We start from the raw sequence: 57671 nt of genomic DNA, 5'->3' as shown, positions 1-57671 counted from the left end.
TAGTGGCTGCATGAGTCGTTGGCACATCAGCTAGCTCCATCAGCAGGCTTGACACAACTAATGTTGTAGCTATTGCAATGGTGAATCGATGGGTCTTTTTACCGTTACCCTTGGATCGATTATTCAAGCGTGAAGTGGAGCGTTTTTCTTTTGCTATGTGATCGGATGAGTTTACCGATTGCATGATATCGCCTCGTTTTCGGATGAGTTGGGCATGAATGTTGCCTTTCTTTCTAAACGCTCTATGGAGGGATGAAGTTACATACAAGGGATAAAATTTCCTTTATATTGAAGAGGGTTAGGTATTATTACAGTCTTCCTAACAGAAATTAGGTAACCTGCACGTAGTCTTTAGCGTCATAAAGATGAGGTGATTAGATGAAGAGAGTGCTGCTTACGGTTTTGTTAGTTTTAATAGTGTTAACAGCATGTGAGGCAAATGATCAGAAAGTGGATTTTCCAGTAATGACGAAATCATTCCCAGAAATTATTGAGCCCCATAATCCAGAGCAAGCGGAGCAAAGCGGGGATGTGGTTGTGCTTCATGGAGGGATGCGGAACGGGGATAAGTGGAACACATTTATGAAAAATGTGGAGAATAAACAGCAGGATCAGGTTCGTGTGACGATGTATACCATTGAAGGTGGGCCCATTATCCAGGAATTGATCTATGATGGTACAGCTATTCAATCGACTTACGATAACTCAAGGGATGCCTATGGCTCCAAAGAGGGAATGAAGACCGACACCTGCAAAGGGATCGGTACGATGAAGAGTGAGCAGGGACATATTTTTTACGTGTTAACAGGGTGTGAGAAGGAAGAGAACCCCTTTTGGATGCCTAAGTTGTAAATGAGATGTATCCACATGCAAATTCTTAATAAATTTAATAGATCCAAAAAACCTGCGAAGCTGAGGATGTGCAGGTTTTTTGTGCATTTTAAAAGATGGGGAGTAGTGGGGTTATCCGTACAAAGCATTGGACAATTCAATCAGGTTTCCGTCAGGATCACGTACATACACCGAACGAATGGGACCCAGTGCTCCCGTGCGTTCCACCGGACCTTCTTCGATCTTCGTATGATGTTGCGTGAGATGGAGAATCACTTCTTCCAACGGTGTGCTGACCAGAAAACAAAGATCTGCCGAACCCGATGTAGGGGTGTGAGCTTTCGGTTCAAATTCTTTTCCCTGTTCATGCAAATTGATCTTCTGTTGTCCAAACTGTAATGCTTTTCGGCCTTGACCGGATTCAACTACCTTCATGCCTAATATGTTGGTATAGAATGAAATGGTTGCTTCCAGATTCTTTACGGTTAACACGAGGTGATCAAGTCGTTCTAATTGCATGGATAAACCTCCTTCGAATTGGATCATTTGCTCCTGTAAAACGAGAGGTGTATATAGTAGTATGTCATTTATTATACTTTAGAGCTCAGTTGGATCGACATCTAATGAGAAGAAGGTAGAGGGAAGTTATGAACAGGAGTATTTATGTGCCAAGGAACTTGGCTTTGAGAGTAGAGTAATAGTGTAAATAACTAACAAGAGTAACTCATGAAAGTCATGAAAGTCATGAATGAACTCTCTTTAGGTTCAGTTCAAATGAGATGATGATATCGTGTTGTCTTGCCAAATCTGAACGGGCTTTAATCTCAAAAGTGAGACCCAACTACTCCGGAAGAGTACGAACCTCATTCGTTATAGTCGTGATGTAGTAATGTTGTCTCTGTATAGGTTGCATTACGCAATGTGATGGTAAGCTCATCTACTGTTTTGGTTTGAAATGGGATGTTTGAATCGGGAAGTGCGGATTCTTCTTTATTAGTTACAGAAAAATAAAGCACAAGTTGAAGTATCAATATGATAAGAGTAATCATGATAAAGATTATAATATTCCTTTTGTTCAATGTGCATCTTCCTTTCAGCGAAAAGATTTTTAATGAAGTGAATTTAGTGGTTAATAACCAATTATATCATATTTTGGGTGGTGATATAAATGAAGAGGCTTTGGGTGTTATGTATTTTGATACTTTTAGTGACAGGGTGTGGTCAGAACAATAGAGAGAAAGCCATTGATTATCTAACGCAAAATCAAAGAAATGATGCATCACTCATTGTATTTACCGACCGACCTTCGGAGCGACCATTTATTGTTGAATTACAGGCGCAATTAAATGAAGTGATTAACGAGAATTTGAGGGCAGAGGGCCCAATAACTAACGTAACCTTTTACAATGTCCGTGATGAAAATAAGTTTGATTATGAGAAAATTTTCGGTCTGAAATCATATCCGTACATGATCCTGTTCGAGAAAGGCCAGATTACATTGGAGACGCAGAAACCGGAAGAGATCGTTCAGCATTTTAAGAAGAGGTAAGAGTCTACTAAAAAGAAGTTTGATCCCGATGGATCGGCTGAGTTAAACATAAAATGTGATCTGTGAGGTCCTACTGGGGAGACAATGAAGCCATGCTGGCAAGACAAAGGACAACTATAACAGAACTCTTGTCTTTTTTATTGGGCTTCCCTCATAGTTATTCGCACACTCTCCGAATGTGCTAAGGACATAGTATAGGGCATATATACTGTGTGCCTTGGCCTAAGGAGATGACCATTTTGAAGTATCTGAACAAGAGGACAGCCACCCTCAACAAATTAAGGCCCAGTCGTTCTACGTCGAAATGCAGAAACAAACACTTGGGAAAACGAAAGAAATGCCATATTATCCGTAGGTCTTATCGCAGAAAGCGCTGCTCACTGAAGAGTCCATTAAGATCACAGAAAATGGCCCGTGACAAAAAAGTCATTGCATTACCTAGAGGGGGAGGCAGCAACCCGGTATGTTGTGAGCCCAGCCCAATGCTTGCTCCGTTGAGACAACATGAATTGGAGACTGTGAGTCTCCCTGGCACGCAAGGTGTGGCAGGTGCTCAAGGCCCGGCCGGATCTCACGGTGAGCCGGGTCAACCGGGGCTTCCCGGAGCACAGGGCCCCGCAGGTCCTCAGGGTGAGCCGGGTAAGGCGGGAGTTCCCGGAGCGCAAGGTCCCGTTGGCCCTCAAGGTGAGCGGGGTCAACCGGGGCTTCCCGGAGCACAGGGTCCTGTTGGCCCTCAGGGTGAGCCGGGACAACCGGGAGTTCCCGGAGCGCAAGGTCCCGTTGGCCCTCAGGGTGAGCCGGGACAACCGGGGCTTCCCGGAGCACAGGGTCCCGTTGGCCCTCAGGGTGAGCCGGGACAACCGGGAGTTCCCGGAGCGCAAGGTCCAGTTGGCCCTCAGGGTGAGCCGGGACAACCGGGGCTTCCCGGAGCGCAGGGTCCCGCTGGTCCTCAGGGAGAGCCAGGTCAACCGGGAACTCCCGGAGTCCAAGGACCAACGGGTCCCCCAGGTGAGCAAGGTCCACCGGGCACCGTACCCGGAATTGAAATCATTCCTACGGCAAACCGCTACTTCTATTTTCCGGACACCGATCTGGATTTGTCGGCCTCAGTTACAATTCCTGCCACAGCATTCACAAATGACGATGGTGGCAGCATAACCGAATTTGCCGGGGTTGGACTTACTAGTTTTAACAATCTTTATATAAACGGGATCGTCCAACCTGGAAACTCATACGATGTAAGTGCTGAGAGTTTGTTTTTTTCGTCACAAAACGGTGTGATCTTTGCAGGGACACCTATTACTATCGAGATAATTATAATAACAGCCAATATAATAAATGGTTAAAATTGGTTTTAGTTGCTGGTTCCTTTGCCTTCACTACTCCCAAACCTACCACATATACTATGTTAGGTAGGAGGTGAGAAACATGCCACTTGTGACACCATTTCAGAACAGTTTGAGATTTGCTGCAACCATTGGTGATGGGACCGGCACTGGGGCAACGTTTGCCATTGCTGCGACTGCTTTTACAAATGACGCTGGTGTAGCTGCAACCGCATTTCCAGGCACCTACAACTACTACAATCTTTATATTAATGGCCTTATGCAGACAGCAGATACTTCCTCGGCTACGACGACTACAATTACAATTCCCGGTGGAGATGCATTAAATGATGGAACTCCAATTGTCGTACAATTTGTAGTGTCTTAAAAAGATTTAATCCTACTATATCGTTATCTTGTGCGACTTCTATCTGTGATAGAAGTCGTTCTTTTTGTACAAGTTACCCAGTCGGCTCAAAGGCATTCATCCATGCATTAATGTGCAAAAATAGTTACCCAAGGATGTTGCCGAACTACCGGATAACCTCTGAGGAAATGATCCTTCCGTTTGATTCCAATCCTCCTTCTCAAATGTTAAAATTTAGGTACATAAACTACGGTCAGGTTGGCGGGTGATAAGGAAATGCAGCGAATTGAGGTACATCCCGATCTATTGGAGGAAAAGGCCCGGTTGGTCCAGCAGAAGAAACAGGAACTGGAGCGAATGGTCTGGGAACTGGAGAAATCAATTTATATGTTGCAATCCGAGTGGTCGGGTGTGACAGGAGAGCGTTTCTTCTGGGATTTTATGCAGGTGAAAGAAGTGTTCCCGACTACAATCGGGCTGTTGGACGAAATCCAGAAAGAGTTTACGTTTATTGCAAAGAACTTCAGAACAACGGACGGCTCAGGCGAGGTGGCGTTGTACATCCCAGAAGAGCTGAAGCGCAATTTCGCTGTAGGGCTGCTTGATAAATCCATAGGAGAAACAATAACGGGAATGGGGCAGACAGCAGAAGCGTTCTTCTCTAACCCGTTCAGTACAATAGGCAGTGTGGCATATGCCATGACCGTGGGCAAAGTTGTAGACGTTGGGCGGGGTATTCAATTTGCATGGGATACCGCCTGGGGCACGGGAACGGCGAGGTCTGATATAGAGCAATTTGTAGAAGACCAGAAGAAGCAGATTGATGAGAGTGGAGCAGGATATTACGGTGGAGCGATGACAGGGCAGGCTCTGGCGTATGTATTGTTTGGGAAAGCTTTTCGTTCGAAGGACGACATTGGATCATCAGGTGGAGGCAAGCCTGAGTCGGGGAAAGGGAATGAAAGGACAGGTAGAACTCATTATTTAGAATCAGTTAATAAGTTTGAGGATCAAATTCGAAATAAACCCTTGGAACACGGGCAATTTTTTGATAAGAATGGTAATTTAATAGGAGAAACGGTTGTTGGTACTGAAAAGTCTATAAATATAAGTAACCATAAAGATGTAGCTAAAGATACGGTATTTACTCATAACCATCCAACTAACGGGCCGTTCAGTCTTGAAGATATAGCCACTGCAATAGATTTTAATATGGCTGAGATAAGAGCTGTTTCTCCAAATGGTACTAATTTGAGTATGAAACGAGGGGCAGAAGGTTGGAAAGAAAATGCAGAAGACATAGGAATTATATTCGCTAATATTCAAAAAGAGCTAAGAAGTGATCTAAAAGCACAAGAATTTTTCAAAACTGGTAATAAAGATGCAGTGTGGGATATGCTATTTGACAGAGTTGCCAAAAAAATAGGTGGGGAATATACAAAACATTAAAAGGTAGGTTAAACAATGAATAAAGATTTTCTTTACACTAAGCCCTATGTTCCCGGGATAATAGACGATACACCAGTGGACCTCGAATCGTGGTTTCTAGATGATTCAAGAGAGAGGATGGAAGAGAAATTAAGAAATATTTCTCTGAATGACCTAATCATTGAGTTAATTAATATATTTAAAGACGGAGATCCGAATTATCAAGTTCTCTTAGGGTTATTAGGAGAAAAAGTGGGTAAGGAGGATAGAGAAGACAAGATTGTTTATTGTCTAGGTGATATTTTGCGTGCTGACGACGATATAAAGAGAATCGAGATTGAAATTGATGATGAGGGTCTGAATATAAAGAAAATGAACATTTTTGTTATTCCAGCCGCGCTTTTGGTACTTCAAAAGGAGATAACTAGCCTTTGTACTGATATTCAAACTCAAAAAACAAGCGATTACTTATCAATCTTTATTAAAGATAAGATGATAACCTTATTTTCAATTTAATAGAGAAGACTGTCATACTAACTTATAATTCTAAGTGATACAGTGAAAAGCTGATATGAGTTGCGCATATCTATGCACGATTTAAAGTCATATCATTAAGCACTTCTACCAAACCAAAAGTAGAGGTGCTTTTTCCTATGAAATCAAAACAACTAATGAAATCTTCCACAGGTTGGTCGATAATATAGAAGAAGTAATTTTTAGCTCACCATATACATAGAGAACTATCCACAACCATCCTAACTCTCACGAGGTATATTCATGAAACAAGGTATATATGAACAGCTTATCAACACCATCACCAGACAGGAGATTTCGGCGCTGGACCCGGATGTGTATAACATTGGGACCGAGAAGTTGGATGCAGAGGAAGCGCGCAAACTGCTGTCCACGTATTTGTCGGCGGTGACTCGGCGAGCGCTCAAGATTGTGCGGGAACAGACGGAAGATAAGACGGCAGTGTTGGCACAGATCCGAACGTGTAATGAGATTATTGCTACCCTGAAAGGCACGCTTGGGGAAGAAGAGTACAACGAATTGCAACTGGACGAGCAGGGGGAGGTACTGACCCATGTGTATTCCAAGTTGAACAGCATTCGTGCGGTCAGGGATACCAAAATCGTTCGTCCAGATACGCCGATCTCCCAAAGCTCTTTGTTCACAGGTGCCAAGTCCGAGCCGAGTATGTTATTGGAGTTGCAAAAGGAGATTGTGACCGCCGACCGGATCGACTGGTTGGTGTCATTTATCAAATTCAGCGGGCTTCGTCTGCTGCTGGAACAGCTTCAACAATTTACCGCGGGCGGTGGCAAGCTGCGTATCATCACAACTACATACATGGAAGCAACCGACCTGAAGGCCATCACTGAACTTAGCAAATTACCTAACACAGAGATCCAGATTTCGTATGATACCAAAGTGACTCGGCTGCACGCCAAAACGTACATTTTCCATCGCGATACTGGATTCACCACAGCCTATGTCGGCTCCTCTAACCTATCCAACCCAGCGCTGACCAGTGGTATGGAGTGGAACCTCAAGGTGACGGAGAAGGATTCACTCGATGTGCTGCGCAAGATTGAAGCGACCTTCGAGAGTTACTGGAATGACCGTGAATTTACGCGGTATATGGCTGAGGATGCAGGCCATGAGGCACAGTTGAAGGCGGCTCTGAATCGCAAAAAAGATCAGTCCAACCACTTTCACCTCGACATCCAGCCTTACGATTATCAAAAGGAAGTGCTGGAACAGCTGGACGCCGAGCGTACGCTGTACGGACGAACCCGCAATCTGATCGTTGCCGCCACAGGCGTTGGCAAAACGGTCATTTCAGCCTTCGACTACAAGCGATTCCGTGCAAGTCATGCGGGAGCTAAACTTCTTTTTGTCGCACATCGGGAAGAAATCTTGAAGCAAAGCCGGGACACGTTCCGGTATATCCTGAAGGATATGAACTTTGGTGAGTTGCATGTCGGGAATTACCGAGCGGAGGCGCTGGATCACTTGTTTGTCAGCATTCAGAGTCTTAACTCCATGAAGCTGACGGAGATCACCAGCCCAGACTATTACGATTACATCATTGTGGATGAATTCCACCATGCCGCTGCTCCTTCGTACCAGAAGCTGTTGTCCCACTACGAACCGAAGATCTTGCTGGGACTCACAGCGACCCCGGAACGGATGGATGGCAAAGACATTACAGCCTACTTCGATCATACGATTGCCGCCGAGATCCGTCTAACCGATGCAATTGACCGGAAGTTACTGAGTCCTTTTCAATATTTTGGCGTCACCGATACCGTCGATCTATCCCAGGTAAAGTGGTCGCGCAAAGGCTACGATCTGAACGAACTGGAAAAGCTCTACACGCATAACAAAATCCGTGCCAACCAGATCATCCAAAGTCTGAACAAATACGTAAGCGATCTGGACGATGTGAAGGGGCTTGGGTTCTGCGTAGGGGTGGATCATGCGATGTATATGGCAAAAATATTTAACGAAGTCGGCATTCCATCCATAGCCCTGCATGGCGGGTCGGGCGAACAGGAACGTCATGCTGCGAAAGGACAACTGGTGAACGGGGAACTGTGCATGATCTTTGTCGTGGATCTGTACAATGAGGGCGTGGATATCCCTGAGGTGAACACCATCCTGTTCTTGCGTCCTACTGAAAGTCTGACCGTATTCCTGCAACAGCTTGGCCGTGGACTACGGATGTCGGAGGGCAAAGAGTGCCTGACCGTGCTCGACTTCATCGGACAAGCGCATCAGGAGTACAGGTTCCAGGATAAATTCCGCGCCCTGATTGGCGCCACCAAACATTCCATCTCGTACTACGTCGAGAACGGCTTTTCGACCCTGCCTCGCGGCACGTTCATTCAATTGGAAAAGCAAGCGAAGGAATACATTATGCGCAACCTCAAACAGATGAGTCGTAATCGCAGAGCGTTGATCCAGAAGCTGCAAACGTTCCAGCAAGACACCGGACTGCCGCTGACCTTGGCTCATTTTGTTGAACATCACGGGATGACACTAGTTGAATTGTATGGTGGACGTACGGGCAAAAGGTATTTCCGTGGCATGTTGGCCGAAGCAGGATTAACAGCACCTATCCAAGATGAACACGAGGAGTACATCCGCAGACTGCCCTCTGTGCTGACGATCAACTCTCGAAGCTGGCTAACGTTCCTGATTGACTATATTGAAAAAGGTAAAGAAACCGCGACCGCGGATGAACGGCGCATGTTGATTATGTTCTATTACACTTTCCACCGGGCCGCGCCTGAGAAACTAGGGTTGAGCAGCATCGAAGAGGGTGTGCAGCGTGTGCTGTCTTGTGAGGCATTCCGGGCAGAGCTTGTGGATATTTTCAAATATAATTTGGCTCATCTACGATTTGTGGATAAAAGTAATTCGTTCCCGTACACTTGTCCACTGGATATCCACTGTATGTACTCCATCGACCAAGTGCTTGCCGCCTTTGGCTACTGGAACGCTGAGCAATCACCCGCCTTCCGTGAAGGGGTGAAGTATTTTGCAGACGAACAGACGGATATCTTCTTCATTACATTGAACAAATCGGACAAAGATTTCTCTCCATCTACGCTGTATGAGGATTATGCGATCAACGAGCGTTTATTCCACTGGCAGACACAGAGCCGGGTGTCGGAGCATACAGCTACCGCGCAGCGGTACATCCATCATCGGGAGACGGGCAACCGAATCGTGCTGTTCGTACGGGAGTATAAGGAAGAGCATGGCTATACATCTCCATTTGTCTTCCTAGGTGAAGCGGATTATGTGAGTCATGAGGGGAACAAACCGATGAGCTTTGTATGGCGACTGCGGGAAGAGATGCCTGCGAAGATGGTAGCGGTGGCGAATAAGTGTATTGTTTGAAAACTAGTAGTATCACAATATGTATGGAGGCAAGGTAATGTGGGATAGAATTTTGGATGGACAATTTTTATCTAAATTAGGGGTAGTGGGCGGGCTTGTTGCTCTTTTTAGCTTTATGTGGACTTTTTTTAAGAAAAATCAGGTAATTACTTCGTTACCTTCTTCCAAGTTAGAGTAGAGAGAAACCCTATCAATCCAGAAATGGAAGGATAGGGTTTGCCGTTTTCACATCAATATTCCTTTAATAACATTTTTGGCTACACGAATATTATCAGGAGAAGAATCTCTTAGAAGTTGTACAATTTCTTTGATTTGTTTCTCATCTTCAGTTACCTCAAACTCTTCTTCTATATAAGCAAATAATTGAATCAAATTAACATCCAGTGACTCAGCGATCTTTGCCAAGTTCACCAAAGAAACATTCTTTTCTCCACGTTCGATCTGTCCTATGTATGAAAAATGAAATCCACCTTTTTCTCCGAGGGATTCCTGTGAATACCCTCTTTCTTTGCGTAGTGCGCGAATTCTGGCTCCGACTAGCTTCAAAACTTCTCTGTCCTCGTTCATGGTATTCACCTCTCTATGTTCAAAAGTGTAGACAAGTTTCCTCAAGGTAAACACCAAACGAAGAATACAAATAATTTATTTGATTACTATATGTATCATTTTATTGTATAATACTGGTATTAACTCTTTGGAGGGATGACAATGGCAAGAAATTGGTCCATAACCGAAGCACATTGTAATCACCAAGTAGATTTTACCCCACGTTTGCAAGACCATGATATCTCCACACAATCTAGGTCCAAACATATTCCTGCTTACCATATGCTACGTACCACAATAATGGGCTATCACCAACATGCTAAGTATCATCTCCAACTTGCCGCCATCATGTGTAATCACAATCAGTTTAAAGCCTGCCTAATTCTATGTGATTGGGCTCTCGCCTCCATGATTAAGGCGCTTTATATCCATAAGTATCATTCAACACATGCACCCAAGGAACTCACGATGAACGAAATCTTGCCTTTAGTGCATACGGACACTGAACCCGGATTGGATATCGCTTTGTTCATCGGTACGATACAACATATGTCATCTTTAGAGGAATGCCAAGAGGATCAATATTTAGACCTTAATAACATTGAAAAGCTTCTTCAACGAACAGAAGATATATTGGAGGAGTTAGCCACTCAATTATGATAATTCATCAAAGTTTTTCTGATATAAGGAGTGACATGATAATCTGGAGGTTCCTTTCACAGGAATGGGACTGTAGGATTATAAGTGCTGAAAGGTACTCATTTGAAGAAAGGGAGAATCAGGATAATAGGTGGAGGTATTCGCAACAAACTTCTGCTAACCTTGTAAAATCCTATTTCAAACGGCGGAGAATACTATGAGTACATTAAAAGTGACACCAGAGCAACTGCTACATGTATCCAGACAGATCGAGTAGGGTATGCAGCAGTTGGAGGGATAGATTGATCAATGGTGGTCACGGTCAAGATAATATTAATTACTTACTTAAAAATAAGATCGCCTTTAACATTACTAAAGAATATGAAAACGGTGTACGAGTTGGTAATATACCTAATCACAAAAATAAAGCAAAGCGAAGTGGAGAGGGCCAAGCATGGTTCCCTAAGGACATCGGAAGATATCAAAAAGTCAGGTGAGCATGTAGCAAATCTGCCTGAGAATAGAGTTAAGGGTGACGGTGAATGGATGTTTGGAAACTATAATAACGTTAGAGTAGGAGTGATCAAGAACGATGGACAGATCGGAACGATTACTCCAGATAACTCAAGACAACCGTGAGGAGAGTAAAACTTGGTAGACTACAGTGAAAAAGTTATCTCATTAGTAAAGAAGAGAAAAGATTTACACCCCGACGATCCAGCTATTCAAACGATATGGAATGAGATGGTAGACATTCTAAAAGAGAATGAGCAGAGCGCCATATCATTTCTAAATCAATGCGGAGAAGAAAATTTATATTGGCTGAGTGAGATATTTGAAGATCTATCTTCTGAATTCCAAAGTCGAGCATTTATAGATTGTCTTCTTCAATTGCAAAAGAAGTATCCAGATTTGGATATGGAGCAAGACATAGAATATGCGATCCAATCAATGGATGATTAATAATAAGATCATTGAAAGTAATCAGGAAAACATAGTTTTCAACAAATGAATAAACGGACTCTCAAGTGGGTGGCATGATGTCAAAAAGTATTTATATGAAGATCAAAGAAGAGGTGCTTGCACCGGAACTTATGGCGTATACCTTGGCCAAATTAGGTTCGTATGAATGGAATAGAACAGAGATGTATAATCCGAATCGGATATATGAGAAACCTGCGGGTTTTTATTTTAGATTCCATAACGCTGATCAGCTTTACGAGCAATTAAAGCATTGTATTCAGCACTTTAAGGGCAACCTTGAGTGGACGATTTATGTAAGTCCTGTAACCAGAAATCAAAATTATGTCATTGAGCCAGCGGATGTGCACCATGCTAAACAAACTGAGGCATACCAGGTGAATTTGGAACTCGAGGAAGTGCTTCAAGATTCATATAAAGAAATCTTTGAGCAAGCGCTTCAAGACATCCCATTGTTATGTAACCATATTGAGCAATGGTTTGGGTTGGAACATAAGCAACTACATCCACCTACAATACCGAATTAATGTGATATGAAGAATTACCTGATGTAAGAGGGTTTGTACTGTGGAAAGTTTAGAAATCATTTTAATTGATTTTAACAAAAATAATCTGGATCAATTCATTAAGAAGGATTTAAACATTCAGGTAGATCAGATCAAAAGTTCTCACTTTTACGATAACCGTAGTGAAAACGATATTGAATTTCAGCAAATAGAGAGCTTTGAAGAGATTTTTTCTCCTAAGGGATCAGGGAATCTTTTATTGTCTGAGCTTAGCTTGGGTCATACCTTTAACGATGTGATGATTGTATTTTCATTCAATGAGGAATTTGGAGATCTTGTAATTAATTTTCCTGAAGAGGAATTGTTCAGCGGAGAAAATTCAGAGACAACGTTAAAAGCTCAGAAGTTAATAGAGTATATTCTTGATATTAAGAACAAGTATGCAATTGAGAAGGTTAGAATCGGTTATGAACCAGCTATGGATGATGACACTTGCTTGGTCGAGATTGATAAAGAAACAACGAATATTAATGCTGTTATCGCAAAACTGTTGGCTTAGAATCCTTCTTAACCAGAGTTTGATGCAGAACAATTAGACTTTAATTGGCAGAAAGCCCATTTCAACTCGAATACGAGTAGTCATGGGTTATTCTCATCTCCTCAATCCAATCTACTGCCTACAAAATCAATCCTTCCCTTACCACGGCAAATGGTATAATGGCAAAAAGGGAGATTCTAGCGCGAGGCTCGAAGGCTCTCACAGCAGAAAGGATGTTATACCACATGCCTACATACAACAAATTGGTGCGGGACAAGATCCCGCATATTATCACATCCAGCGGTAAGGAATGCCGCACACGCATTCTGGACCCGGAGGAGTATAAGCAAGAATTAAGAACGAAGTTGCAAGAAGAATCGGATGAGTACGTAAATGCAGCGAGTGATCAGGAAGCCCTAGAAGAACTAGCCGACATGCTGGAGGTCATCCGGGCGTTGGCAGAGGTACACGGGGCGAATGCGGCCCAGTTGGATAAGCTTCGAGCAGACAAAGCCGAGGAGCGTGGTGGATTCCAGGAACGGGTGTATCTGATCGATGTCGACGAAGCTTAACGTTAAACTCATTACAGATAACTTGGCAGACGAACTGATTGCCCGGATGCAACATGCATCCGGGATTTATATTATGACGTCCTTTATTATGCAGTCTGGTGTGAAGCTGCTTGCTCCGCATTTGAAACGGGCAGCAGAACGTGGAGCCGAGGTGCGGATGCTTGCGGGAGACTATCTGTACATAACACAGCCAGAAGGATTGCGGGCGCTGTGTGAGGTTGATCCCCGAATTGAGACACGGCTGTGGCGAAGTATGGGAACTTCTTTTCACCCGAAAGCGTATCTGTTCGATCATGACAACGGGGAAGGACTGCTGATCGTCGGTTCATCGAACTTTTCGTTCACTGCGCTGAGGACGGGATATGAATGGAATCTGGCGATGAATGCGGAGGCGGAGCCGTATACGTTCCAGTCGGCTTTGGATAAATTCATGCAGAGCTTCTACCACGAGACAACCTTACCGGTGAACCCGGATTCGATTGCGCTGTATGAGGAAGAGTACCGCAAATATCACCAGAAGAACCCGGAGATGATCCAGCGGATCACGGAGATGGAAGAAGCGGAGTTCGGGACGGGGCTACCTGAGGACAAAGAGGAAGAAGCCGCCGAGCTGTCGGTGGTACCGATTCAACCGCGCTTTGCTCAATTGGATGCCCTCGAAGCACTTCATGGCACGATGGAGGAGCAGTACGACAAGGCGATGGTCGTTATGGCGACCGGGCTTGGCAAAACGTATCTGGCGGGTTTCTTCGCCCAGCAGTTCAAGAGAGTGCTGTTTGTGGCTCATCGGGAAGAGATTTTGTTCCAAGCGAAGAAGTCTTTTCAACGGATCATGCCGGAGCGCAGTCATGGGATCTATAACGGGCAGTATAAGGATGGGGCGGCGGATTGTGTGTATGCTTCGATCTTTACGCTGAGTATGCAGAAGCATCGGGATGTGTTTGCCGTCGATGCATTTGATCTGATCGTGGTGGACGAATTCCATCATGCGGCGGCGAAGACATATATGTCGGTGATTGAGCATTTTCAGCCGAAGTTCCTTCTGGGCATCACGGCTACCCCGGATCGACTGGATGGCAAGGATGTGTATGCGCTCTGTGATGGGAATGTGGCGTACCAGATGCATTTTATTGAAGCGATCCGGCGAGGTTGGCTGGCGCCATTTCAATATTACGGGGTATTCGACGACACGGATTATTCGCAGATTCGCTGGATTGGCACGAAGTATGATGAAGAACAGCTCATGGCTGTTCAGTTGCAAGAGGAGCATGTGGAGACGATCTATGCGGCCTGGCTGCGGCACAAGCAGACTAGAACGATTGGCTTTTGCTCCTCGATCCGGCAGGCGGACTATTTGGCTGCGTATTTTCGCAGTCAGGGGGTGAAGGTGCTCAGTCTACATTCGCGCACATCGGACATGTCCCGGGAGGAAGCCATTCGCCAGCTTGATGCGGGTGAACTGGAGATTGTGTTGACGGTGGATCTGTTCAATGAAGGAACGGATATACCACGTGTAGACACGCTTCTCTTTGTGCGTCCAACGGAGTCACTCACCGTGTTCACCCAGCAGGTAGGGCGCGGCCTACGGCTGGCGGAAGGCAAATCACATTGTGTCATCATCGACCTGATCGGGAACTACCGAAATGCGGATGTGAAACTGAGTCTGCTGGATGTGCGTGGGGAGCTGGAAGGAACCGCGAAAGATCGGGATTCGGCTGTGCCGGAAGTTCCGGCTAACTGTGGAATTCATCTGGAGACGAAGGTGGTGAACCTGCTTCAGGAGCTAAGCCGCAAACGTCTGCCCCGTCGTGAGAAGTTGCATCAGGATTTTCTGGATGTGAAACGAGAGTTGGGGCGTATTCCGACGTATCTGGAGCTGCATCTGATGGGACGTTCGGAGAGTGTCGGGTACCGGAACGAATTTGGCTCCTATGTTGGATTTCTCTATTGGGCGGAGCTACTGTCCCCGACTGAGGGAGAGGTGTACGTCCGGCATGAGGCGTGGCTGCGTGATGTGGAGAAGACACTCATGAACAAAAGCTACAAAATGATCGTGCTGCTGTACATGCTGGAGCGAGGTGAAGTCCACTGGATGGACTCAATCACGCCGGGGGAGATAGCAAGGTTCTTCCATACGTACCTGACGGAGAAGGAGTACCGGAAACGGAAGGACTTTTCGGACAAAGGCAAACTTGCGATCTGGGAATGGAATGAGAAGACGGCAACACGGATTGAAAAACTGATAATCGACATGCCAATGTCTATGTGGAGCGGGGCGAAGGGTAGTATGACCCTTTTCGAGGATGGCATGTTCTCGCTGAATGTAAAAGTGCAGGATACGGAGGAAAAGGCGCTACTGTATCGTTGGACGAAGGAGATTTGTCAGTATCGTTTGCATGCGTATTTTGAGCGGGGGACAGGTAAGTAGAGAAGAAGCTCTTATACAGTCAGTCAATCTGAAAAATTTACCAAGAAGAGAAAGCAAAAAGCGTACCAGTGGAGTAGTGGTACGCTTTTCGCTTACTTGAAATTAACTTTTTGTAGTCACTTATATTATTCGAATAGGGGAACTGAACTATTTAGACCTGTTTTTTATGAAAAAGTAGATTGTGCCAGAAACTAGTCCGGCTAAGATAAGAAGGCTAACAACGAGAATAAGAATATTATTCCAAACAATGTGCATAGTCGAAACCCTTTCATAATAGAGGTCAATACAAAATATACTAGAGAAGTATGAAGTGAACGAACCATTTTCTGACGAAGATTCATAATATTTAAAAGAAAACTCAGCTTTAAACAATAATATAACATATATTCAAAATAAAGGAGACGTATTAGTCTTTTCAGTCTCAAAGAAATTTTTCACAGGTAACAATAAAACATAAGCTTTAACTTGTTATGTAGAATAAGATAACGGATTCGGTAAAAATAGTTGGAATTTCTATATGGACGCACGGGACAATGCTGGCATAAAAAGAAACATCCGTGCAGAAGTTAAAATTGATTGTGTAGGTATTTCATGACGCTTAATATATTTGTTCAGTAGGTTGGAGTACATAGGTAATAAAAGTGAGTAATTTGTCGAAATATGAAATAATACCTAAGACATATGGCTTAATTATAATGAATTTTGAATATCGTGTTAACACACTAAATTTTGTGTGTTAGGCTTTAATAGTAAACAAATCCCAATTGAGGAGTTGAGTGTAATTACAAAAGATTCATGTCAGCAATCACATCTAGAAAGAAGGCCCTCATGATGAAAAAAAAAATTGCAACTATATTTATTCTATTATCCTTTCTTGAATTAATCGTATTGATTATTGTTGGTAAGTCCATTATCAATAATATCATTCAGCCAGATACGTTCACAGGAATTATATCTCTTCCGTTAGTAGCTTGTTTTCTTTCTTTATGGATGTTTTTCTCCAAACAAAAACTTGAAGAACGTATCGTAGGACTGCAAATTTGCTTTATCACAGCATGTTTAACAATTGGACCGTTAGTTTGTCTATGGTTTGTAACTTGAAATTATGCAAAACTATCTAGTTATAAGTAGGAGGACTCATGAAAAGAATAGTAAAGTTTATTACAGCAGCACTTCCCCTTGTTCTTGTTTTTAATTTGATTTTTGTCGGTACAAGTAGCGCAGAAGATTCTGGTACTGAAGTGAATGATATACAAAATTTCACTTTAGAAAATCAAACTTTATTAAGTGACGGATCAGAAGTAAGTACATTTCAATTAAATCCAGAAAACGGAGAGTCTCCGATAATTTATGACGTAACAGATGATAAAGATACAGTAACTGTAATCGCTACACAAAATGGAATTGAGCTAGACAGAGCCATAACTGATAAAAGAACTGGAAATATTAAGCAATTAAAAAATGGTGTAGTTGTAAAGGAATACAAAATTGAAGATCATGTAACCATTAAATCAACTGAGAGTAATAGTATAAATGAAAATGAACAATCCATTCAGTCTGCTCAATCTCAAAATCTCTTAAGATCTGCATATAATTCTGGCATTGGGCAGTATGGATATTTGTATGGTGACTTCACAACTAGATATGGTGATACTTATACGTTAAATTTTGGCGTGGGTACTTCTGTATCTATTATCGTAGGAGCACTCGCTAGTATCGTAACCGGTACTGGAATAGTTGTGGCTATAATAACGGCACTCGGCTCTACAGTTGTAGCAAATGCTATTACATCGCTTATTAGTGGGGATGTGTTTGCTCAGTTTAAAGATTATAACCTTGAGGTTCGTTCCCAGGGTAAAGTCGGCTTAGTATCTAAACAAACGATTGTTAATGCAAAGGTTAATAATTATCGTACAGGTGGATCTTCTTGGGTGTATTTACGAACTGAAGGGGACGGAAGAAGTTGGGATGATTTATGTATTATAGGAGCTTACAATGTATATCTCCAAAATCTATAATTAGAATCAAATCATGTATAAATGAATGATTAAACAGCAATAATTATGCAGGCAGCGGTTCTTTGACCTTCTAGGGTCGGTAGAGAACCGCTGTTTTTGATGTCCTTGGTTTAGATCGGATAGATAGTCGATTGAACCTGCATATGATATGCTCAAGGAGATCGTCGATAGCATCAAGCCTGTTCAGACTCAGAAGGGCATAACGTATGTGCCGTCTTCATTCTTTGAACCTTTCTTCAATGATGTGGTGGTGAATGATGGCAACGTTTTGATATCCGCGCAAGTGTCGACGTTTCAATAAACGGGTGGCCGTAGCTGAATATGTTATGAAGCTCAAGACCTTTGAAACCATCCTAATAATAGAAAACGGGTTTCAAAGGTCTTTCCTCACCCTCCACATAAACCATAATCGCTTGATACAAAAACCTCAAAAATTCCTCATCACCAAACTGATCGAAATAACCCACATAGCGACGATCTGTCGTATAGGCTTCCGCGATACATCTCAGAATCTCATCATCACAGCTCATGAACTGTTCCAGGCAACTCTTCCATTCACACACTAACGCTTGCACCTCACCAGAAGCAGGAGACAGATCCTGATGTCTCGCCAACGCATGAAATACCTGCTCCATGTTGACCGAGAACTGCTGGTAGGCTTTTTCTTGCTCTTCCACAGACAGCTCGCTCACATTGGCTTCGAATTCCTGATATTTCACGGTATCTCCGTAGATGAACTTCGCCTCGGATTCATATTGCTCTTGAATGGACAGAATGGGAGAATCGTCAAACAGATGAAGATGAGAGATATCCGTCCCATCCACATACTCATCCAACTGGTCGATGATGGTTTCAAGCTTTTGTTTTCGTTGAACGAGTGTACTGCGATGCTCTCTTAGGATATCTTTTTGTTCTTTCTTGGAGAGTTGCATCATGAGTGCAATGTCTTTCAATGAGAAATTCATTTCTTTGAACAAGAGAATCATCTGCAGATACCCCAGTGCCTCTTGATCGTAATAGCGATAGCCATTGTCCTCGACTTTGCTCGGTTTTAATAGATCCGTTTTATCGTAATAATGTAATGCGCGTTTCGTGATGCCTGTAATCTGAATGATATCTTTAACGGTGAAATAGGGTGTCTTCATTCCAAAAGTCCTTTGTTTCAGCAAGGATGACACTTGCCGGAGTGATGGTTGCTTCGGTGATCGGTGTACCTGTTTTGTTCAGATAATATTGAATTAAGTGATAACCGCAGGCATAGCCAGCCGCATAGGGCATACCTACGGGCGTGAATTTTTGCATGATGGCAAGTTCATCGCCGTATAGATACGGATTAATCTGGTCAAAACCGGTGACATGCAGCTGGTCTTTCATCTTTGGTTTGATTACGGTATTCAATGTCTCCATATCCGTTTTGGCTACCCAGGGGCCTAACAATTCTTCTCCATACAGGGATGTCGCAAAGCTCTCGGCCAGCCCCTCGCTAACAACCATCTCCCCAAGCGTAATCTGTGGATTCCACTGGATATATTGGTATCTCACGTTATGATTGCATTCATGGGCTAACACGGATTGGATACGAGGTAGAGTATATCTACTCGGGATCAGGTTCGCAATAATATAACCGGGGATTCCACCATCTCCGCTGATGCCTTCGTTCATAGTGAGTGAAGGACTGTTCTTGTCGCCTAATAAAATCGTGTACAGATATTCGGAGACCGACAGTTCAATCCCGTGCTCTGTAAAGGTGGATAGACTCGTACAAACAGCTTCATGACACTGTTGCCAAAATGCTTTCGACGAGATCGCTGCTAACGATTCGTTAATGTCGGTCGTGATATCTGCGGGAGTGATATTCATAAAGTTATTCATCATGATCACATCGAAGCCGTGAGGCTCTTGAGAGCGAAACGGGATCTGTTGAATGTTCCATTTGTTCATGAATGGACTCATCATTCGCTCGCGGTATAACTCCAATTTCTCATCGGGTGCAGCCTGGACGATCTCCTCATAGATTTGATCTGAACGTAACGCGGTAATCTTCATCCTTAATCTCTCCTTCATGTAAGCTTGAGATCATTATCAAGTATGACCTAACGTAACAGTCAAGCGTTGATGTTACGCTGCTGGCTCTCTGAGTGATTCTTCATCTTCATTGCGAATATCAGACCAGACAGGATATAGATCAGGCTTAACAAGAGATAAGGGATTTGCAGCGAGAATACGCGATCAAATGTCGTCCCACTAACCCGCACCAATAATCCGCCAAGAAGTGTACCAATGGCACTAATGCCAAAGGACAAAAAGCGAAACACACTTCCAACCCTGCCGAGCATCTCATTAGGAACGGAACGTTGCAGGATGGAGGAACGGGTAACATTGTAGACAATAATGAAAAATGCAGCACAGAAGTACAGTCCGCCTACCATATACGCATTTGTAGTTAGACCCACCACACCGTAGATGATTCCCATGCACAGAATGGAGGAGATAATCAATTGTTTTGTACTCCATTTCTTGCGCATATAAGCAACAGCCTGACTCCCTACAATGCTGCCGATCGTTGCGATGGAGATAAGGATACCGAATGCAAAGGCATCCAACTGAAGCACATCTCGTACAAAGAAGATCTGAGTAGCCAGAATGATCGAATACATCAGCGTAATGGTGACAGATAGAATGGCTAATCCGCGGAGAAAACGATCATGATATACATATTGAATACCGGACCACATCTCTCGTTTCCAATTTTTCATCGGGCGAACTTCCTTCTTGGTTGTTTCCGTATCCCCTGGATAGAAGTTTCCCTTCAAACTGATTAAAAAAAGCAGAGCAATAACAGCCGTTACAGCGTCTATGGCAAAAGGGAAAACAATATGCAGGGTGATAATGAACCCTCCCAGAGCAACGCCCAGAATATCACTTGTGATTAACTGTCCGGCGGTGAACTGCCCATTTGCTTTCTCCAACTTACTCTCATCTACCAGTTGTGGGATCACCGTCTGCACTGTACTGTCGAATACAACTCGGCTCAGGCCAATCCCAAACATGAACAGTGCCAGAATCGGAATGCTCACCCATCCTCCCCAGATACATAACGTCAGGACAAGCAGTAGGATCATTCGCGTAAAGCCTGCCCCAATCAGCATATGTTTGCGTGAGTAACGGTCGATGAGGACACCTACAGGCAGACTGAATAGTAGCCAGGGTAAACGAAGTGCCGTCATGGTGACAGAGGCATACAGCGTATCGCTCGTAAGTGTTGATATGAGCCAAGGAACCGCAGCAAGTGTAAGTCCATCACCCAAAAATGTAAGAGAAAATGCACCAAATAACTTGGTATAGTTTGACTTGATTTTCATCGTTCCCTCCACCAATAAGATGTTAAGCATAGCAACTTCGAGGTTGGAAAATAATGTGTTTTCACTTAAACCAAATTTAAGTTATTACAAAATGGTTTTCAATCCTATTTTTACATTAAATAACTTCACAAAACGCTTACAAACTTTCAATTCTACCCTACCTTTTCCGCTACGAAGCTGAGATAATGGGAGAGGAATAAGGTATGAAACAGACGCGACAACCACGTTCATCAACAGTCAAAAAATAAAAAGCTGCATATCCATAGGAGGATTATTAATGACGACACAACCATTGAATCTGATCCAATCCACGGAGGGCAAAGCGTTGCTTGCCCAAATGTATGGACAATCACATTTAGAGGAACAGACCGCACGTTACACGAAGCTGAACGCAACATTCGAAGAGTACTTTGGCGCACAAGAAGGAAGCAAGTTGTTCAGCGCGTCAGGACGCAGCGAGATTGGCGGTAATCACACGGATCATAACCATGGTAAAGTGCTGGCGGGCAGCATTACGCTGGATACGATTGCAGTGGCAGCGCCAACTACGGAGTCAGTTATTACGTTTTACTCAGAAGGTTATGACAAGAAATATGTAATCGATCTCACGGACCTCACGCCAAATACAGAAGACGATGGCACAACAGCATTGATTCGCGGTATGGCTGCGGGATTTGGAGAATTCGGATATAAGGTAGGCGGCTTTCAAGCGTATCTCTCCAGTAATGTGTTCTCGGCATCCGGGGTGAGTTCCTCGGCGTCATTTGAGATGCTGATCTGTACGATTCTGAATCACTTCTATAATGATGGAGCAATGGATGTTGTCACTTTGGCCAAAATTGGTCAGTATGCGGAGAACCACTACTGGAACAAACCTTCCGGTCTGCTGGATCAGATGGCTTGTGCGTATGGCGGACTCATTGCCATTGATTTTGAGAATCCTGCACAGCCAGTTATCGAGCCTGTTCAATGGGATTTCCAACAGAACGGTTACTCATTGGTCATTGTGAACACTGGTGGCAACCACGCCGATCTGACGGAAGATTACGCGGCTGTGCCCAATGAGATGAGAGCGGTTGCTCAGGCGCTGGGCAGTGAGTATGTTCGGGAAATTACGGCAGACGCAATCTACGCCAACCTCAAGAAGGTTCGTGAAGCGGCTGGGGATCGTGCCGTGCTGCGTGCGCTTCATTTCCTGGAAGAAAATAATCGTGTCGATGGTGAGGTTCAGGCGTTGCGTGATGGACGTTTTGCTGATTTCCTGAAATTGATTACAGCGTCCGGTAACTCGTCATGGAAGTGGCTGCAGAATGTATATCAGAGTGGTGCTGTGAAGGAACAGGAGATTGGCATCGCGCTGGCACTGACCGAGAATTATCTGCAAAACCTGGGTGATGGCGCTTGTCGTATTCATGGTGGCGGATTCGCAGGGGTAATTCTGACAATCCTTCCGAACGAAAAAGTAGAAGAGTATATGTCCTGGATGCACGATATGCTGGATACGCCGATTATTGTCGTTAATGTGCGTGCACAAGGTGCGGTATGCCTGAATGCATTGATTTCCTAATTCTGGCTAAACAGTACTCAAATAAATAGTTCTAGTTATAATTCTACGAAGTCCGGGCCATGTCCGGGCTTTTTGGGTTGTTCATTTTATGAAAAAAATTCAAACTTTGAAGGTGCGTAATGTGTTATTTAAGTAGTGTGGTAGCTTAGTGAGGTAGATAGTGACTAGAATACAAGGGTATTTGTGATGGTTCGATTAGGTCAGGTACTGTATCTCAATAATGTTCTCACGGGAGGAAGGATCAGATGATGACATCTACAGTGGCTGGGCAGGAAGAGGCTCAATTATATGAGGAGTTGCAGCGTGCAATTGAGGATGTGGAAGAGGGCGAACAGCGGCAAATAGTTCTCAATCGGATGATCAGACAGCTCAGGTTCGCCAAGTGGCGTAAAGATCGGATGAGCAAAGTTGATGCATACTGCCAAAGGATCAAGCCCGCGACATTATGGATTATCTTAACCACAGGTGCTCTAGTGCCCGTCTTGTTATTTACGATGTTCATTTGGGTATCTCTATGGGTAGAGTAGCAGACAACTAGAGAAAGAAGGAGAGATCGTTCAGGTATGTTATTTATTGTGTTTTTTATTGCGCTTGTATTTGGTGCTTTGTTGATTTTTCGGATGGATGAGGATAGAAGGCTAAAAGCCGGAGCGCTGACCGTGGTCGTGTTCAGTATTCTGCTGTGTATGCTACTCATATTCCAAATGGGTAGTTACGGAGGCGATCCTTTTAGCTATTTGGGCTTTTTTAACATGTCGTATGGAGCGGCTAACGTATGGGTTCACATCTTTATTGTGACGACGCTGGCGGCGTTACTAACGTATCTGGGTTCGAGTGAGTAGCAGAGGATTGAGGTTAGACAGTGAGGGGAGTTGGTCGGGATTACTCGTCACTGTCTAACCTTTGGCATGTAAAGAAGTGTAACTAATCTCACAAAAAGGCCTTGCCTTTTTTTACAAGGATGAGTCACTTGGGTAAACAGAACCAATACTATTTAGCGTGAATTGGGATTACTGCTGTTCAAAGATTGGACTTTACCCTGGATGTATTGGTGGTAATCGCGGAAGCTGCTGATATGATGCAAGGAATCGGAATTCTCGGATTGGATCTTAATTTTACCGTCCTGAGGCAATTTTTTCATCTCAGCAATGACGGATTTGGAACCTTGGATATCACCGGACATGTCCTGAATTCGCTGTAATAATGCTTGATGTCCTTCATGCTGGAGCATTTCGGCGAGTGGTCGCATTTCCTCCAGCTTTTGGCTCGACCGTTCAAGGGTGGTCATTACTTTGTCTCCATCTGTACTTGCACTAAGCGAAACCATCCGGTGGATATGATCTTTCTCCATACGCTCAAGCGCCTCAAGATGAGAAGCTTCCAGTCGTTTGGGATCACTCCAACTCTCCGATCGAACGGTGTCATTCTGTTGCTGGGAAGCATTATTCGCAGTGCCATTGCCACAGCCCCATAACAGAGTTGAGCAGGTTAACACGGCTCCAACGGCGATGATACTTTTTAACCTCATGCTGTCACTCCTTCGATATTTTCCTGAAGGTAGTATGAGCTATAATATCCAAAATCATGCTTCATCTTTTCATTTCTTTCCCATAAAAATGGAGCTTACATACTTTTGGCTACGGATAATCAAAGTGATAGTAATGTAGCAAATGACCCCAATAAGTGAAGTTACAATTGCAACGTTATGTAATGAGGTGAGAAGCATTATGAATCTTTATACTAATAACATATGGCGCTGGACCATCAATATTCTGTATCCTGCCATTATCTTTGTCTTCCAGAGTTGGGGACCGATATTGGATTCTTGGGCGGGGCCTATTTTGTTCGTCGCGGTGTTCTGCTTTCTATGGAGCGATGTAAAAGACATGTTCCTCTCGACGGGATTGACATGGTTTATTGCCATCCCGTGCTGGTGGTATTGGATTGAACGTCCGAAACCATCGTTCGGCGCAGAACATTTTGCCGCACATCTATGGTTAATTGTACTTATATATATTGTCTTTGTGCTCATTCCCCAGACATTAATTCTGACTACTCGGTTGCGGGTAATGTATTATTATAAGAAGTGAAAGTCAATTTAGAATAGGCAAACGTACAAGGATTAGGGGGAAGCAAATATGAGTCGCTTAAAAAGAATCAACAAGCCATACTTCATCTTCCTCATATGGAATGTACTCATGATTGGTGCTGTTCGTGGATTAACCTTCCAACATGAGCCTGGTAGAGGCGTGTCTGGTAACGGTAACCTGGGACTTCTAGTGTTAGCTCCATCTCTTTTGACCTTCCTGATTCTATGTATTTGGACGACAACTTTGTCCAAATGGTGGTTATATGATCAGCGTCAGCGCTGGGGAGGAAAGGTACATGTCTGTGTACCCCTAGTTGCTCTTCTACTGTGTGTGTTGTCAGTCTTTCTGGAGTTACGTATTATTGATGACTTACGAATGCAACTCAATGGATTTACGAATGATCCGAATTCGGCAGTGTACCGTTTTGGCTGGCTGAACCAATACACGAACACACTGTTTTACAACGTGCCGATCCTGCTGTTCTGCCTATCTTTCTCCATATTGATAGGCTGGCTAATGGAATGGAGACTTCGCAGTCATAGATCCGCATGACCCGAACTGCAAACGAACGACATCCATCTACACAAACACCCCTTATCCGGTTTCAGACGGACAAGGGGTGTTTTACGCGTTTCCTATACTTTCCGTTTATATTTCCCTGTATACGGGATGGTGAGGTGGATTTTCAGATCTTGAATCGAGTCTTCGGTAAGCATCATCTTGCTGTCATTGTTGGATAACTTACGCCAGAGTTTCGGATTTTTGCGATACAGCTTCTCCTGAAGACCGTAAATATCCACACCACGCTCAAGGCCGTGACGATAGGTCTGCATGATCTGCTCCCGCAACTTCACTTCACTGATCTGGATCATCTCTTCATAAGAGGTGGGCACCAGGTATTCGTACAGGGCGGTGAGGTAGTGGGCGTCAATGTTGAACTTGACCTCTTCCCCATGAATGACAGGTTTAATTTTGATCTTTGGCAATCCTACACTCAGTGCCCCGTAGATCGTTCCATCCTTCTGAACTAGTAGGGGGGCCCGCCGCATGTCCTTGATTAGCCAGTGATAACCGGGAAGCTGACTGCGTGGAAAGTATTCAAAGTCATAGCCAGTCTTCTCAAAAAAGGCCCCTTCCACCAGAAACAAATCATGTTTCTTCTCATTCTCAGCCCACTGGGTATTGTTCAATGCAAGACTCGGCAGATACGTCGTGGTAGCCGGATCATTATGTGTTGCAATGAGTTTAAAGCTAAGCACAGGCGGATACAACGATTCTTCCATGTACGTCGGGAGCGGGTTGTGAAGAATGCTGTCCAGTGGCGACATATTATACATGGACGTTGCACTCAGAATTTTCTCCAGAGGCTCTCGTGTTCCGTACACCCAGGTTGTATAACGGGATTCTGGAAATCGTCCCAGCATGTCGAACACTTCTTTGATATGTTTGCTAGTCAGCACACCTTCGGCCATAACGATGGCTGTCACATGCCCCCAAGCCATGTGTAATTGAGCCGTGCGGAACAGCTCGTTCAGCGCCAGACTCATGGTTTTCCCTTCGGCATGTCCGACCCATACAGGCGGTGTATCTGCACTTTTGGTCGAACTTTCACTTTTGGCGACACTGGCAAAATCCAGCGTTTGTACATACAGGTGGTACATGCCGTCCTTATAATCAATCCCAAAGGCTTTGGCGTAGTCCACCTGTTGAATCTCAAAGGCACTCCAGCATCCGCTTGTCATCACGCACATCGATAGGCTTAACAGACCCAGCAAACATCGCTGTAACAAGTGTTTCATCGTCCGTTTCCTTTCTTACGCGGTTCTTGAGTCTCAAGATAGACGGGTCTTCGTTTACCTAACCCCTTTGGCAGTTTGAATAATGAAGCTATCGCTTGTTTGAAATGAAGCGGTGTTAACGGCGTGAGATACGGAATGCCAAATGATTTGAGATCAGTCAGGTAGATGAGGAACAGAATCAACGACAGGATGAACCCATAGATGCCGAGGGATGCCCCCAAGACAAAACAAAGGAACCGCAGGATCAGCACAGAACTGGTCATGACCTGATTCACAATGGTTGCTCCAGCTACGACGGTAACTGCGATAATGACAATCATGAGGGGAGAGACCATGCCGGCTCGAATGGCGGAATCTCCGATAATCAGACCTCCAACGACCGTTAATGTCTGGCCGATGGCACTTGGTAAACGTACCCCCGCCTCTCGGAACAGCTCCATTAGCAGCATAATGAGAAACATCTCCACTCCCGATTCCATTGGAAGTCCCATGCGTCCAACCGATATCGTCGCGACTAGAGGAAAGGGGATCTGATCCATATGAAAGGATGTCAGCGCAATATAAAAGCCAGGCAGGAATACGGTGATCATCAGGCCAAGAAAGCGCAGCATCCGTCCTACGTTCACAGGCAAGAAGGGAAAGCTGGCATCCTCCGGTGATTTGAGCAAAAGAAACAGATTGACTGGCCCAATAATGGCGCTGGGATTGCCGTCTACAATGAGGATAAAACGTCCGTTCAGGAGACATTCTGCAGCAAAGTCAGGCCTGCCCGTATAATGGGTGACGGGAAACAAAGTAATCTTCGAAGGCGACAGCAATTCTTCCAGTTCATTGGCGGTCAAGATGCGTTCCGTCTCAATCTTACGCAACCGATCCTGGACGTCTTCGATCAGCTCCGGATTGGCGATATTCTTGATATACATCAATGCCACCTTGGTTGCAGAACGTGTACCGATCAGTTCGATATTACAGGCCAGTTGGTTCGTACGCAGACGGGTGCGTATCAAGGCAACATTGACTGCAAGTGGTTCGATGAACCCATCTCTTGCCCCACGAATCGAAACTTCGGTGGTTGATTCCTCCGGTGTTCGAGTAGGGATGTTAGATATATCAATACTCCACATGGTTTGCAGGGAAGGAATACAGATCAACATATGGCCTTCAAAAACACGGAGAGACATCAGTTCAGTTCCAAATGCCGGATCTTGCAGATCCATTCGGGTCCAATCCAGGCTGATGCACTTTTCAATGTCGGATGTACGGATAAAGTGTGTATTTTCATATGTTCGTTTGAGTTCCGGGAGAATAATATCGTAGATCGCTTCACTATCTACCATACCGCTGCAATAGGTCATAAGGAGTTGCATCGGAGGTTCTCCGATCATATGACTATTGATGATGACATCATCAGATCCGGCAAAAAAGGTATTCAGGTTATGCTCGTTCATTCGGAACGGTTCAACGTCAGGATTATTCTTGGGCTGGGTTGAGATCGGCATGATCGGGAGCCTCCTTGTCCTTTTTATGGATTAATGCGGCAATGGTCAATATTACGGTAACGATGGATACATAAGCGAGCATGACCGGGAACTGAATATGATCCACGTAATAGTCGACGTAATCAATGCGCCACCATTGCATCGCCATGAAGCTCATGATGACGGTAATGGTAAGGATGGCGATATATCGTTTCTTCGGTCTGCGGAAATTCAGCAGATCCACGATGAGATACATGGATATGGCCACCCTTGCAAAGGAACCACTAAGCCACTGATAGATGGACAGAAAATCAACGTGTTGCAACAGTTTACCTATATTCACAAGTTTCCATTGCTCATAGGGACTGTTTCGTTGTTTTGCTGCTTCCTCGGGACCAAATTCCACGATGGCTCCGATCGTTGGTCCTATCGCCATACTGAGCATAAACACGCCTAGGATCAGAACATACCACCAACGAATTTTGCCTTTGACTTCATGTTGGAATAACATAAGAATCCAGATTTCCATAAGACCGGCTAAGGAGTAGATCATGCCCCGCCACACGGGACCCATGCCGTTCTCCATAATCGGGAACAATAGACTGTAGTCTTTGTATTTCATATTGGCGGACATTACAAAATAACCAAGCAAAATGACAAAGGGCAGCAGCAGACTGGAAGTCATCGCAATGGAGCGTATGCCTTTAGCCGCTGCCCACGCAGCAACCAGTGCTCCACCACCTGCCAGAACATAAGGAGGTGTGAATTGAAGATACGTGGATACGGTCCAGTTGGTTGTCTCATACAACGTATGTGTGCCAAGCGTGAATAGCAGAATGGAAGCGGAGATCCGGAAGATCCAGGAAGGTACCGCCCCGAATTCTCGGGTAATCCAATCTGTTAATCGCTGTCCACGTACTCGCCGAATGATGATATACATCATACATAGGAACAACATGAACAATGGAGCGGCGGCTACAACAGACAACCATCCATCTCTGCCGCCCGCTTCGAGAATTGCTGGAATGGACAAGACATGGCAGACTAGTCCGGCACTTAATAAAATGATGGAAAAGGACAACCAAATGGTAATTTGACCTTTTTCACGACTCATGGGAATCCTCCTTTCCAATGAAGGAAGTTTCCGTTAGGTTGTACAGCATACAGGAAGTTGATTCCTTTTTCAGTTTTTTTGAATCAAAAAACTCAACAAAGTAGCAAACGGACAATTATTGTCTGCCATATCTGGCGTGTATGCCTTCATACTGTTCATTGGCTCTGTAGAACAGACATATATTTCCTAACCGATTTCTGCAAAAAATGTCCCTACTGTGCCTGTCATCCAAGGTATACGGTTAAAGTACATCGCAGACAAGAGGAGGACGATGCGAATGAACTGGTGGTCTTCGAACCAGCTTCGCCTGATTCAGAACAATCTCCGTGAGATCGATGCGGGGATGAATGTGGACCTGTTGATGAAAGAACTTCAGGAGTTTCAAGCCAATGTGTTGATGATGAATGCGGGAGGCATCTTTGCCTTCTATCCTTCCACATTGGAGCACCAATACGTCACACCTTATCTTCATGCGGATGTGCTACAGGAAGCCGTCACTAAGGCGCATGAGCTGGATATGAAGTTTGTCGCCCGTTTTGATTTCAGCAAAGCTCATGAATCGCTTTTTGAAGCACATCCGGAATGGTTTTATCGTGATCGTGAAGGACAAGAAGTGAATTATTATGGCATTGTGCATACGTGTCTGAACAGTGCGTATCAGCAGGAAAAATCGCTCGAAACCATCACGGAAGTCTTGGAGAAGTATCCGGTGGACGGCATTTTCTTCAATATGTTTGGTTATCAGCACTGGGATTACAGTGGTAACTATTATGGTCCTTGTTACTGTGACAATTGTCAGCGTCGTTTCAAAGAGATCTGCGGGAGTGAGCTACTGGACTATACAGGCCCTGAGCATGAGCTGCATGCAGCGTATCTTCAGTTTCAGGAGGTCACTTCCAGAGAGATTCTGAGCAAAATTCATGACTTGGTTAAATCCCGCTGGCCTCATGTGGCAATCAGCACCTACCATCCTCACCAGATCGATATCATTCGCAAGGAATCCAACACATCACTTACCCGTGCCTTACCTTTATGGCAGTACTCTGCTTCTGAAAATGTAGCTTCTGTCGTACAGAGTTGGGATAACAAGCTGATCAGCAATTGCAGCATCAATGCCATCGACCTGACCTACCGGTTCACAGGTGTTTCTCCGTATGAGACTGAAGTGCGGTTACTTCAGAATATCGCGAACGGATCAGGGCTGGACTTCTGTGTCATTGGGGCATTTGAGGGATATCCGGATCGAAGGAACTTTCCCGTGGCACAGCGTATCTTCCGCTATCATGCAGACCATGAACATATCTATGGGCATCTCGCTTCCATGGCAGAAGTGATTTTGATCAAACCGTCCGCGGCTGGGGCGGGAAGGGAATATCTAGGATTGTTCAAAATGTTAAAAGAAGCCCACATACTGTTTGATGTCATCGTGGAAGAACGGATTGCAGCCATGGCGCATAAACTCGCCGCAGTGAAAGTAGTCATCTTGCCCGGGATGCAACGTCCTGAACCACTAACATTAGAAGCATTAAAAGAAGTGCAAAGTCAGGGAGTAGCGCTGCTTGCTACAGGCAATGCCTTCAAGAATGATACGGAATGTTTGCAGGAATGGTTTGGGGTTGTCCACTCAGGGGATGTAGATATGCTGCCTGCCGCCTACTTGCATGTAGGTGACAACGATCTCTTTCCAAGTCTGAAGGATCGGGATTGGATTACGGTCAGCGGCGGTTTTTCGCGGATGCAGTTCAATCCATCGCATACGGAGCGATATATGCCTTATATCGAACCAGCCTCTTTTGGTCCACCGGAGCGGGCCTATGGTCATCAGATGGGAGAGAGTTACGGATTGGGGATCACCCAATATGTTGATCGTGGGGCAGGCATCTATTACGGTTGGAATCCAGGTGCGTTGTATTACAAACACGGTTTCGAAGATCACAAACATGCAGTGACGGATATACTCGATCGGTTCATTGGAGAACGCTCATTGAGAACAGACCTTCCAGCCAGTGTAGAGCTGTTCCTGAACCAAATGGAAGATGGCAACCTGTTGGTTCAGCTATTGAACTTGTCCGGTTTCAATGGCACGACATATATGGAAGCGTTACCGTTATATGACCTTGCAATTGAACTTAACAACATCGGCACATCCATACATGCGTACTCCCTGTGTTCGTCCAAAGCTGTTCCCATCAAGAGAGAGGCAAGTGTAACAAGGATTAGCCTCCCTATGTTGGCACGGTATGAGGCCATTGTAATTGGCATGGATCATGCCTCGAAGAGAGAGGTGATGTAGCCGATGAACACCCAGTTAAAGACAATAAGCCGCTCAAGTGGCAAGTTGGAATCCGGCAGTCTGCTATCGCGCATGTACAAACACCGGATGATTTATTTACTCATTTTGCCGGGGCTGTTGTACTTCTTATTATTCAAAGTTGTTCCCCTCTGGGGACTGCTTCTCGCCTTTCAGGATTACAATCCATTCCTTGGATTTACGAGCAGTGAATGGGTGGGATTTAAGCATTTCAATGAACTGTTTGGCAGTTCCAACTTCTATATCATGCTGCGCAATACACTCGCCATCAATCTGATCGCGCTGGTGTTCCATTTCCCACTGCCGATCCTGATGGCACTGATGCTGAATGAAATCCGGCATGAGACGTTCAAACGCATCAATCAATCCATTGTATATTTACCGCATTTTCTGTCATGGGTTGTTGTTGCAAGCATGACGTTTTTCCTGCTCTCCACCGACGTTGGCATTGTGAACAAACTGATTGCGCAGAGTGGGAAAGACACGATTTCGTTTTTATCCGAACCGAATTATTTTTGGGGTTTACTTACCGCCCAAAGCATGTGGAAGGAAGCCGGTTGGGGGACAATCATTTTCCTTGCTGCGATGGCGGGGGTCGATCCTCAGCGTTACGAAGCAGCGGTTGTGGATGGGGCCGGACGTTTCCGGCAGATCTGGCATATTACCTTGCCAGCCATTCGGCCAACAATTATCATTTTGCTCATTCTACGCCTTGGGAGCATGGCGGATACCGGTTTTGAACAGATCCTGCTGATGATGAACCCCTTGGTGCGCTCGGTAGGGGAGGTATTCGATACGTATTCCTACACGTACGGCATTTTGCAAGGCAAGATCAGCATCGGAGTTACCGTAGGACTGTTCAAAGGTCTGGTCGGATTGTTCCTGATTGTGGCTGCCAACAAAATTGTGAAAAGACTTGGACACGAGGGAATCTATTAACCCGGAGGGTCGTTGTTCTTTTTGGACAGGAGGATAAGAAATGAGCTTTGTTGTGCAGAAAAAAGGTCTGACACTCTTTGACTGGATCAATTACAGCCTGGTTGCCTTGATCTCGCTAGCCTGCATTTTCCCGTTTCTGTACGTGTTCAGCGTATCGTTTACCGATCCGAAAGTGTATGTGCCGCTGAAGTTTTATCTTTTTCCGGAAAAATGGTCGCTGGAGTCGTATCGTTACATTTTATCAACGAATAGCTTCCTGAACGCTTTCAAAAGCACATTGTTTATTACGGTGGTTGGCACCATACTGAATATTATCGTATCCTTCACGATGGCCTATGGTTTAACGAAGAAGTCGTTGCCCGGTCATAAGTGGATCATGGGGCTGGTCATTTTCACCTTGGTGTTCAGTGCCGGCATTATTCCCAACTACTTGCTTGTTAAGGAATTGGGGCTGTTGAACTCATATTGGTCCATGATTCTGCCTGGACTGACGAATGCATGGAGCCTGATTGTGATTAAAAGCTTTCTCGAATCGCTGCCCTCCGAATTGGAGGATGCGGCACAGATTGACGGATGCAGTGACCTGACGGCCTTCATCCGCATCATAATCCCGTTATCGATGCCAGCCATCGCGACGTTTATGCTGTTCTTCGCAGTGGGACACTGGAACGCCTATTTCAATGCACTCATCTATCTATCCGATTCTAGCAAATGGACGCTTCAGTTACTCATCAAAACTCTTGTAATCGATTCGAATTCGGTCGCCGTGGCTCAGGCGGGAGCCAGTGACGAAAGTGTTGTGCCGCAGGAGACGATTCGAATGGCTTCCATTGTACTGGCGATGGTACCGATCCTGATCGTATATCCATTTTTACAGAAGCACTTTGCCAAAGGGGTCATGATTGGTTCGGTCAAAGGGTGACGGTTACAAAGTGAATAAACAAAATGTTTATCAATAAATATGCAAACGCTTACTAAAAGGTTTTAGGGGAGGAAATAACAATGCAAAAGCTCAATAAACGATGGACGACTTGGCTCTGCATTCTTTTGACCGTTTCCATGCTTGCCGGGTGCAGTGGATCGGGAGAAGCCACTAATCCAGGTATAGGGGAATCTGGGGGAGATGAGACGCTGAATATCAAGATTTTTGCAGGCTTATACAATGAGATTCCTGATATGGACAATGAATACTGGACCGAATGGGAGAAACGAACGAATGCCAAGTTGGATATCGAATGGGTACCCTCTGGAGATCTGGATACGAAGCTGGATCTGCTGCTCGCGTCGGGTGACCTGCCCGAAGTGGTAGCCTACCAGAATCAGATTCGTCCAACTCTGATTACTGCCATTCAAAATGGTGCGTTCTGGGATTTGACGCCGTTCCTTGGAGACCTCAGCGAATATCCGAATCTGAAGGAGAATCTTGCACCCGATGCCCTGAAGTATCTGACAGTCGATGGAGGAATCTATGCGGTGCCGCGTTCCCGCTCTCGTATTGATGGAGGGCTGAAGATTCGGGAGGACTGGCTGAAGAAGCTGAACCTGCCGATTCCCAAGACATTCGAAGAGTATAGGGAAGTCTTGAAAAAGATTGTAGATAGTGACATGGATGGCAACGGGAATAAGGATACCGTCGGCTTATTGTTCATCAACAATCCACCAGCAATGTTCCAGGCGGGATTCGGAGCTTATAATCCCACCTATGATAATGACGGCGGGTTGATGAGCCCCGGCTTAACATCTCAGTATATCGAGATGATTGAGTGGTTCCGTGAATTGTATGCGGATGGATTGTTATCGAAAGAGTATGCCGTCATGAAAGAAAGCCAGGCTGAGGAACTCTTCAAGACCAATCGGGCCGCTTCCTATGGACGTCCAATCTGGTGGGATCACGAATGGGAGCAGGCCATGAAGAAATCAGGCCAACCGGATGCGAAGATTCTGAATCTGTCCCTGACAGGTCCTCATGGAGATGCAGCAGTCGGGCTGGAAACCGGCGTAGCTGGTGGATTTTATATTTCGAAAAAGGTGCCGGAAGAAAAGGTGAAGCAGCTTCTGAAGTATTTTGACATGACGGCTTCTCAGGAGATGACAGATTTCTCTTACTATGGAATTGAAGGTGTTCATTATACGGAACAGGACGGTCAGAAGGTTCTGACGGAACAGGGAGTTAAGGAAGTGAATACGACCAGCAAAGGGGCGGGAGTGCTCGCTTACGCCAAATGGGGCAAGGTGATCAGTGCTTCTGGTGACAAGGCTTATAATGATGCCAAAATCAAGGAAGTCGAGAACTTTGATGAGATAGGCAAGATTGATTTCTATCGAGTCATCACTTCAGAAGCATGGAGAGAAACGTGGCCTAAATACGCAGACGAATACAGTTCCATGCTAACCCGGACGATTGTCGGTCAAACCAGTGTGGAACAACTCAGAGCCTATGTAGACAAATTGAATAATCAGCCTGACATCAAGCAGGCGTACCAGGAAATGGCCAAAGCGTACGATCAATTCAATCAACCTACAATAACGGAATAGAGGAGAAACGATGAAGAGCCCAATAACCGAGCAGGAACATCGTCCATGGTGGCAGCAGCCGCTAAGCATCATCCAGCCCAATATGCAGGTCAAGGATACGGCAAAGATTAATCCCGAAAAACTTGCGGATCAGATCATGGAGATGGGCGCCAATGCGATGGTGTTCAATACCGGTGGGATCTATGCCTGGTATTCATCCCAAGTGAATTTTCATGTGCATAATGGCTATTTGTCCCGAGACAGTGATCTGCTGCGGGAGTTGATCGACAGTTGTCATCAGCGGGGAATTCGATTTATCGCCCGCTTTGATTTCAGCAAGGCAGAGGACTCCGTCTATCTGCAGCGGCCCCAATGGTTTGCACGTAAGGAAGGAGGGCAACCGGATATTATTGGGGCTACACGCCCGGGTCATTGGCCGCTTCTCATGTCGACCTGCATTAACGGGGGTTATCGGAACGAGGAATTGGCTGTTCCAGTCATTCGGGAGGCGCTGGAACGTTATGAGATCGACGGTGTTTTCTTTAACGCCCCCGGATATGTCTTCTGCCAATGCTCCAAATGTCAGGAGAAATATAGAGGTCTATATGGTGCGGATCTGCCTGGAACGTCTGCCGAGCTCGAGCCCGATTTTGCTGCACGTTGCTTCGATGATAATCTGGGACGGATGTATCAGGAGATTAAGACTGTCCGACCTGAAGTACCAATGATTCTGTACTATAATCTGCACCGGGATCATCTGGAGAAGAGGGTTTCCATTACGGATATGCTCTGCACGGAGCCACAGGATGTCCTGTCACTGGGACATACACGTATACCGGAATTTTGGCAGCCGGCGCTTAGTATCAAAGTGGGGCGCTCCGTTCCTGGACGTCCAGATCCCTTCGGCATCATTCATTCCTGTCCGGGGATGGACTGGCGCCACACGGGGCTTCCACCAGCCGAGTACCGGTTCTGGCTCTCGCAGATCCCGGCCAATGGAGGCCAACTCTGGCACTCCCTGACCGGAATTCCGGATACAATTACGGATAAGCGAATCTTGCGTACAGTGAGGGAAGTCAACACGGATGCGGCAAAACTTGCTTCATATATGGACGGTGCACAGCCGGTATGTCAGGTAGCATTACTGTGGAATGCAGACCGTTCTGCAGAAGGTCTGGCTGAAGCGCTGATTCATAAGCAAATTCCGTTTGATGTGATTCTGCCGGAACAGTTGGCAAGCGTGGATTTGCATCGGTACCAGGTCATTCTTTTGCCTGAAGGATGCACGTATCCGCCTGATTTTGCAAAAACGTTACATGAATATGTGAGTCAAGGAGGCAGTGTGTTTGCAGAAGGGCAGTTGCCCGTGGAAGAAAAGCAGAGCAAGTCCCTTATGGCTGATCTGTTCGGTATTACCGGGGAAATGCAGGAGAGTGAGTATTTATTCGCTTCTTATTTGCGCTTCGAATCTTCGGCACTTGTAGGCATAGACACACCTAAGGGCACGAACCCATTGCAGCGTGAATTGGAAGAGACCGAACTTATCCCCCATCGCGGCAAGGTAATGTACTGCCAACCGATTGATACAGACGTACAGGTATTGGCAACATTGGTGCCTCCATTTTCTCCTTTGGAAAGTGTCGGCGCACCTCCTGAACGTGCTTCACTGGCTGTGAAGCAGACGGATCTGCCGCTGGCACTGCTTCGTACACTTGGAGGAGGGAAGGCGTGTTATTTACCTTTTTCGCTTAGCAGTCTAATCCAGGAATTTAAGCTGGAGGAACATTTCAGACTCTTTGCTAACGCCGTAGACCTTCTGCTGGATGGAAAGGCAACGGTATCTGTGACAGCAATTCCGGGACTACAATTAACGGTTTTTCGCAAAGACGACGAGCTGCTTATTCATCTGGTCAACGGAGCAGGACGCAGACCATTGTCTTCCGTCCTTCCGCTCCAGGATATTGAGATTACGGTGGGCTCTGGTGAGGGGAGTCCTGCAGGAGAAGCGGAAGCCTTAATTACCGAAAATCTTCTGAAAACGCAATGGGTTGAAGGTGAATTGAAAATAAACGTTCCCCGACTTGATGTTTGGGAGTGTATCCGCATACCGCTCTTGATATAATGAACCCTAATAGTTGAGGGTAATGAGCATAAGGCAGCACACGGGGGGGGAATCCATGAGACGTATCATGCATACCGTCCAATCCATATTGGATCGCTGGTTCGCAACGAATGGGTATTTGAAAAGGCTGATCTGGCTGGGCTGCATGTCGGTGGTCATTCCGGTGGTGCTTGCCGGAAGTGCTTATTATCATTTTTCTATGATCAAGTTGACCGGTCAGTTTCAGGATAACAACATGGCCTCTCTTAATTTGCTCAAAGACCGGGTCGAGAACATTCTGTCCAATATTGAGCATGAATCGATGCAGCTCGCCAGTGGTCCCCTGATGCGTAATGCACTGGGGAATGCCAATTATGAGAGCGATTACTTTCTGCATCTGGATCTGCTGGAGATGTTTCAACTTCACAAAAACACCAATAATCTTATTGAAGAAATGATCTATTTTGACGGCAAAACGGATATGGTTTTATCCCATTATTATGGATTGGTCCCGTTGGTAGATTACCGAGAGAAGCAGGATATGAAGGTCGCGCTTGAAGGAAGCCAAGGGGCAGGATGGATGTATCTGCCAGGGTCCGGAGAGGCGGGTTATATCTCCTATGTCAGACAACTGCCGATCATGGGTCAGGGGCCACCCAGTGGGGTGATCATTCTGCAGATGAAAGAACAGGCATTGCGAAGTCTGCTACGAAGTTATTCCGTTAGTCTGGAAGATCAGTCCCTGGCGATCTTGAATTCAGATCAGCGAATTATTTTGCATACAGACGGACCCAAGGCGATTGGTACAGCGGCGTCTGATGATGCCATATTACAGCAGATTGCGTATCTGGAGGGGAGGGAAAGGTCAGCGCATGACGTACTGAAGGGAGAGCAGGGTAACGAACTTGTGGCTTATGTGGGGGCATCAATGGGAAGAACCTATGTGTCCCAGTTGCCGGAGCGGGAGATGATTGCCCAGTTGAACTGGATTCGCGTATTAATCCTGATCTGTGTGTCGATCTTTGTGTTCGTTGGATTACTGCTTACCTGGTTCAGCTCACGGCTGGCCTATAATCCAATTCAACAGTTGCTGCGTTACGGAGAACATCTGCGCAGAAATGGGCAGGAGTCAACTCCCCAAGGGAACGAAATTGAATATATCAGGTCTTCACTTAGTTATCTCAACGACCAGACGGAGAAGCTTAATCGTTATATTGAGGGCATACAACCTGATTTGCGTGATCGTTTCTTTCAGAAGCTCTTGCAATTCAGCGGTTCATGGAGAGGCACTCCGTTTGCTGAGGAATGCGCCAGACATGATGTTTCAACCGAAGGACAGTACATTGTGCTGGTGGTGAAAGTAGAGAATCTGGTGAAGAAGAAACGTTTTTTACCAAGTGAAGGTCCTGTCATTGTTTTCGCTTTGAAAAATGTAATGGATGAACTGCTCAGTCAGAATGATGATCTTAAAGGATACGTGGTGGATAAAAATGATAGTGACTCGGTAGCGATATTACACTTTGATGCAGAGATGTCTTCTGTTGATATAAGGCAGAGGGTATGTCGCTATGCAGAGGATATTCATGATGCTCTGAATCAGTACCTCTCCTTCTCTGGTACGGTTGGTGTGGGCCGTTCAGTTCAACTTGAAACTGTAGCAGAGTCGTTCAGGGAAGCACAGCTTGCGCTGCAATACCGATTGTTTGACGATGCGGAGAATGTCCTGTTTTACGAAGATATTGTAGCGATCGAGCGAAATCAAGTGTTTATGTATCCACGAGAGATGGAGACGGAGATGATGGAGTCATTATGGAATGGCACCCTTTCCGAAGCTGAAGATGTACTTCACAGGTTTTCCAAAAGGGTCCGTGGTTCCGAATCGTATACAATCATGATCCAGGGCTACCACATGCTGTTGTCGGCCATTATTCAATATATGGAAACCAAAGGGCCAGGCATGCTTGAACGTCTTGGTGGCAACTTGTTCGATCAGTTGCAGGAAAATCAGACGTCACGAGAGATGCATGATTGGTTTATTGGTGTGTTGTTTCCGCTATGCATAGAGATCAGTCAAGACCTCCGTACACATTCATCCCGTCATATTGTGCAGCGTGTATGCGAGCACCTTAACTTTCAACCTGAAGGTGTCCAATCCCTCTCGGATTGTGCGGAACTCGTGAACGTCAGCCCCTCCTATCTGAGCAGGCTTTTCAAGAAGGAGATGGGAGTATCCTTTATCGAATATCTGATGAATATGAAAGTGCAAAAAGCAAAGCAATTGCTAAAGGACACCGATTGTACCATTACAGAAATTGCTGAAAAGGTAGGCTATTCTGAACGTAATTTGAACCGTGCGTTTCAACGTTTCGTTCATATGTCCCCGAACCAATACCGCATGTCGGTTCGCTAGATTTGGAGACAAAAGATAGACGGCGGGGTACGAAAGCTTTAACATACAGATATAGCTATCGATCTCAGAACAAGCACCCCACAAAACTTAGAGAAATAGGGAGGAAACCTGCGATGACAATAACGACTAAGGTACCTGGAGAGACTAAGGTTGGCTTTATTGGTACAGGCGTGATGGGTAAAAGCATGGCTGGGCACATCCAGAGAGCAGGGTATCCGCTGCATGTGTACACGCGAACTGCTGCCAAAGCGGAAGCGTTGGTTAAAGAGGGTGCCGTATGGCATGACACACCAGGCAAACTGGCTGCCGCGTGTGATGTCATCATCACGATGGTGGGGTATCCGAAGGATGTGGAGGAGATTTATCTCGGTGAGGATGGGCTTGTAGCCAATGCGAAACCGGGTTCATATCTGATTGATATGACAACATCCAGTCCGTTACTGGCTGCACGAATCTTTGAAGCTGCGGAAGCCAAAGGACTGCATGCACTGGACGCACCTGTGTCGGGCGGTGATATCGGAGCGCAGAACGCGAAGCTGTCCATTATGGTTGGTGGTAGTTCGGAGGCCTTTGAAGCCGTGCGTCCGCTGTTTGAGCAGATGGGCAGCAACATTGTGCTGCAAGGCAAGGCGGGAGCCGGACAGCATACCAAAATGTGCAACCAAATTGCCATTGCCTCTGGCATGATGGGCGTATGCGAAGCACTAGCCTATGCCAAGACGTCTGGTCTGGACGCGGAGACCGTGCTGAAGAGCATTGCTACCGGTGCAGCCGGAAGCTGGTCACTCAGCAATCTCGGTCCGCGCATGATCGCAGGCGATTATGAGCCTGGATTCTATGTGAAACATTTTATCAAAGACATGGGAATTGCACTGGAGTCTGCAAAAGCGATGGGCATGAAAACACCTGGGTTGGCTCTGGCCGAATCTCTGTATCAGGAAATAGCGAATAATGGTCTGGAAGAGAAGGGTACACAGGTGCTCTACACCTATTATCTTCAGGCTTAACATCCAAGAGAACAGCAGCGTATTCTTTTTCTATTCAGGAAAGGGTTGCGCTGCTTTTTTTCAATTTTGCGGTTTGTTTATGCGTCTAAAGTCACGGAATTGGTTAAATGTTCATATGTACTTTGCGTTTTAGAGAGATTTTGATCGTTTTCCCTTTATTTTTACCCCGCTTTATCCGACATAAGTAATAGAAGTTTACATAATGAATATGTCAAAGGATGTTATTCCTCCTGTAATGGTCACCCGTAACCCACACTATAATAGAACGGAGCTTGCCCATGTTCAAGAAAATCCTGTCTCTGTTCAAGACACAACCAGAGCTTGCGAACCAGATTACAGCCTCCGCTTCAGCGTTACCATCAACGACAACCATTCCCCCGCGTATGGTCCGTAGTAAGCGCAAGAAAAAAGCGGAAGGGGATTGGACACGCCAGCCGGAGGAGCCTAGCACAGCAGATCAGCTGATAGGTCTTCCAAGTCAATATAAAGTGCTGAACGACCTGCTCGTTACCAATCCGAAGTCACGCTCCGGTTATTCGCAGATTGATCATGTCGTGATCGGTCCTCGGGCAATCTTTGTGATCGAAACCCGAAATCTGACGACAGGTGAGATTCGCGGCGGACGAAGAGAGGCCAATTGGTCGGTCAGCAGCAGCCGGGTCAAAATGTACAATCCACTCATGCAGCATCGTGCCCATGTTGAAGCCATTCATGCACACCTCGGAGACTACAAAAGAGTACGTCTCGTCTCCATGGTGACCTTCACCAACCGTTGCCGCATCAGTGTTGATCCTGCTGTGAGGTATGTGAATTCGGATGAACTGATCATCTACGATCATGAATTGGTGGAAACGATTCAGCGCAAGACGGAACGACTTGAGACAGAGGTTCCCGAAACCGTATTTCAAGAGAAGGATATCCAGGCGATCTACGCTCTGTTATCATCGGTCAATTCCACGGATCCTCAGATTCGGTCAGAGCATATGGAGAAAGCTAAAGGAATCAAATAATTACGCTTCACGAACACTGTTGTCCATACGGGCGGCAGTGTTTTTGTGTTGCGGTGGTAGTTAATGCGCGCCTAGTAAAAGGCTTTAGACACAGGTATATCGTCGTATACAACCGATTTTTAACTTATGATAGAATGTAGACCATGTCCAATTGTGTGAATCAAGCATGTTATATGAAAGGATATTTTTGTAAGTAAGTGTTCAAGTCTTGGAGCAGAGGTTAATGGTTCTCAGGAATATACATACGATAGGGGAAGATTATACGATGAAATGGAATTATACGATAAAGACGTTCACAGTTATGCTCGGTTTGGCAGCGATTCTGACAGCTTGTGGTGGCGGAGCGAAAGAGACGTCATCGCCAGAGTCTGCTTCCGGTACAGAAGTTGCTTCGTCAGAGACAAGTAGCTCAAATGCGACCGTAACGGAAACCGCAGCAACCGGTTCGAATGGGAGTGAGGAGACAGGTTCAACTACAGAAGAATCTTCTTCAGCCGACGACGGCAAGATTGGAAAGGACTCCACATTGGAAGAGTTGAAGCAGCAGTATGCCGATAAGCTCGGTTATATCCGTATCCCGCTTACGGATCATCCAGTGCGTCGGGTCAGTGAGGCGGGTTCCAAAAATATTAATGTAGCCAATTATAGCGATGCCGTTGTGGACATGAATGCAGAGGTTCCCATTCATTCCGATTCGCAGCGGTTAATTGATGATGCTTTTCCTTTTTTTACAACCGTACAAGCACCTGATGAATCTTATGTAACTTGGGAAGAAGCAACCAATCTGGAGCGTGCCATGGTGAAAACACTGTTTATCGCCCGTGAAGGTCTGCTGATCACCGAAGATGCGATGAAAAATAAGGATTATAGCAGTACATCGTTCCAGGATTCCAAGGATTTCTTCAGGGTGACAGCGAAATTTGAATCCATGGCACCTGTTGCACAACATCCGCGTGACATCACGTTGAGTACGCTATACGACAAGGCCCGCACGTCGTGGGGCAAGCTTGCTGCGATGGACCCGGAGCAGGATGTAGCGGCGTTTGCCGAGATGTATAAGACGACGAGAACCGATGCCAATAATGCCATGGGGTTGCTTAATGTTCTGTTGTCTACGAATGAGGAAGAACGGATCAAAGAGATTTACGGGGAATAAAAATGCCGTGATTCAGAGTTAATCTGGATCATCCCGGTAACATGTCTGGATCACATGCCTTCAAACTCTGACTACCGATTGAAGCGGGGTCAGGGTTTTTCTGGTTTTTTCCAATAGGTGTATGATATGTTTTTAGGAGTAAGACATGTACGGAATATAGGTGAGGTGTGTGAAATATGTGGTGGATGAACTTTTGTAAACGCTTTAAATTCAAAACGAAGCTAATCTTGTTTTTATCTACCGCAACGGTCTTAATCTCCGGAATCACAGGATTGATCACCTATCGCATTCATATCGACCTGTTCAATGAAGAGGTCAGTCGCCAGTATAGTCTTACCGCAGAGCAGATTCTTGCACGTCTGGATTCCAGGGTACACGACATGTATAAAGTCACCGATTATATCACACTGAATCCCTCCGTAAAAAATGCCATCAAAGCACAGACCTCCGGCATCTCGTCCTATGATCAGATGAAGCTGGAAGATGAACTGGATGATCAGTTGTATCAGGTAAGGCTGGATGCACCGGAGATCATGGGGCTCCGCATATATGACCTGAAGGAAAACATATTTAATCTCGGCGCCTTTGCTGGCTCATTTCAACAGATGGATCCTTCCTATCTGGCAGAGATGGTTCATAGACTGGAAGGAACGGGCGGCGAATATGGTTGGAATCGTTTGGGGCCGGATGCCTTCTTGCAGGAGGAACAATCCAATTGGATTTTGGCGGGACGATTAATGCGGTCTGTTGATCTGGAGACCTATGGCGTAATGCTAATACTGTTTAACACCTCGTTGTTCGAATCGTATCTCAAAGATCTTCGGCTGAACGAGGAAGTTGCTGTCTACTTGTTTGACGCAGATGGTGAGCTTCTTTATGCATTTCATAATCAGGATGCGGATCCACCACCACTTACCGAGCTAAGCCTAGGGGCGACTGAGATCAGGGACGAGCAGGGAACAACCCAATTGTATACGAAGCAAACGTCAGACAAAGCGGGCTTCACCCTGGTCAGCAAAGTCTCACTCGCTCAGATTCAGAACAAGGGAAAGATCATTGTAAAAGTTGCTGTGTTCTCTGCGGTAGCCAGCATATTATGCTCGTGGTTCATCATTACCGTAATTAGCGGCAGACTGTTGCGTCCACTTGCGAGTCTAGTCAACGCGATGAAAAGAGTGCGTGATGGACAGTTCGATACACGGGTACGGATCGAGACACGGGATGAGCTCGGTTTCATCGGTGAACGATTCAATGCAATGGCTTCCCGGATTGATACGCTTATACATGAAGTGTACGAGCGGGAACTCAGTGAAAAAGAAGCTGAACTCAAAGCTATTCAGGCCCAGCTGAATCCCCATTTTCTGTATAACACCTTGAGCATGTTTTTCTGGAAGTTCTATATGCTTGGTGATGAGAAATCGGCTCGCCTGGTCACTGCCTTGTCCGAGATGCTGCAGTATACGCTGGAACCCGTGCAGCAACTGACGACCGTGCAGGATGAGATGAAGCAAATTGATCATTACCTGCAGATTCAGCAGGCCCGGTATCAGGAAGCTTTGTCAATTGAAATTGCCGTTTCTGCTGAATTGCTTCGCTGTCAGGTGATCCGACTGTTGCTTCAGCCCATCGTGGAGAATGTTTTTGTTCATGCCTTCTCGGACAAAAGGAGCAACCGCCATCTGGAGATTCGTGGCTCGCGGCAAAACGGGCATGAAGGAGAGCCGGATCTGCTCATCATTGAAATTTCAGATAACGGCTGCGGCATGCATGCATCGGTCATTGAACGCATTATGACGCCAGTGGCACATGCAGATGAGGAACGTCAGCACATTGGCATGCGGAGTGTACTTCGAAGAATTGAGTTGATATACGGTGAACCCTACGGTGTACAGATCGAGTCGATTGTGGGAGAGGGAACGCTAGTACGTCTTCGTTTGCCTTATCAGATCGGTGAGGACTCATGCCGGGAAATTCAGGTGACTGAGAGGAGTAGGTTCTGTTGAATGGACGTATGCTCGTAGTGGATGATGAAGCATTATTTCGTCAGGGTCTGATTCATCTGGTTCGTAATAACCCCCTCGGGTGGGAGGTCGTTGGGGAAGCGGCCGATGGAGAAGAAGCGATACAGGCTGTACACAGCTGCACACCTGATCTGATCATTACGGACATCAACATGCCTGTGATGGATGGTCTAGATATGGCCGAACGCATACACGAGAGTGGACTGGACATTATGATTATCATTTTGACAGGTTATCGTGAGTTCGAATATGCACAGCGTGCCATCCGGTATGGGGCAATTGAATTTTTGTTAAAGCCGTTCTCGCTTGATGAAGCATGTCAGGTGTTACAAAAGGCACATGAACGATATCGCCGAAAACAGTCCGACATTCGGATCAGGGAACAATACAGCCAGGTGGACCGTACCGAGAGACTGCGAGAGGAACTGACTTCGTTGCTGCTCCACCATCAATTCGGATCGATAATGAATCGGATAGAGATGTTGCTAGAAGAAGCGTCCGGGATGAGCTTGTCACAAGGCAAAGCGGAGATTCATATGCTTATGAAGGTCATGACGGACTTACTGGTACAACAGCTTCAGCCTCAGGAATCCGGTGGTATGGACCCCACTTCCCCAGATCCACTGCTCTGGATTCATACCATACCTGAAGTCATCGCTTGGGCGAGATGCAAGAGCGAAGAGTGGCTGGATATGCTGATGCGGCTAACTCAGGAACAGCAGGATCATGTCGTTACACGAGTTATACAGTATATTGAAATGAACTATTCCAGCACATGCACGTTGCAGGCCGTGGCTGCCCATGTTCATGTGACACCCAACTACTTGAGCCATTTGTTCAAAAAAGAGACAGGACAAGGCTTTAGCCAATATGTCAGCAAGCGCCGAATTGATAAGGCGAAACTGCTGCTGCATAGCACTCGGCAGAGTATGGCAGATATCGCGGAACTGACCGGGTTCGATAACTCCAGTTATTTTACAACCGTATTCAAACAGATGACGGGGGTATCGCCCCGCGAATATCGCAAGCAAGTAGCCAAGTGAAGTGCCCGGTAGCAATCCTCCTTGAACTGCTGCAGGGTCACAATTAAAGAAGCCTTCTCTTAATATCTGTTCGTTTCCAAGGTCAACCCCACCATGTGGGGTTATTTTTGCGTAGAAAATTATAAAAGGATCGTTAAATAACAAATGTTTACGCTTACATTTTTATCTAAAATACAACTATAGTACATCAACAGCAGAGAGGAGTGATGGATGTGAAGGGGGAACTGACCGCAGGTCCGCCGTCTGGATTACAACCGCCGGACAGTGAAATGAAGCATCGGATTCGGCAGCAGCGGCTTCGACGATTCAAGATGAATATTCCGTTAATCTTGATGTTTGTTCCGGTGATTATGTTCTACCTTACCTTTCGTTATGCACCCATCGGAGGGCTGGTCATGGCCTTCAAGGACTACAACTTCTATGATGGGCTGTGGAACAGTCCATGGGTGGGCTTTCAGCATTTTCAGACGCTGTTCAGTGATCCGCGCACGGTGGAGATTATTCGCAACACCTTGTTCCTCAGTCTGTTAAGCATCATTATCGGGTTTCCTATTCCGATCATTCTGGCCATTATGCTGAATGAAGTGCGAAACATGGCCTTTAAGCGAACGGTGCAGACGGTGGTCTATATGCCACACTTCTTTTCCTGGGTCATCATTGCGATGATGATCATGACGGTTTTCTCTTTGGAAAATGGGATCGTCAACCGCTGGGTCGAGGCCTGGACGGGAGCACCTTATCCGTTCATGTACAACAAGGGTTCGTGGGTTGCGGTGTTTGTTGGCTCAGGGATCTGGAAGGACATGGGCTTCAATGCCATCATTTTTCTCGCGGCACTAACGACCATTGATCCGAGCCAATACGAGGCTGCACAGATGGATGGGGCCAGTAAAATGCGCCAGATCTGGCATGTCACCCTTCCGGGTATACGCTCCACCATTATTCTTCTGCTGATTCTTTCGATGGGGCGGGTGATGGAGGTCGGATTCGACCAGGTGTATATGCTTCAGAATTCCAATGTCAATGAGATAGCGGATGTAATCAGTACCTATATCTACCGCACCGGTCTTCAGGGAGCACAGTTCAGCCTGACAACGGCGATGGGATTGTTCGAATCACTGGTTGCATTTATCCTCATTTTCAGTGCAAATTATATCGCGCGTCGATTTAACGAAGGTTTGTGGTAGGGAGGGAGAACAGCATGAGAAAAACCAAAGGAGAAAAAGTCTTTTATCTAATCAATTATGTATTGTTGTCATTGGTTGCCGTCAGCTGTATCCTGCCCTTACTGAACATTGTTGCCTTGTCATTTAGTGATGCGAGAGCGGTTGTTTCAGGTCAAGTGGGGTTATGGCCCGTCGATTTCACCTGGTTCTCCTATCACAGCCTAATTACGGGAACGCCGATTCTAAATGCATTCTGGAACAGTGTGGAGATCACATTGATCGGTACAGGGCTCAGCATGGCGGTGACGATTATGGCGGCATATCCGCTGTCACGTAGACATTTTTATCACCGGCGCTTCTTTACGATGGCGATGGTGTTCACGATGATTTTTAACGGTGGACTCATCCCGACTTATTTGGTCGTGCAAAATCTCGGTCTTGTGAACAGTTACGGCGCCCTTTGGCTACCGGGCCTGGTGAGCACTTACAACATGCTGATTATGCGATCTTATTTTGAAAATCTGCCGGGGGAAGTGGACGAGGCTGCGCGCATCGATGGTTGTGGTGAACTGGGGCTTTTGTTCCGAATCGTGTTGCCATTATCCAAACCTTTGCTGGCGACTATTGCTCTCTTTTACGGCGTGGGTTACTGGAATTCGTTCATGAGCGTGATGATTTATATCAATGATACGTCCAAATACAACATGACCGTGCTCGTCCAAAATATGATTATGTCCAATCTGAATGTACAGGATTTTACCGATCCAACGATGATATCGAATCTGACCCCGGAAGGCATCCGGGCAGCAGCTGTCATTGTGATGGTTATACCCATTTTGGCAGTGTATCCGTTCTTGCAGAAGTACTTCGTTAAAGGGGTCATGCTTGGATCAATTAAAGGTTAAAGCAGGCTGTGGGTTAACCCGCATAGGTTCATATTACAGGAGAGAAAGAGGGTCTTATCTATGGCGTTAACGATGAAGGCATGGATGAAGTCGGGTCTCGTTCTGGGCTTGATCGGTGGTTTGCTGGCGGGATGTACAGGAGGTAACGGTAGCGAACAGGCGGAAGGTGAAGGCAACAGGGGGAGCATCACGTCAACGATCTATGATCGGGGCGCGGTCCCAAGCGGCATGGGTACGATCGAAGATAATATGTGGTCCAAGTGGATTAACGAGAATGGCCCGGCAAATGTAAAATATACAGCAGTTCCCCGCTGGGAATCTCAGTCGAAACTTAACGTATTATTCGCTTCTGGCAGCGCACCAGATATCATTTTTGAATTCGGTACGCCGATCCGTAACACACTGTTTAATCAGAAACAGCTGATGCCGCTGGATGAGTTGATCGAGAACTCGAGTGTGGAATACAAAGCCTTGATGGAGAAATATCCCCAGCTCAAGAAGGCTGGCATCAAAAGCGATGGTAAGCTCTATGAAGTGGGACGTATGAACGAGGTGTTTCCACTAACGAGCTTTTTCATCCGGGAAGATTGGCTGGAAAAGTTGAATCTGGAGGTACCGACCAATGAGGAAGAGATGTTGGCGGTAGCCAAGGCCTTCACGGAGAATGATCCCGATGGAAACGGAGCTAATGATACATATGGCATCGGTGGATTTCAGTTCGGCGATACAGCGGGTCTGTTTCGCTATATGTACAACGCCAACTGGGTGAATGTGGAGGACGGAGAGATGGTAGTTGGTCCCAACAACATGAAAGAAGCCACGGCATTCAAACGTGCATTATATGAAGCAGGTGTGGTCGATAAGGACTTATTGACCGACAAGGACGGGGCCAAGGCGAAGCAGGATTTCCTGAATGGCAAAATCGGTATGTACGCGGCCATGACTTCGGATTATACCGGGTTTGCAGCGAAGGAACTGGATACACTGATGCAGAATGTTCCTGAGGCCAAATTAAAGGTCATCGCTCTGCCAACCACGTCCGTAGGACAGCACACGATGGTGTGGAATAACCCCGTTCAGATGACTGCAGCTGTGAATGCGCGAGCCAAAAATCCGGAAGCAGTTATGCAATATATCGATTTTCTTACCAAAACAGAGTCAGGGCGAACCTTCAAAAATGGATTTGAAAACACGCATTACACGCTGAACGATCAAGGCTGTCCGCGCATCTCTGATCAGGAGAAATACAAGCAGGAGATCAGCTGGGCAGGCGATTACGCCATGTTGTACAGCCGTCTGGAGGAAGGCAAATGCGGGTATACAGAAATGCTGTTCAGCGAAGAGATCCCGTCGCAGAAGGAAGGACTTCGACTATTCAAGGAAGCGCGTGAGGTATACATGACGGATCTTCCGGTAGGAGAGGGTGTTACCCATTCAGAACATATGCCGCAGCTACCCAAGGAGCTTCAGGTGAAGTTGACCAATGTGACAACAGCGATCAACGATATTTTTACCCGTTCCATCATTGGCGGAAGCAAATATACGGTCGAACAGGCAGCTACGGAAGCACAGCAGAAGTGGGAACAAGGCGGTGGCCCGGAGATTGAAGCATGGTACAAAGACTGGTGGAGCAAGGAAAAGGATAATGTACTAGTCTGGGACGATTTTTATGAAATCTATGAACAACAACAGGCTGATTTTGAAAAAGCAGAGTGAATTAAAGGATTCATATCATTTATAAAATTTATAATTTTGGTGTTGGTAGAAATAAGCGCTCTGATCCCCTGATCAGAGCCTTTTTATGTTTGGACTTCAAATAGGGGAATATTTGTCTGAAAAATGAAGTGAATAGAAAGTTCTCGCATCTCGCTTGAAACTATATCCAGAACGATGCGTATCATAAGGTATTAATTGTTTTTTAATGTAGAATATTGCCGTATTTCAGAGTATAGTTAAGGAATAATTTAACTTATATTCAACATGATGTAGACATGAAAGTTACTGAAAAATCTTGAAAATAATGTACGGAACACCAGGTTGAAACTATTGGAGGTTGAGTATGAGTTCATTTAAAAGCTGGTTAAATTCAACAAAACAAGGACTTGAAGAGCAAGTCAAAAAGTTTAAAAATAAAGATTTTATGGATGCCGTGGTTGCAGGATGTGCACTGGTTGCTTTTGCAGATGGTTCCATTGACGAAGCGGAAAAGAACAAGATGGCCGGTTATATCAACCTGAGTCAGGAATTGAAAGTATTTGATATGGCTGAAGTGATTACACGCTTTAATCATTATGTCGCGAACTTTGAGTTCTCTCCAGAGATCGGGAAGCAGGAAGCGCTGAAAGCCATTGGGAAATTCAAAGCCAAGCCGGATGTAGGACGCGTTATTGTGGGCGTATGCAGTGCGATTGGTTCAGCTGACGGCAACTTTGATGATCAGGAGAAAAGAGTCGTTGCCGAGATATGCATCGTACTTGGACTGAACCCGAGTGAATTCAATCTCTAAGCAGCTATTTACATATGAAGGGAGGTGAAAATCAGTGGCAAGCATTAATTTGGTCAAAGGACAGAAAATTGATTTAACCAAAGGCAATGCAGGACTTACTGAGGTGATTGCTGGCCTCGGTTGGGACCCGGTAACTGCCAAAGGTTTCTTTGGAAGAAAAAAACAAGCGGATATCGATTGTGATGCATCGGCGATCATGTTGAATGAGGAAGGCAAGTTGGTCAAGGATTCCAACCTGGTTTGCTTCCACAACAAGCAAAGTGCATGTCGTTCGGTTATCCATTCAGGTGACAATTTAACAGGACAGGGAGACGGTGACGACGAACAGATCAAAATGGATCTGTCCCGTATTCCTGCTGATGTTCATAAAGTATTAATCGTTGTTAATATCTATGATTGTGTCAATCGCAAGCAAGATTTTGGCATGATTGAGAAGGCTTATATTCGTATTCTGGATGGTAAAAATTCCAGTGAGCTCGTGAAGTTCAATCTATCCGATAACTACACAGGTTCAACAGCGTTGATCTGTGGTGAATTGTATCGTCATGGAGGCGAATGGAAATTCTCGGCAATTGGAGAGGGTTCCCATGCGGTACATATCAATGAACTCGCTCGCAGGTACTCCTAAGTACAAGATTTAACCTAAATCGACAATAATCCTGATATTCATATGTCACGATAATACAATACACTTAAATAAGCGAGGATGATCATACGATGGCAATTAATCTTTCTAAAGGTCAAAAAATCGATCTGACTAAAACGAACCCAGGTTTGACAAAAATCACAGTAGGTTTGGGCTGGGATACCAATAAGTATGATGGCGGAAAAGATTTTGACCTGGATGTATCGGTATTCTGTGCCAATGCAAACGGTAAAGTAGAAGGCGAGAAAAACTTCATCTTCTTCAACAATCCACAAAATGAAAATGGTTCTGTTGTTCACACCGGTGACAACCGTACAGGAGATGGCGATGGTGATGATGAGCAGATCAATATCGACCTGCCTAACGTACCCGCAAATGTAGAGAAAATTGCATTCTCTATTACGATCTACGAAGCTACAGAACGTAGCCAGAACTTTGGACAAGTCTCCCGTGCTTATGTGCGAATCGTCAATGAAGCAAACAACGAAGAACTGATTCGTTTCGACCTGGGAGAAGACTTCTCCATTGAAACGGGTGTAGTTGTTGGTGAATTGTATCGTCATAACGGTGAGTGGAAGTTCAGTGCCATTGGTAGTGGTTACCAGGATGGATTGGTTGGATTGACACGCGATTACGGTTTGCAATAGGACGTACAGAACGACTTACAGGATGGGAAGAACCGTCTCCTGGACGGTTCTCCTTTTCATTTAATCACATATTTTGGAAAGGTGGAAAAACAAATGACGATCAGTCTTGCCAAAGGACAACGTATTGACCTGACTAAGACGAATCCGGGCCTTACCCGTGTGGTAGTTGGTTTAGGTTGGGACACAAACAAATATAGTGGTGGAGTCGATTTTGACCTGGACGCTTCGGCTTTTTTGTTGTACGAAGATGGAAAAGCCAAAGGTACGGATGACTTTGTTTTTTACAACAATCCAAGCGGCGGTGCGGGTTCAGTGACACATACCGGTGATAATCGTACGGGTGAGGGTGACGGCGATGATGAGCAAGTTGTCGTTGATTTTAGCAAAATCCCTGCGCACATTCACCGGATCGGAATTACGGTAACGATCTACGATGGAGATGGACGAGGGCAGAATTTTGGACAAGTCTCCAATGCTTTTGTTCGTGTTGTAGATGCTGCAAGTGATCGGGAAGTGCTTCGGTTCGACCTCGGAGAGGACTACTCTACAGAAACAGCTGTGGTGTTCTGTGAGTTTTACCGTGCAGGTGCGGACTGGAAATTCCAGGCGGTCGGCAGCGGCTTCACAGGTGGACTATCTGCTTTATGCAAAAATTACGGACTGGATGCACAATAACTTGGCATAGAAAGGTGAGTCTGCTATGGCAATTTCTGTCGTGAAAGGCCAGAAGAGTGATCTGACCAAAACCAATCCGGGCTTGTCCCGTCTAACGGTAGGCATTGGTTGGGAGGCAGCCTCGGGTGTGGAGCTGGACACATCAGCATTCCTTCTGGGTTCAGACAATAAAGTGGCTGGAGATGAGGATTTTATCTTTTATAATCAGCCCTCTACCTCGTTCATCACGTATATGGATGGTGGACAGGTTGGTGGCGAGAAGAAACAATTCGCCATTGATCTTGGCAAAATCCCTGCCCGAATTGAGAAAATCGCCTTCAGTCTGACGATTCATGATGGGGAAGCACGACGCCATCATTTTGGACAGGTTCAGCATGGTTTTCTACGGTTTGCCAATGCAGCTACAGGTCAGGAAGTGATGAGATATGATCTGGGAAGCGGTTTTACAGTAGAGACCGCGATTGTCATCGGTGAATTGTATCGTCATAACGGAGAATGGAAGTTCAATGCGATAGGGTCGGGTTTTGCAGGTGGTTTGGATGCACTCTGCGCTAACTTTGGTGTGGATGTGGATGGTGGATCGGACCCTGCACCAACGACTTCAACCGTTCCTCCGACAGCTTTACCGACTCCACCACCCCCGGTGCCCGCACCAGAACCGACGCCTTCTCCTGTGAATTCGATCAATTTCAGCAAAATTGAATTGAAGAAGAAGGGGGACACCATTAACCTCAAGAAAAATGCGGGGGGACTTGGTGAAATCCTGATTAACCTCAACTGGAATCAACAGGGTAGCAAAGGGTTATTTGGTCGCAGCAAGAGTGTGGATCTGGACTTGGGCTGCCTGTTCGAGATGAAGGATGGTACACGAGATGTGATTCAGGCCTTGGGACAAACGTTTGGTTCACTGAACCGTTTCCCTTACATTGCACTGGATGGGGATGACCGGACGGGATCGGTTAAGACGGGAGAGAATCTGCGGATTAATGGTGCCCGTATCTCGGAAATTGAGCGCATCTTGGTATTCACCTATATTTATGGTGGTGTGGCCAACTGGTCTCAAGTAGACGGTGTGGTAACTATCCAGCAGAAGGACGGCCCGGATATCATTGTCCGAATGAATGAATACGGGAGCCCGCTTGGCATGTGTGGTATCGCGATGTTACGCAATGTGAACAATGAGACATTCAGTATTGAACGAATCGTGCAGTTCTATAATGGGCATCAGGCGTTGGACGAGGCTCATGATTGGGGAATGCAGTGGGTTGCGGGAAGAAAGTAATCATTTGTATTTATTCAATATATAAACGCTGTATCGGTCAGCACCATTGCAAGGATACTGTTGACCAACGTTATCCTCGATAATAGACCATCAATCCCTCCAGACTAAGGAGGGATTGGTTTTTATGCCCCGACAGCTGGAATCAACTATTGCAGATTGGCTATTGCCAAAGGTGCGAGGAGGAGACAATCCTGAAATATTTTAACTTTTTGAGTCTGGAAGAAGAAGATACTTTATTTTTCTCTTCACCCGTCTCGTTCAATCACCGGACATCCAAAGATCTACTGGCATATGCTGTTGGGGCTGCTTTATATATGCCCGCGACGCGCACACATATCGCGGACGACATTATGAATGGTAAACATGAGGGTCTGACGACCATTATTATTGATCTGGAGGACGCTGTGGGTGACGACCAAGTAGAGTTTGCCGAGCAGTGTCTGGTACAGCATCTAACTCAACTGATGACTTATATGGAGACAGGCATGCTGAGTCAGGATCAAATGCCTCTTCTGTTTGCTCGTGTACGTTCACCACAACAGTTGGAACGTCTCATTGATACGTTGGGAGAACTGGTGTCCATGCTGACAGGCGTGGCATTGCCCAAGTTTTGCGTGGACAATGGAAGAGCTTATTTTGACCAGATCCGCAAGTATAATCAACGGAAACCGGATCATTATCCCGTTCTCTATGGAATGCCTATATTGGAAACGGCTTCAATTATATATCGGGAGACACGTTGGGAGACCTTACTGGGCCTTCGAAACATCCTCGATGAAAATGTTGAATATGTACTCAATGTACGCATTGGCGCGACCGATTTCTCCAGCCTTTTTGGACTACGCCGAAGCCCGGAATTGACCATATACGATATCGCCACGATCCGTGACTGCATCTCGGATATTATCAATCTGTTTGGTCGGATGGACAAGCCGTATGTGATCTCGGGTCCTGTCTGGGAATATTTCAGTCAGCGGGAGCGCGTGTTCAAACCTCAATTACGACAGACTCCATTCGAAGAAACCCTTGGCAAATCAGGGCTGCATCTGAGAATGAAATATATTACGAACACAATGGATGGATTGATGCGTGAAGTCATGATGGACAAGGAAAATGGAATTGTAGGCAAAACGATCATTCATCCTTCTCATATTAAGCCCGTACAAGCGATGTACGTTGTTACACATGAGGAATATTCCGATGCACAAGACATCATCGCCCGTAATGACGGTAGCCTGGGTGTGTTCAAAAGTAATTACTATAACAAAATGAATGAGATTAAACCACACTTGAGCTGGGCGAATCGAATTCTAATCCGATCACAAATATATGGGGTGTTACATGAACAGCAGCATTTTGTCGGGCTCTTGCCCAAGCATGAGCAACAACATAACTACGTTCCCAATTCTTGATCAATTCAGTCTGAACGTTCAGGTTACACATAACCCGCTGCAACTTCCACTAGAATCTCTATTTTCCATGGCCGCACGAATCAATAAGAAACGTTCATTTCTGTTTGTAAGCAGACTGCTGGGCAAGCACATCCCGGTTAACCCGTATACCTCGCTTCTGAGCGGCGCGGCATTGGCTGTTCTGTTATATGAGCACCTGACTGAAAAGACGGAAGAGACGAAAGTTCAGATCACCGAGTGGAAACGGGAAATGGTCGAAGGATTGATTGATCCCAAGCAAGCCCGGCAAGTGTACAACATGCTGTTGCAAGAAAGCTTGAGTTTGCCGGAAATAATTCGTTTTGTTGGTTTTGCCGAGACCGCTACAGCGCTGGGCCACAGCATGTATGAGATGTTTGCTGATCAAGCTTCCTATATTCACACCACTCGCGAATATGTTCCAGCGATGCATCCAGATATTCAATTTGAAGAAGAACATTCCCACGCGATGGCTCATCGTTGTTATGCGCTGGATCATGAAGCCTTTGCAGGAGAGGGCCCGATTGTTCTGGTGGATGACGAGATTACGACCGGTAAAACCACGTTGAATATCATTCGGGATATTCAGGCCAGATATCCACGGAAGCAATATGTGATTGCTTCACTGTTGGACTGGCGTACGGAAGCGGACGAGAATCGATTTGCCGAGCTGGAAGCTGAACTGGGAATTACCATTACACCGTTAAGCCTGTTGAAGGGCCGCATTGAAGTGGTGGGTACTCCACAGTTGGAACCAACACAGCAAGATGAGCAGCTATCCCATCCTGCCGTAACGCTTCAGACTTCTATCGTTGCAGATGCCTTCCATCAGCTTCATGCCACTTCGGAGGATGGTGAAGGTAAACGTAGCACAGCCAGCTATGTCCAGCATACGGGCAGGTTTGGTATGCAATCCCGACATAATGGCGTATTACGTCAGGAGATTAGCCGGATCGCAGAACGACTTCGGTCGCAGCGTGAGGGAGAACGGACGTTGGTGATGGGAACAGGGGAGTTCATGTACATTCCAATGCGTGTTGCTGCCGAGATGGGAGAAGGCGTGTTGTATCAATCGACTACCCGCAGTCCAATCCATACACATCCGGCTCCAGGATATGCTGTTCGTAGTGGTGCCGGATATGCCTCACCGGAAGACGCATCCGTTCGTAACTTTATCTATAACATCGCCCCGGGACAATATGATGAGATTTTTGTTCTGCTGGAGAGACAGATGTCCGAAGAACGAATGGAACCGATGGTGAAGGCACTTGAGCAGTTGGGATGCGGACACATTCATATTGTGTATTGCGGCTTGCCAGAGAAGACAGGGGACAACGAGCAATGAACTTAACTACACTGGAGCTAATCAGACAACGTGAGATTCAGTCTCCCGAACCGATGGGCAGTTATGCTGCATCGGACGTTGTTTTCCTACTGAAGGATATCAGCCATGTAGATCTGGAAAAGGGAACGGGTGAACGGGAGCAAGCGATCCAATCCGGGGTTCATTATTCGGAGATGCTGCCCGTGGAATATCAGCCCACAAAAGAATACATCGAGCTGTTCCATCAGACGCTGGAACAATCCGCTGCAAGAATCGCTCGTCATACCGCCATTGTGGCTGAGAAGATTGTAGAGCGCAGGGGACTGAATCTGGTGCTGGTATCTCTGGCTCGAGCCGGAACGCCTGTAGGCATCCTGATCAAGCGTTATATTGAATTGAAATACAAGGTGACGATTCCGCATTATAGCATTTCGATTATTCGTGGCAAGGGTATGGACGAGAACGCAATTTTATATATTTTACAGCAGCATGGTCTGGAAACTGCCATTCAATTTGTAGACGGGTGGACAGGCAAAGGGGCTATTCGCAAAGTGCTGAAAGAGTCCTGTGACCAAATGGAACGGACTTATGGTGTAAGCCTCGATGATGATCTTGCCGTGTTGGCCGATCCGGGGCAATGCTCAGGCACCTTTGGGACGAGGGAAGATTATCTCATTCCTAGCGCTTGTCTGAATTCCACTGTCTCTGGACTGGTGAGTCGCACAGTACTTCGCGTTGATCTGATTGGGCCGGCAGATTTTCACGGGGCCAAATGGTATCGTGAATGGTCCTCTGCGGATGTGTCGACCCAATACGTGGATACTATTGCTCAGCATTTTCAGCAAATGATAGATCTAGCGGAGATTCAAACGGAGGACAATGCTACTGGTACTTCGGAAATTACCTGGAAAGGTTGGCAGGATATCGAGTCCATCCAGCAATCCTTTGGCATTGCGAACATCAATCTGATCAAACCTGGAATCGGAGAAACAACCCGGGTGTTATTGCGTCGCGTCCCCTGGAAGATTCTTGTGGACCGTCTGGATAATCCGGATTTGCAACATATCATGATGCTCGCCAGAGACAGAAATGTGCCGGTTGAGGTATATCCGGGATTAACCTATTCCTGTTGTGGCATTATTCAATCCCTGGGAGGTGGAGGAGAATGATGATCTACGCAAGTGATCTGGACCAGACGCTGGTGTACTCCCGTCGTGCGCTCCGTATTCCCGAAGATACACCGGGACTTGTTCCCGCAGAGTGGATTAACGGCAAGTTGTCCGCTTTTATGTCAGCATATGCACTGGAGCGGTTGCAGTCTTTGCCACAAGACATTGTATTTATGCCTGTGACGACACGTACCGTGGAGCAGTACCGGCGCATTCATATTTTTCAGAGCGAATGTATTCCGAAATATGCGGTGACGAGTAATGGTGGCAACATTATTGTTGATGGTCAGGTAGACGATGAATGGAACTTGCATATTCGTTCTTTGCTTCGTCAGCAGGCAGCTACTCCTGAAGAG

Annotated in this window: 55 protein-coding genes (2 of these 55 running past the window's edge); 45 read left to right on the top strand and 10 right to left on the bottom strand. The window is 45.8% G+C overall.

Going from position 1 to position 57671, the window contains the following annotated elements; genetic code table 11:
• A protein-coding gene (locus BLS69_RS18890; RefSeq protein ID WP_091034501.1) for a stalk domain-containing protein crosses the window boundary here: on the bottom strand, positions 1–184 show its beginning. It extends 1370 nt beyond the left edge of the window; 184 of the gene's 1554 nt are visible here — the first part of the coding sequence; its start codon is at positions 182–184; the stop codon falls past the left edge of the window.
• Positions 185–465: 281 nt separating this feature from the next.
• On the opposite strand from BLS69_RS18890, the gene BLS69_RS18885 reads away from it, so the two are divergent.
• Entirely contained in the window at positions 466–852 is a 387-nt protein-coding gene (locus BLS69_RS18885) for a DUF4362 domain-containing protein (protein WP_176872783.1), read from the top strand.
• A gap of 111 nt (positions 853–963) precedes the next feature.
• Here the strand turns inward: BLS69_RS18885 and BLS69_RS18880 are convergent, their stop codons facing one another.
• Complete coding sequence (locus BLS69_RS18880) at positions 964–1350, bottom strand: VOC family protein (RefSeq protein ID WP_091034495.1); 387 nt, start codon at positions 1348–1350, stop codon at positions 964–966.
• 649 nt (positions 1351–1999) lie between these two features.
• Here BLS69_RS18880 and BLS69_RS18870 point away from each other — a divergent pair.
• The 7 genes from BLS69_RS18870 to BLS69_RS32200 all read left to right on the top strand — a co-directional run bounded on the left by BLS69_RS18870 (position 2000) and on the right by BLS69_RS32200 (position 9593).
• Positions 2000–2380 (top strand): hypothetical protein, encoded by a 381-nt coding sequence (locus BLS69_RS18870; protein WP_091034490.1) that lies wholly within the window; start codon positions 2000–2002, stop codon positions 2378–2380.
• Positions 2381–2787: 407 nt separating this feature from the next.
• Entirely contained in the window at positions 2788–3726 is a 939-nt protein-coding gene (locus BLS69_RS32850; RefSeq protein ID WP_218133566.1) for a DUF4183 domain-containing protein, read from the top strand.
• Positions 3727–3808: 82 nt separating this feature from the next.
• Positions 3809–4093: a DUF4183 domain-containing protein gene (locus BLS69_RS18860; protein ID WP_091034485.1), complete on the top strand. Its 285-nt coding sequence runs from the start codon at positions 3809–3811 to the stop codon at positions 4091–4093.
• Between the two features lie 255 nt (positions 4094–4348).
• Positions 4349–5521 carry a WXG100 family type VII secretion target gene (locus tag BLS69_RS18855; RefSeq protein ID WP_091034482.1) on the top strand — a complete coding sequence of 391 codons (1173 nt, stop codon included), beginning with the start codon at positions 4349–4351 and terminating at the stop codon, positions 5519–5521.
• 15 nt (positions 5522–5536) lie between these two features.
• Positions 5537–6016, top strand: coding sequence for a hypothetical protein (locus BLS69_RS18850; RefSeq protein ID WP_091034480.1), 480 nt, complete (start codon positions 5537–5539; stop codon positions 6014–6016).
• Between the two features lie 261 nt (positions 6017–6277).
• Positions 6278–9415: a DUF3427 domain-containing protein gene (locus BLS69_RS18845; RefSeq protein ID WP_091034477.1), complete on the top strand. Its 3138-nt coding sequence runs from the start codon at positions 6278–6280 to the stop codon at positions 9413–9415.
• A gap of 37 nt (positions 9416–9452) precedes the next feature.
• On the top strand, positions 9453–9593 hold the full coding sequence (locus tag BLS69_RS32200; protein WP_176872781.1) for a hypothetical protein: 141 nt from the start codon (positions 9453–9455) through the stop codon (positions 9591–9593).
• A 47-nt stretch (positions 9594–9640) separates the two neighbouring features.
• Here BLS69_RS32200 and BLS69_RS18840 read toward each other — a convergent pair whose 3' ends face one another.
• Complete coding sequence (locus BLS69_RS18840) at positions 9641–9982, bottom strand: helix-turn-helix domain-containing protein (RefSeq protein WP_036606225.1); 342 nt, start codon at positions 9980–9982, stop codon at positions 9641–9643.
• A 141-nt stretch (positions 9983–10123) separates the two neighbouring features.
• Between BLS69_RS18840 and BLS69_RS18835 the strand changes: the two genes are divergently transcribed.
• The 9 genes from BLS69_RS18835 to BLS69_RS18790 all read left to right on the top strand — a co-directional run bounded on the left by BLS69_RS18835 (position 10124) and on the right by BLS69_RS18790 (position 17643).
• On the top strand, positions 10124–10621 hold the full coding sequence (locus BLS69_RS18835; protein WP_091034474.1) for a hypothetical protein: 498 nt from the start codon (positions 10124–10126) through the stop codon (positions 10619–10621).
• Positions 10622–10909: 288 nt separating this feature from the next.
• Positions 10910–11239 carry a hypothetical protein gene (locus BLS69_RS32965; protein ID WP_371129053.1) on the top strand — a complete coding sequence of 110 codons (330 nt, stop codon included), beginning with the start codon at positions 10910–10912 and terminating at the stop codon, positions 11237–11239.
• A gap of 12 nt (positions 11240–11251) precedes the next feature.
• Complete coding sequence (locus BLS69_RS18820; protein WP_091034469.1) at positions 11252–11563, top strand: hypothetical protein; 312 nt, start codon at positions 11252–11254, stop codon at positions 11561–11563.
• A gap of 95 nt (positions 11564–11658) precedes the next feature.
• Complete coding sequence (locus tag BLS69_RS18815; RefSeq protein WP_143023594.1) at positions 11659–12108, top strand: hypothetical protein; 450 nt, start codon at positions 11659–11661, stop codon at positions 12106–12108.
• 40 nt (positions 12109–12148) lie between these two features.
• On the top strand, positions 12149–12646 hold the full coding sequence (locus tag BLS69_RS18810) for a hypothetical protein (RefSeq protein ID WP_091034464.1): 498 nt from the start codon (positions 12149–12151) through the stop codon (positions 12644–12646).
• A gap of 224 nt (positions 12647–12870) precedes the next feature.
• Positions 12871–13197 (top strand): nucleoside triphosphate pyrophosphohydrolase, encoded by a 327-nt coding sequence (locus BLS69_RS18805; protein WP_036672582.1) that lies wholly within the window; start codon positions 12871–12873, stop codon positions 13195–13197.
• Positions 13181–15625, top strand: coding sequence for a DEAD/DEAH box helicase family protein (locus BLS69_RS18800; RefSeq protein ID WP_091034462.1), 2445 nt, complete (start codon positions 13181–13183; stop codon positions 15623–15625). The genes BLS69_RS18805 and BLS69_RS18800 overlap by 17 nt, the downstream gene beginning before the upstream one ends.
• A gap of 828 nt (positions 15626–16453) precedes the next feature.
• On the top strand, positions 16454–16726 hold the full coding sequence (locus tag BLS69_RS18795) for a hypothetical protein (RefSeq protein ID WP_143023593.1): 273 nt from the start codon (positions 16454–16456) through the stop codon (positions 16724–16726).
• 38 nt (positions 16727–16764) lie between these two features.
• Positions 16765–17643: a hypothetical protein gene (locus BLS69_RS18790; RefSeq protein ID WP_091034456.1), complete on the top strand. Its 879-nt coding sequence runs from the start codon at positions 16765–16767 to the stop codon at positions 17641–17643.
• 353 nt (positions 17644–17996) lie between these two features.
• Here BLS69_RS18790 and BLS69_RS18785 read toward each other — a convergent pair whose 3' ends face one another.
• From BLS69_RS18785 to BLS69_RS18775, 3 genes are read right to left on the bottom strand one after another with little or no spacing between them, the layout of a single operon-like run.
• The gene (locus tag BLS69_RS18785; protein ID WP_091034453.1) at positions 17997–18788 is read right to left on the bottom strand and encodes a MerR family transcriptional regulator; all 792 of its coding nucleotides are present in this window, start codon (positions 18786–18788) and stop codon (positions 17997–17999) included.
• Positions 18763–19689 (bottom strand): DUF2268 domain-containing putative Zn-dependent protease, encoded by a 927-nt coding sequence (locus BLS69_RS18780; RefSeq protein ID WP_091034451.1) that lies wholly within the window; start codon positions 19687–19689, stop codon positions 18763–18765. Before BLS69_RS18780 ends, BLS69_RS18785 begins: the two co-directional genes overlap by 26 nt.
• Positions 19690–19748: 59 nt before the next feature.
• A complete protein-coding gene (locus tag BLS69_RS18775; RefSeq protein WP_176872779.1) occupies positions 19749–21005 on the bottom strand; it encodes an MFS transporter in 1257 nt (418 codons plus the stop codon).
• A 277-nt stretch (positions 21006–21282) separates the two neighbouring features.
• On the opposite strand from BLS69_RS18775, the gene BLS69_RS18770 reads away from it, so the two are divergent.
• The 3 genes from BLS69_RS18770 to BLS69_RS18760 all read left to right on the top strand — a co-directional run bounded on the left by BLS69_RS18770 (position 21283) and on the right by BLS69_RS18760 (position 23414).
• The gene (locus BLS69_RS18770) at positions 21283–22572 is read left to right on the top strand and encodes a galactokinase (RefSeq protein WP_091034445.1); all 1290 of its coding nucleotides are present in this window, start codon (positions 21283–21285) and stop codon (positions 22570–22572) included.
• 245 nt (positions 22573–22817) lie between these two features.
• Complete coding sequence (locus BLS69_RS18765; RefSeq protein ID WP_091034443.1) at positions 22818–23099, top strand: hypothetical protein; 282 nt, start codon at positions 22818–22820, stop codon at positions 23097–23099.
• Positions 23100–23135: 36 nt separating this feature from the next.
• Positions 23136–23414: a hypothetical protein gene (locus tag BLS69_RS18760; RefSeq protein WP_091034440.1), complete on the top strand. Its 279-nt coding sequence runs from the start codon at positions 23136–23138 to the stop codon at positions 23412–23414.
• Positions 23415–23566: 152 nt separating this feature from the next.
• Here BLS69_RS18760 and BLS69_RS18755 read toward each other — a convergent pair whose 3' ends face one another.
• Entirely contained in the window at positions 23567–24100 is a 534-nt protein-coding gene (locus BLS69_RS18755) for a hypothetical protein (RefSeq protein ID WP_091034437.1), read from the bottom strand.
• Positions 24101–24299: 199 nt separating this feature from the next.
• Here BLS69_RS18755 and BLS69_RS18750 point away from each other — a divergent pair, with 199 nt between their 5' ends.
• Together BLS69_RS18750 and BLS69_RS18745 are read left to right on the top strand one after the other, a co-directional pair.
• Positions 24300–24662, top strand: a complete 363-nt coding sequence (locus BLS69_RS18750; RefSeq protein WP_091034434.1) for a hypothetical protein — start codon at positions 24300–24302, stop codon at positions 24660–24662.
• A 48-nt stretch (positions 24663–24710) separates the two neighbouring features.
• The gene (locus BLS69_RS18745; RefSeq protein WP_091034431.1) at positions 24711–25214 is read left to right on the top strand and encodes a hypothetical protein; all 504 of its coding nucleotides are present in this window, start codon (positions 24711–24713) and stop codon (positions 25212–25214) included.
• Positions 25215–25297: 83 nt separating this feature from the next.
• Here BLS69_RS18745 and BLS69_RS18740 read toward each other — a convergent pair whose 3' ends face one another.
• From BLS69_RS18740 to BLS69_RS18730, 3 genes are read right to left on the bottom strand one after another with little or no spacing between them, the layout of a single operon-like run.
• Positions 25298–26461, bottom strand: a complete 1164-nt coding sequence (locus BLS69_RS18740) for a Ger(x)C family spore germination protein (protein ID WP_091034429.1) — start codon at positions 26459–26461, stop codon at positions 25298–25300.
• Entirely contained in the window at positions 26458–27960 is a 1503-nt protein-coding gene (locus BLS69_RS18735; protein ID WP_091034427.1) for a spore germination protein, read from the bottom strand. The genes BLS69_RS18740 and BLS69_RS18735 overlap by 4 nt, the downstream gene beginning before the upstream one ends.
• A complete protein-coding gene (locus BLS69_RS18730) occupies positions 27932–29053 on the bottom strand; it encodes a GerAB/ArcD/ProY family transporter (RefSeq protein ID WP_091034424.1) in 1122 nt (373 codons plus the stop codon). Before BLS69_RS18730 ends, BLS69_RS18735 begins: the two co-directional genes overlap by 29 nt.
• A 277-nt stretch (positions 29054–29330) precedes the next feature.
• Here BLS69_RS18730 and BLS69_RS18725 point away from each other — a divergent pair, with 277 nt between their 5' ends.
• From BLS69_RS18725 to BLS69_RS18615, 23 genes are all read left to right on the top strand, one after another.
• Positions 29331–31346 (top strand): family 10 glycosylhydrolase, encoded by a 2016-nt coding sequence (locus tag BLS69_RS18725; RefSeq protein WP_176872777.1) that lies wholly within the window; start codon positions 29331–29333, stop codon positions 31344–31346.
• Between the two features lie 3 nt (positions 31347–31349).
• Entirely contained in the window at positions 31350–32303 is a 954-nt protein-coding gene (locus BLS69_RS18720) for an ABC transporter permease (RefSeq protein ID WP_091034419.1), read from the top strand.
• A gap of 40 nt (positions 32304–32343) precedes the next feature.
• Positions 32344–33225, top strand: a complete 882-nt coding sequence (locus BLS69_RS18715; RefSeq protein ID WP_091034417.1) for a carbohydrate ABC transporter permease — start codon at positions 32344–32346, stop codon at positions 33223–33225.
• Between the two features lie 80 nt (positions 33226–33305).
• Positions 33306–34838: an extracellular solute-binding protein gene (locus BLS69_RS18710; protein WP_091034414.1), complete on the top strand. Its 1533-nt coding sequence runs from the start codon at positions 33306–33308 to the stop codon at positions 34836–34838.
• A gap of 10 nt (positions 34839–34848) precedes the next feature.
• Positions 34849–36939 carry an alpha-amylase family protein gene (locus BLS69_RS18705; protein WP_091034411.1) on the top strand — a complete coding sequence of 697 codons (2091 nt, stop codon included), beginning with the start codon at positions 34849–34851 and terminating at the stop codon, positions 36937–36939.
• Positions 36940–36994: 55 nt separating this feature from the next.
• Positions 36995–39328, top strand: coding sequence for a helix-turn-helix domain-containing protein (locus tag BLS69_RS18700; RefSeq protein WP_091034409.1), 2334 nt, complete (start codon positions 36995–36997; stop codon positions 39326–39328).
• A gap of 113 nt (positions 39329–39441) precedes the next feature.
• A complete protein-coding gene (locus BLS69_RS18695; protein WP_091034406.1) occupies positions 39442–40335 on the top strand; it encodes an NAD(P)-dependent oxidoreductase in 894 nt (297 codons plus the stop codon).
• A 278-nt stretch (positions 40336–40613) separates the two neighbouring features.
• The gene (locus tag BLS69_RS18690) at positions 40614–41345 is read left to right on the top strand and encodes a nuclease-related domain-containing protein (protein WP_017690394.1); all 732 of its coding nucleotides are present in this window, start codon (positions 40614–40616) and stop codon (positions 41343–41345) included.
• Positions 41346–41610: 265 nt separating this feature from the next.
• A complete protein-coding gene (locus BLS69_RS18685; RefSeq protein WP_091034403.1) occupies positions 41611–42501 on the top strand; it encodes a hypothetical protein in 891 nt (296 codons plus the stop codon).
• A 176-nt stretch (positions 42502–42677) separates the two neighbouring features.
• Complete coding sequence (locus BLS69_RS18680) at positions 42678–44504, top strand: cache domain-containing sensor histidine kinase (RefSeq protein ID WP_091034401.1); 1827 nt, start codon at positions 42678–42680, stop codon at positions 44502–44504.
• The gene (locus BLS69_RS18675; protein ID WP_091034399.1) at positions 44501–45565 is read left to right on the top strand and encodes a response regulator; all 1065 of its coding nucleotides are present in this window, start codon (positions 44501–44503) and stop codon (positions 45563–45565) included. Before BLS69_RS18680 ends, BLS69_RS18675 begins: the two co-directional genes overlap by 4 nt.
• Before the next feature lie 269 nt (positions 45566–45834).
• A complete protein-coding gene (locus BLS69_RS18670; protein WP_047844113.1) occupies positions 45835–46752 on the top strand; it encodes an ABC transporter permease in 918 nt (305 codons plus the stop codon).
• A gap of 14 nt (positions 46753–46766) precedes the next feature.
• On the top strand, positions 46767–47636 hold the full coding sequence (locus BLS69_RS18665) for a carbohydrate ABC transporter permease (RefSeq protein ID WP_036606256.1): 870 nt from the start codon (positions 46767–46769) through the stop codon (positions 47634–47636).
• Between the two features lie 60 nt (positions 47637–47696).
• A complete protein-coding gene (locus BLS69_RS18660) occupies positions 47697–49352 on the top strand; it encodes an extracellular solute-binding protein (protein ID WP_091034394.1) in 1656 nt (551 codons plus the stop codon).
• A gap of 343 nt (positions 49353–49695) precedes the next feature.
• Positions 49696–50142 carry a tellurite resistance TerB family protein gene (locus tag BLS69_RS18655; protein ID WP_036606259.1) on the top strand — a complete coding sequence of 149 codons (447 nt, stop codon included), beginning with the start codon at positions 49696–49698 and terminating at the stop codon, positions 50140–50142.
• Between the two features lie 34 nt (positions 50143–50176).
• The gene (locus BLS69_RS18650) at positions 50177–50770 is read left to right on the top strand and encodes a TerD family protein (protein ID WP_062837433.1); all 594 of its coding nucleotides are present in this window, start codon (positions 50177–50179) and stop codon (positions 50768–50770) included.
• 89 nt (positions 50771–50859) lie between these two features.
• Positions 50860–51435 carry a TerD family protein gene (locus BLS69_RS18645; protein WP_091015801.1) on the top strand — a complete coding sequence of 192 codons (576 nt, stop codon included), beginning with the start codon at positions 50860–50862 and terminating at the stop codon, positions 51433–51435.
• A gap of 93 nt (positions 51436–51528) precedes the next feature.
• Entirely contained in the window at positions 51529–52110 is a 582-nt protein-coding gene (locus tag BLS69_RS18640) for a TerD family protein (RefSeq protein WP_036606267.1), read from the top strand.
• 25 nt (positions 52111–52135) lie between these two features.
• A complete protein-coding gene (locus BLS69_RS18635) occupies positions 52136–53392 on the top strand; it encodes a TerD family protein (protein ID WP_091034393.1) in 1257 nt (418 codons plus the stop codon).
• Between the two features lie 191 nt (positions 53393–53583).
• A complete protein-coding gene (locus BLS69_RS18630) occupies positions 53584–54804 on the top strand; it encodes an HpcH/HpaI aldolase/citrate lyase family protein (protein WP_091035150.1) in 1221 nt (406 codons plus the stop codon).
• A gap of 67 nt (positions 54805–54871) precedes the next feature.
• Positions 54872–56167, top strand: a complete 1296-nt coding sequence (locus tag BLS69_RS18625; RefSeq protein ID WP_341131763.1) for a phosphoribosyltransferase family protein — start codon at positions 54872–54874, stop codon at positions 56165–56167.
• Positions 56164–57315, top strand: a complete 1152-nt coding sequence (locus BLS69_RS18620; RefSeq protein ID WP_091034387.1) for a cysteine protease StiP family protein — start codon at positions 56164–56166, stop codon at positions 57313–57315. The genes BLS69_RS18625 and BLS69_RS18620 overlap by 4 nt, the downstream gene beginning before the upstream one ends.
• A protein-coding gene (locus BLS69_RS18615) for an HAD family hydrolase (RefSeq protein ID WP_091035147.1) crosses the window boundary here: on the top strand, positions 57315–57671 show its 5' portion. 492 nt of this gene lie beyond the right edge of the window; the window shows 357 of its 849 coding nt (coding positions 1–357); the start codon lies at positions 57315–57317; its stop codon lies beyond the right edge, outside the window. The genes BLS69_RS18620 and BLS69_RS18615 overlap by 1 nt, the downstream gene beginning before the upstream one ends.

It is taken from the genome of Paenibacillus sp. CF095 (genome assembly GCF_900101225.1).
In the GTDB taxonomy this organism is placed as follows: Bacteria; Bacillota; Bacilli; order Paenibacillales; family Paenibacillaceae; genus Paenibacillus.
Note: the sequence above shows the minus strand (reverse complement) of the source record. Positions and strands in the feature narration are given on the sequence as shown.

Coding starts and splice junctions, on each gene's coding strand:
- BLS69_RS18885 (WP_176872783.1), top strand. CDS start 466: ATGACGAAATCATTCCCAGAAATTATTGAGCCCCATAATCCAGAGCAA.
- BLS69_RS18880 (WP_091034495.1), bottom strand. CDS start 1,350: ATGCAATTAGAACGACTTGATCACCTCGTGTTAACCGTAAAGAATCTG.
- BLS69_RS18870 (WP_091034490.1), top strand. CDS start 2,000: ATGAAGAGGCTTTGGGTGTTATGTATTTTGATACTTTTAGTGACAGGG.
- BLS69_RS32850 (WP_218133566.1), top strand. CDS start 2,788: ATGGCCCGTGACAAAAAAGTCATTGCATTACCTAGAGGGGGAGGCAGC.
- BLS69_RS18860 (WP_091034485.1), top strand. CDS start 3,809: ATGCCACTTGTGACACCATTTCAGAACAGTTTGAGATTTGCTGCAACC.
- BLS69_RS18855 (WP_091034482.1), top strand. CDS start 4,349: ATGCAGCGAATTGAGGTACATCCCGATCTATTGGAGGAAAAGGCCCGG.
- BLS69_RS18850 (WP_091034480.1), top strand. CDS start 5,537: ATGAATAAAGATTTTCTTTACACTAAGCCCTATGTTCCCGGGATAATA.
- BLS69_RS18845 (WP_091034477.1), top strand. CDS start 6,278: ATGAAACAAGGTATATATGAACAGCTTATCAACACCATCACCAGACAG.
- BLS69_RS32200 (WP_176872781.1), top strand. CDS start 9,453: ATGTGGGATAGAATTTTGGATGGACAATTTTTATCTAAATTAGGGGTA.
- BLS69_RS18840 (WP_036606225.1), bottom strand. CDS start 9,982: ATGAACGAGGACAGAGAAGTTTTGAAGCTAGTCGGAGCCAGAATTCGC.
- BLS69_RS18835 (WP_091034474.1), top strand. CDS start 10,124: ATGGCAAGAAATTGGTCCATAACCGAAGCACATTGTAATCACCAAGTA.
- BLS69_RS32965 (WP_371129053.1), top strand. CDS start 10,910: ATGGTGGTCACGGTCAAGATAATATTAATTACTTACTTAAAAATAAGA.
- BLS69_RS18815 (WP_143023594.1), top strand. CDS start 11,659: ATGAAGATCAAAGAAGAGGTGCTTGCACCGGAACTTATGGCGTATACC.
- BLS69_RS18805 (WP_036672582.1), top strand. CDS start 12,871: ATGCCTACATACAACAAATTGGTGCGGGACAAGATCCCGCATATTATC.
- BLS69_RS18800 (WP_091034462.1), top strand. CDS start 13,181: ATGTCGACGAAGCTTAACGTTAAACTCATTACAGATAACTTGGCAGAC.
- BLS69_RS18795 (WP_143023593.1), top strand. CDS start 16,454: ATGATGAAAAAAAAAATTGCAACTATATTTATTCTATTATCCTTTCTT.
- BLS69_RS18790 (WP_091034456.1), top strand. CDS start 16,765: ATGAAAAGAATAGTAAAGTTTATTACAGCAGCACTTCCCCTTGTTCTT.
- BLS69_RS18785 (WP_091034453.1), bottom strand. CDS start 18,788: ATGAAGACACCCTATTTCACCGTTAAAGATATCATTCAGATTACAGGC.
- BLS69_RS18780 (WP_091034451.1), bottom strand. CDS start 19,689: ATGAAGATTACCGCGTTACGTTCAGATCAAATCTATGAGGAGATCGTC.
- BLS69_RS18775 (WP_176872779.1), bottom strand. CDS start 21,005: ATGAAAATCAAGTCAAACTATACCAAGTTATTTGGTGCATTTTCTCTT.
- BLS69_RS18770 (WP_091034445.1), top strand. CDS start 21,283: ATGACGACACAACCATTGAATCTGATCCAATCCACGGAGGGCAAAGCG.
- BLS69_RS18765 (WP_091034443.1), top strand. CDS start 22,818: ATGATGACATCTACAGTGGCTGGGCAGGAAGAGGCTCAATTATATGAG.
- BLS69_RS18760 (WP_091034440.1), top strand. CDS start 23,136: ATGTTATTTATTGTGTTTTTTATTGCGCTTGTATTTGGTGCTTTGTTG.
- BLS69_RS18755 (WP_091034437.1), bottom strand. CDS start 24,100: ATGAGGTTAAAAAGTATCATCGCCGTTGGAGCCGTGTTAACCTGCTCA.
- BLS69_RS18750 (WP_091034434.1), top strand. CDS start 24,300: ATGAATCTTTATACTAATAACATATGGCGCTGGACCATCAATATTCTG.
- BLS69_RS18745 (WP_091034431.1), top strand. CDS start 24,711: ATGAGTCGCTTAAAAAGAATCAACAAGCCATACTTCATCTTCCTCATA.
- BLS69_RS18740 (WP_091034429.1), bottom strand. CDS start 26,461: ATGAAACACTTGTTACAGCGATGTTTGCTGGGTCTGTTAAGCCTATCG.
- BLS69_RS18735 (WP_091034427.1), bottom strand. CDS start 27,960: ATGCCGATCTCAACCCAGCCCAAGAATAATCCTGACGTTGAACCGTTC.
- BLS69_RS18730 (WP_091034424.1), bottom strand. CDS start 29,053: ATGAGTCGTGAAAAAGGTCAAATTACCATTTGGTTGTCCTTTTCCATC.
- BLS69_RS18725 (WP_176872777.1), top strand. CDS start 29,331: ATGAACTGGTGGTCTTCGAACCAGCTTCGCCTGATTCAGAACAATCTC.
- BLS69_RS18720 (WP_091034419.1), top strand. CDS start 31,350: ATGAACACCCAGTTAAAGACAATAAGCCGCTCAAGTGGCAAGTTGGAA.
- BLS69_RS18715 (WP_091034417.1), top strand. CDS start 32,344: ATGAGCTTTGTTGTGCAGAAAAAAGGTCTGACACTCTTTGACTGGATC.
- BLS69_RS18710 (WP_091034414.1), top strand. CDS start 33,306: ATGCAAAAGCTCAATAAACGATGGACGACTTGGCTCTGCATTCTTTTG.
- BLS69_RS18705 (WP_091034411.1), top strand. CDS start 34,849: ATGAAGAGCCCAATAACCGAGCAGGAACATCGTCCATGGTGGCAGCAG.
- BLS69_RS18700 (WP_091034409.1), top strand. CDS start 36,995: ATGAGACGTATCATGCATACCGTCCAATCCATATTGGATCGCTGGTTC.
- BLS69_RS18695 (WP_091034406.1), top strand. CDS start 39,442: ATGACAATAACGACTAAGGTACCTGGAGAGACTAAGGTTGGCTTTATT.
- BLS69_RS18690 (WP_017690394.1), top strand. CDS start 40,614: ATGTTCAAGAAAATCCTGTCTCTGTTCAAGACACAACCAGAGCTTGCG.
- BLS69_RS18685 (WP_091034403.1), top strand. CDS start 41,611: ATGAAATGGAATTATACGATAAAGACGTTCACAGTTATGCTCGGTTTG.
- BLS69_RS18680 (WP_091034401.1), top strand. CDS start 42,678: ATGTGGTGGATGAACTTTTGTAAACGCTTTAAATTCAAAACGAAGCTA.
- BLS69_RS18670 (WP_047844113.1), top strand. CDS start 45,835: ATGAAGCATCGGATTCGGCAGCAGCGGCTTCGACGATTCAAGATGAAT.
- BLS69_RS18665 (WP_036606256.1), top strand. CDS start 46,767: ATGAGAAAAACCAAAGGAGAAAAAGTCTTTTATCTAATCAATTATGTA.
- BLS69_RS18660 (WP_091034394.1), top strand. CDS start 47,697: ATGGCGTTAACGATGAAGGCATGGATGAAGTCGGGTCTCGTTCTGGGC.
- BLS69_RS18655 (WP_036606259.1), top strand. CDS start 49,696: ATGAGTTCATTTAAAAGCTGGTTAAATTCAACAAAACAAGGACTTGAA.
- BLS69_RS18645 (WP_091015801.1), top strand. CDS start 50,860: ATGGCAATTAATCTTTCTAAAGGTCAAAAAATCGATCTGACTAAAACG.
- BLS69_RS18640 (WP_036606267.1), top strand. CDS start 51,529: ATGACGATCAGTCTTGCCAAAGGACAACGTATTGACCTGACTAAGACG.
- BLS69_RS18635 (WP_091034393.1), top strand. CDS start 52,136: ATGGCAATTTCTGTCGTGAAAGGCCAGAAGAGTGATCTGACCAAAACC.
- BLS69_RS18625 (WP_341131763.1), top strand. CDS start 54,872: ATGGCCGCACGAATCAATAAGAAACGTTCATTTCTGTTTGTAAGCAGA.
- BLS69_RS18620 (WP_091034387.1), top strand. CDS start 56,164: ATGAACTTAACTACACTGGAGCTAATCAGACAACGTGAGATTCAGTCT.